Consider the following 57671-nt stretch of genomic DNA (forward strand, 5'->3'; position numbering starts at 1 on the left):
TCACCACACGGGGGTATGAGAGGCCGGAACCAATAAAAAATTGGCACTGACATTCATCGACACACTATTGAGTTCTCAAAGAACACACGCACACAACTGGACCCCAGATTCTCTCCGGGGGGCTTGTTGAGGCAACTGTCCTAGCCTAGCCAACCGCCCGCGCAGAGTCAAGTCTGCTCGTCCGATCCGGCAACGCTGATCGCCAGGCGCTCCTCGTCCTACCTCGTTTCCCAGGCCGCTGTGCTCAACGTTTCCGCTGCGCTTTGGGCTCCGGGTCGGTGTCCGTGTCGCTCTGACTTGGACAAAGTTACGCGGCGGAGAACGTCGAGTCAAATCCGCACTACACGGATGTTATTTCGCAGGTCAGAGGCCATCTGACACCCCGGAAAACGGGCTCGGGCCACTCGAATGTGACCCGAGCCACGTGATCTTTATGCGCCCGCCCGCAGTACGCCTGCGAAGTTCCGCTTGCCGCGGCGCAGCACCAACCATCGTCCGTGCAGGTAGTCGGCATCGGCGGGCGTCCATTCCAGATCCGAGATCCGCTCGTTGTTCACCGACGCTCCGCCTTCGTTCACCGCGCGCCGCGCGGCGCCGCGGCTCTCCGACAGTCCGGTGGCGACCAGCAGATCGACGATCGTGCTCGGTTCACCGACACCGACCTCGGCGACCGTGCCGTCGACTGCGGCTTCACGCAGGGCTGCCGACAGCGTCGGCTCATCGAGTTCACGCAGATCCGCGCGTCCGAACAGCGCCTGACTCGCCAACTGCACGGCCCGGGTATTCGCCTCGCCGTGCACCAGATTCGTCATTTCCTCGGCCAGCTTGCGCTGGGCTTCCCGTGCGTGCGGACGCTCGGCCGTGGCGGATTCCAGCTCGGCCAACTCTTCGCGGGACAAGAAGGTGAACCAGCGCAGGTACCGCACGACATCGGCATCGGTGGTATTCACGAAGTACTGGTACCAGGCGTATGGGCTGGTCATTTCCGGATCGAGCCACAGGCTGCCGCCACCGGTCGATTTGCCGAACTTCTTGCCGTCGGCCGAGGTGACGAGCGGCACGGTCAGCGCGTGCACCGCCGCACCGTCGACGCGCCGGTTCAGCTCGACACCGGCGATGATGTTGCCCCACTGATCCGAACCACCGACCTGCAGTGTGCAGCCGTAGTTGCGGCGAAGCTGCAGGTAGTCGTTTGCCTGCAGCAGCATGTAGCTGAATTCGGTGTAGGAGATGCCTTCGCCGTCCAGGCGGCGCTTGATGGTGTCGCGGGCCAGCATGACGTTGACCGAGAAGTGCTTGCCGATATCGCGCAGGAAGTCGACGGTCGACAGCTGGCCGGTCCAGTCCATGTTGTTGGCGATGATCGCGCCGGTGGGTGAGTCGTCGAGGTCGACGAAGCGCTCGAGCTGCGAACGGATCCGGCCCGCCCATTCCGCGACGGTATCGGTCGAATTCATGGTGCGTTCGCCCACGTCGCGCGGATCGCCGATGAGTCCGGTGGCACCACCGGCCAGCACGATCGGGCGATGGCCCGCGCGCTGGAACCGCTTCAGAGCCAGCAGCGGGACCAGATGTCCGGCGTGCAGGCTGGCTGCGGTGGGATCGAAACCGGCATAGAGGGTCAGCGGACCGGCCGATGCCGCCGCGCGCAGGGCGTCCAGGTCGGTGGACTGCGCGATCAGTCCGCGCCAGGTCAGTTCGTCGATGATCTCGCCGCTCACGCCTCCGCCTCGCTGGCGCTCGGCTCCAGCGTGCGCGATGCGCGCTGGCATATGGTTCGCTCACTTCGTTCGCTCACGCTGTCCCATCTTTCCGCACCGGTCCCCGCGACCGGCATGGCCCTCAGTGTCGCCGCGCGCCGCCACGCAGGGCGAACGATTTTCGGTAAACGCGACGACGATCGGCAGACCGCGCGGTCTGCCGATCATGTGCGTTGTTCAGATGTTCAGCGAGCCGGCAGCTCCCGCAGCGCGATGATGCTGTCGCGACGCTGCCAGGCGATCCAGACGAATACCACGCCGAGCACCAGCGGGAACGGCGCCAGAGCGGGCGCGCCGAGCAGGAACACCTGGGTCAGTGCGGCGCAGACCATGGTGATGGTCAGGCCGACGGCCGCGGGGCCGGTCAGGCGGGGCACCAGCAGGCCGATGCCGCCGGCGAGTTCGACGACGCCGGTGAAGTAGCGGAACCACTGGCCCCAGCCGATCGTGTCGAAGGATTCGACCGCCGCATGCGCGCCGAGCAGTTTCGGGGCGGCGGAGGCGATGATGAAGAACAGCGCGAGCAGGACCTGCACGGTCCAGAGCGCGATAGTCATCTTCTTGCCGGGGCGGTGGGCGACGGCGGCGGTGATCGGGGCGGCGGGGGCGATGGCGGTCATCTGTCTTTCCTTCGGGTCGGGTCGCGCCGGGTGGAGCGCGTTCAACAGATAGGACGGACACCGCGGCGAAAACTCATCGCCGATCCCGAAAATTCTTGTGACCTGGTGTTATACCGCTTCGATCGGGGCACGCGGGCTGCGCCGGTAGACCGAGACCGCCGGCGATGCGAGCCAGAATCGCCACGGCACATCCGCGGCACTGCTGACCCCGACGCGCGGCCCGTCGGAAATCTCGGTGGGGTCGATCGCGCCGTTCAACTCCAACCGGATCGGCGAGGCAGGGTCGAAGAGCGGAGTTCCGTAGTCGCTCAGGGTTATTCCGAGCGCGCTGCCGAGATTCCCAGGGCCCCTTGCCAAATCGGCGTCGGTGCGGGCCGCGGGTCGTCGCTCCCTGACCGTGTCGGCCCCGGCGATTACCTCGCCCGACCGGATGAGTACCGCACTCGCGGTGCCGTCCGGGCCGCTGGTCACGTTCACGCACATATGCATGCCGTAGCTGAGGTAGACGTACAGCACTCCGGCGGGCCCGAACATCACCGCATTGCGCTTGGTCCGCCCGCGTCCGGAATGCGATGCGGGATCCGGCCACGGTCCGGCCGGATCGCCGCCATATGCCTCCACCTCGACGATTCGCACGCCGACCGGTCCGGACCACAGCGTCGAGCCGAGCAGTCGGCGAGCCGCGGCGGGTGGTTCGACCGCGAGTTCCTCATTACGCACGACTCTCCATTGTTCCTGAAAGTCAGACGTAGCGACTGTGCTGGCCCGAGCGCAGTGTGACGAGATCGTCGATGATCACCGCGGCATAGCTGACCGCGACCAGCACCGCGAGCTGTGCCCAGGCGACCCACGCGATACCGATCGGGATGGTCGCGGCCACCGCGGCGGCGGCGAGCAGTCGCGACCACGGGCGTCGCAGACCGAGGGCGAGCCGGAAACAGAACTGGCCGAAGAAGTACAGCGCGACGCCACCGGAGAGCGCGGACGCGGCGGCGACGGAGGCGGGTTCGTTGCCGTGCGCGATGGTCATATTGATGCCCGCCGCGCTGACGGTGATGCCGATCAGCAGCGGGTATAGCGCGTAACCGTAGGCGAGCACCGCAGGACGCGAGCGTTCGCGATCAGGGACCGCGGCTAGTGCGTGCTCGCCGAGGTCGTCATCGATCCCGAAATAGGCCCACCACAGCACGTAGGCGAGACAGAGTCCGAGTGCGACGGTGGCGGTCAGCGGCACGGTCAGCTTCTCCCCCGCCAGGCCCAGACCGATCGCGACCACCGACTCTCCGATGGCGACGATGATCACCAGCCCGTTGCGCTCGCAGAAATGGCTGGCCCGCACCACGAAATCGCGGGTGTCGACCAGGTACGGACTTAGTACCTGCACCCCGAATGCCAGCCCCCAGCAAACGTACTGCCACCAGCCGTGCACGAAACCGCCCGCGAGCACGAGCGCCGCGGCGAGCGCGTTCAGCGGCGCGATGCGTTTGATCGCCTGGCTCGCCGAGGTGCCGCCGCTGACCCAGAACAGCGCCGTGTGCACCGTGTTGACCAGGACGTAGCCGAGGCCGAAGGCGAGACCCGTGCCGTGGAACGCGTCCGGGATCGCCAGCGCAAGCACGAAGAATCCGAACATGCCGATAAGCAGCAGCGTGCGGCGCTGCGAATTGCTCGGCGCCACTTCGTTGGTGAGCCAGACGTAGCCGCTGTACATCCACCAGATGACCCCGAACAGCACCAGCACCTGAGCCAGCGCCTCCCAGCCGGGATGGTGGGTGAAGACGTGGGTGAGCTGGGTGATGGTGAAGACGAAGACGAGATCGAAGAACAGTTCCAGGGTGGAAACCCGAACCTGTCCTCCGTCCACGTTCGGTTCCGTGGTCTGGCTGGTCACGGCAGGATCGTAAAGCAACACGCCGAACTGGTCATCCGATCACGTCGGTCCCCATGTAGAGCCCCTTGAGCTTGCTCGGGTTCACCTGGAAGCGCAGGTTGTGGATGTGGCCGTCGACGATGTCGTAGGTGAACGCCGCCACCGGGTTTCCGTCGATGCGCGCGAGCGCCCCGAGTTCGCCGTTGATATGCGCTGGCTCGAGGACGATGCCCGCGACCGACGGCTTGGCGAGTACGCCGAGAACCCAGCGCGCCACATGATCCGGTCCGTACAGCGGACGCCGGGCCGCGGTGACCACACCGCCGCCGTCGGACCATGAGGTGACATCGGGGGCGAGCAGATCCATCAGGGCATTGAGATCGCCACCGGCGCAGGCGGCCATGAACTGTTCGGTGATGTGTGTGCGCTCGGCCTTATCGGTATCGAAACGCGGGCGACGGGACTGCACATGGGAGCGGGCTCGATGCGCGATCTGCCGCACGGTGGCCTCGGGCTTGTCGAGGGTGTCGGCGATTTCGGCGTGGCTGTATCCGAACACCTCGCGCAGCAGGAAGACCGCGCGTTCCACCGGATTCAAGGTCTCCAGGACCACCAGCATCGCGGTGGAGACGGTGTCGGCCAACTCGGTCTCCTCGGCGATATTCGGTGAGGTCAGCAGGGGTTCGGGAAGCCAAGGGCCGACATATGTTTCGCGCTTGGCCTTGGCCGAGGTGAGCCGGTTCAACGACAGGTTGGTGACAGTGCGCACCAGATAGGACTTGGGGTACTGGACTGTCGACTGATCGGTTTCATTCCACTTCAGCCAGGTGTCCTGGAGGATGTCCTCGGCATCGGTGACGGTGCCCAGCATCCGGTAGGCGGTGGAAAAGAGCAGCCGCCGGTGTTCGATGAATGGGTCCTGCGCGGACGTAGCGTCGGCCATCTGGACCATGCTCCTAGGGCAAGTCCGGATTTGGCAATCCAACTTTCCGGACGAACGCGGAAACCGCCCGCCTGGTCGGCGGACGGCTGATCCGGGCCGGTTCATGCGGTCCGACGCGTGGATTTGCCGCCGTTGGACAGCTGGACCGAGACCGTCATCTTCTTGCTCAGCTTGAAGCTCGGCACCGGGCTGCTGCTCACCCCTTCCTTGTACAAAACGGCCGCTCGTCCGGTCAGGTAGAACCGGCCAGGGGTGTCGTCGGCCTTGGTGAACTGGATCACCGCATCCTTGCGCCCCAGGCTGACGGGCTGATGGAAGTAACCGAACCGGAACGGCTCGACGTTCTTGCCCTTCAATCGCCGCGCGATGGAGTCGGCGGCGTAGGCGGCGGTCGGCAGACCGGACTGGCAGGTGCCGTGGATCTGACCCCAGGCCTGGCGCACCGCGGCAGCGTCGCCGACGGCGTGGATGTTCGGGTGCGAAACCGACCGCAGGGTCGGATCGACCACGATCAGCCCGCGTGCGTCGGTTTCGATGCCCGCCTGCGCGGCAAGTGGCGAGACGCGGACACCGGTGGTCCACAGGGTCAGATCGGCCGAAACCAGTTCGCCGTCGGCGAGTTCGACCGCATCCGGGAGCACCTTGGTGACCGCTTGGCCGACCTTGCGGGCAACGCCGAGCCGATCGAGCGCCCTGTTCAGGTAGGCGCGAGCCTTATCGCCCATCATCGCGCCCGGTTCGGTGCTGCTGATCAGCGTGACGCGCAGGCCCGGGTGGCTCTCGGCGATTTCGGCCGCCGCCTCGATGCCGGTCAGACCGCCGCCGCAGACCGCGACAGTGCCGGCACCGGCCGCGACCACCGCGAGGTGTTCGGAGAAGCGGTGCGCAGTGCGCGGATCGTTCAGGGTCCAGGCGTGATCGGCGGCGCCGGGCACGATGCTGGTGTCAGTGCTGCTGCCGAGCGCGTAGATCAGCTCGTCGTAGTGCAGTGTGCCGGTGCCGTCGATGTAGACCCGCCGCGCCTCGGGATCGATGGAAGTCGCCCAGCCCTGGACGAATTCGACGCCCGAACCCGCCAGGATCTCCGGGATCCGATTATCGGCCAACTCCTGACCCGCGGCGACCTGGTGCATGCGCAGCCGCTCGGTGAAGCGGGCGGACGGGTTGACGATGGTTATCTCGACGTCGAGTTTGCGGGTCCGCCGGGCCAGCCGGATGGCGGCCAGCATGCCGGTGTAGCCCGCGCCGAGTACGACGATCCGATGCTTTGTCATGGCTTGCTCCCATGGTCGGTGTCACCGGGGCAGGTTGTTGGTTGGTGACGACCATCGGACAAAGCACCGCCGCCGGACGTGACAGCCATACGATGTGACGTGGGACACACACCAGATCAGGGGCGAAATGGGGACGCTCCCGGATGTGGCCGGGGGCCGGTGATCCATACCGTCGGCGGCATGTCTTCGGTTTCCCGGCCGCGGTGGTTGCGGCGGTTGCTCTTGATCGTCACGGCGGTCGCGGTGGTGGTGCTGCTATCGGTTGGTGGCTGCGTCTCTTGGGTGTACAGCAGTGCGTCCGTATCTACTGTCGGCAGCGGCGAATTCAGCAATGAGCTCGCGATTCCGCCGCTGGCGCAGTCCCGGGTGCGATCCGATGGCACGCGTGTCTTCGAACTCGAAATGCGTTCGGGACAAAGCGAATTCCGCGCAGGGCAGGCGACCGAGACGTGGGGGTTCAACGGGAACTATCTCGGTCCGACGCTGCGGGCACGGCGCGGCGAAAAGGTGGAAGTCGAAGTCCGGAACAATCTTTCGGAGCAGTCGACAGTGCACTGGCACGGAATGCATCTGCCCGCGGCGATGGATGGCGGGCCACATCAGATGGTGCAGGCCGGTGGCACGTGGACACCGCATTGGACCGTGGACCAGCCCGCCGCCACGCTCTGGTACCACCCGCATCCACACGGCGCGACCGAACAGCACGTCCGGCGTGGGCTTGCGGGGCTTTTCCTGCTCGATGACGAAGTGTCCGAAGCTCTTTCGCTACCGAAGAACTATGGCGTCGACGATCTGCCGGTCATCGTCCAGGACGTGAAATTCCGTGGCAATCAGCTCGATTCGTCACACGGCATGTTCCGCGACGTCGGGTTCCTCGGCGACCGGACCATGGTGAACGGAACCCTCACGCCGTATCGGAATGTCGGCGATGAGCTCGTGCGATTGCGGCTGCTCAACGCGTCGACGGCGCGGGTCTACACCTTCGGCTTCGCCGACGACCGCCGCTTCTCGCTGGTCGGCACCGACGGCGGGCTGCTGGAACGTCCTGTCGCGCTCGATCGGGTGCGGCTGTCACCGGGCGAACGCGCCGAAATCGTGGTTCGCGTGCGGCCCGGCGAACGGACCATGCTGCGTAGCACGAAACTCGATGCGGGACTGGACTTCTGGACGCAGCGATTCGCGGGTGGGGACGACAGCTTCGACATCCTCGAACTCCGTGCGGCATCGACATTGCGGCCTTCGCCGGAATTGCCTGCGGCACTGGCACACCCGTCGACGCCGGATGGCTCCGATTCGGTGCGCGAACGAAACTTCGAACTGAATCTGAGTGGCATCAACGGCAGCCCGATGGCGATGGATCGGATCGATCTGACGGTCACCCGGGGCACCGCCGAAACCTGGGTGGTGCACAACAACGACGGCATGCCGCACAACTTCCACATTCACGATGTGCAGTTCCGCGTCCTCGAAGTGAACGGCGCGCCGTCGCCCGACGCACTGACCGGACCGAAGGACACCATCTTCCTGCCGCCGAATGCCAGCGCGAAGCTCGCCATGCGGTTCGACGGACCCGCCGATCCGAACTCGCCGTACATGTATCACTGCCACCTGCTCCGGCATGAGGACCAGGGCATGATGGGCCAGTTTGTCGTGGTCGAGCCGGGTCAGTCGGCCGGAATACCGGCACATCACCACTGACGGGTCTTGCCCCCAGGATCAGATCGCGCTAAATTCATCACACAGTGAATTCAACACTCGATGAATTGAGGCGTCCCATGACGGACCTGCACTCATCCCATGCCGTCGAGGTTCGCAACCTCACCGTGCGCCGCGGCGGTCGCGAAGTCCTACACAACATCTCGCTGACCATCCCGCGCGGTTCCATCACCGGACTGCTCGGTCCGTCGGGATGCGGCAAGACCACGCTCATGCGCAGCATCGTCGGCACCCAGATCGTGGCGTCCGGCGAGATTTCCGCGCTCGGGCTACCGGCGGGCGCGGCGGAATTGCGGCATCGGATCGGTTATGTGACCCAGGCACCGAGCATCTACCGCGATATCAGCGTGCGTGAGAACGTCGCCTACTTCGCCGCGCTCTACGGCCGCGACCGCGACGACATCGACGAAGCCATCGGCGCGGTCGGTCTGCTGGATCACGCCCACCAGCGCGGCGACGAACTCTCCGGCGGCCAAGAGACCCGCGCGTCTCTGGCCTGCGCCTTGGTCGCGCAGCCGGAGGTGCTGATCCTGGACGAGCCGACGGTCGGCCTGGATCCGGTGCTGCGCGTCGACCTGTGGAAGCAGTTCCACGAATTGGCCGCGAACGGAACGACACTGCTGGTTTCCAGCCATGTGATGGACGAGGCCGAGCACTGCGACAAACTGCTGCTGATGCGCGAGGGCGACTTACTCGCCGAGCTCAGCCCCGACGAACTGCGCACCGAAACCGGTGAGCAGAACCTCGAACAAGCCTTCCTCACTCTGATCACGATGGGACGTGCGGCATGACCACCACCCTCGTACCCCGCCGCCGGACGCCGACACTGCGTCCCTATGCCGCGACGACCGGACGCATCCTGCGTCAGCTGCGCAACGACCACCGCACTGTCGCAATGATTCTCGTGGTTCCGGCGGTCCTGATGGCGCTGCTCTACTTCATCTACAAGGACACCCCGCCGAACCCCTTCAACCCGGTGCCGATATTCGATCGCGTCGGTATCAGCATGCTCGGCATCCTGCCGTTCATCGTGATGTTCCTGATCACCGCGATCGCCATGCAGCGCGAACGCACCTCCGGCACGTTGGAGCGGCTGCTGACCACGCCGCTGTCGAAACTCGATCTGCTCGCCGGATACGGCACTGCCTTCTCGGTGGCCGCGGCGGCGCAGGCGGCGGTGGCCTGTCTGGTCTCCTTCGGGCTGCTCGGCCTGAATTCGGCGGGCAGTCCGGTCTGGGTGGTGGTGATCGCCATGATCGACGCGGTCTGCGGCGTCGCGCTCGGGCTATTGGCAAGTGCCTTCGCGCGCACCGAATTCCAGGCCGTGCAGTTCATGCCGGTGGTGGTCGCGCCGCAGATCTTCCTGTGCGGCTTACTTGTTCCGCGTGGACAGTTGCCCGGCTGGTTGGAGGCGATCAGCAATGTGATGCCGCTGAGCTATGCGGTCGATGCGCTGCAACAGGTTTCGACGCATCAGGACGTCACCGGACAAATGCTGCGTGACCTGGCGGTCGTCGCCGGATTCGCGATCGTCGCGCTCTGCCTGGGCGCGGCCACGCTACGACGGCGGACCGCGTGACGGCCGAGGAGATTGCACAGGACCCGACGACCAACGGCGACCGGGGCACTCGCTCCGGTCGCCGGCCGGGCCGCTCCGACACCCGCGAGGAAATCCTCGCGGCCGCCCGCGCCCGCTTCGCCGAGATCGGCTTCGACAAGACCTCGATTCGCGCCGTCGCCGCCGACGCCGGGGTCGATCCCGCGCTGGTTCACCACTATTTCGGGACCAAACAGCAACTGTTCGCCGCGGTGGTCGAGTTGCCGATCGATCCGGAGGCCACACTGCGCCGGATCGAGGCCGCGCCGCTGGATCGGCTCGGCGAAACCATTCTCGGCTCGGTGCTCGCGGTATGGGACTCCCCCGCCGGCCCAGGGGTCGTCGCGGCGGTTCGCAGCATTCTCGCGGGCGGCGATACCGCGCTGGCCAGGACTTTTGTCCTGGATGTCGTCCTGGAACGGGTCCGGATGCGGATCGCGAAGCCCGAGGACGACGGCCGTGCCCGGGTCGCGCTGGTGGGGACGCAGATGATCGGCGTGCTCGTCGCGCGCAAAATTCTGGAGATAGAACCGCTGGCCTCGATGCCGGGTCCTGAACTGGTCGCGGCCGTCTCCCCCACGCTGCAGCGCTACCTCACCGGTGAAATCGATACTCCCGCACCGTAACTCGCGGTGGCGCACGCTATCGTGCGCCACCGGGCCGATGGCTGCTCAGGCGTCGGCGTGCTGACTTGTGAAGGCGGCGTGTTCGGCGTCGGTGACATCGCGGGCCTCATCGATCAGCAGCACCGGGATGCCGTTCTCGATCGGGTACGCGCGGCGCAGGCGCGGGTTGTAGAGGGCGGTGGCGCCCTTGTCATCGCGGACCAACAGCAGCGGACCCTTGTCCTGCGGGCAGGCGAGCAGGCTCAACAGGGTGGCGTCCAAGGCGGTTTCCTCCGGCATGATCGATAACTTACCCGGCGCCTAGGACCGTTCCGCACCCGAACCGGCCGATGGCGGCTCGGGCACGGGCGCCCGGTGGAACGAGATGTAGCGATGCCCGAAGAAGCTGGCGACGGCGACCAGACCCATCACCACCACCGCGGCCGGCCTACTCGGCAGATGCAGCACCGAGACGGCCAGCGACAGCAGTGCGATATTCATCAGCAGCCCACCGGAATTGACCGCTACGAAGCGAACGAAATCGCGCAGCATATGTCCGCGCACCCGGAAGACCAGCGTGCGATGCAGTACGAAAGCGATGACGATGCTGACGGCATAGGCGGCGACCACCGCGACCGCGGGCGGCACATTACTGCCGAGCACCGATAGCCACAGCACGGTCAGCCCCATACCGAGCGCGGTATTGAATGCACCGACCAGCGCGAAGGCGATCTCCTGCCGACGCACCAGCCGCAGCAGCACACCCGGATCCTCGGCGCCGGTCGCACCCGCATGATCCGCCGTGAATTCGGCCTGCTGGTCAGCTGTCAACGAGATACTCCCGCCAGATCAGGTTCCGAAACCGTCTCGGTCACCGGCGGTTCGGTCAGCGTCGCATCCTCGTCACGCTCGCGACCGCGCACGAACATCCATTGCAATGCGCCGATTCCGAACAGCCCGAGCAGTATCGCGACCCCGCCGATCTTCCACCCCGGCGGCCGCCAGGTCAGCTCCAGGTCGCCGTTCTTGGTACCGGCCGGAATATCCACGGCGACAAAGGTTTTCGCGACCACGTCGAAGGGGATCGCGCGGCCGTTCAGCTTCACCTGATAGCCCGGCCAGCCCAGCCGTGCGAAGACCACGCGGCCACCACTATCCGAACTCACGCGAACCCGGCTGGTCAGCTCCGATTCCGACACCGACATCGCGGTGCCGCCGGAGACCGCCGACACCCGGCCGTTCTGCGTGGACAGCAGCCCACCCACTCGCTCGAGCACTGCGATGTACTGGTCGTGACCTGGATAGTCGACCCACTGCCAGCCAGATGGTGCGGGTTGATTGCGCGCGTCCGGGTACAGCGCCTTCTGCAGCACTACCCGATCCACCTTCATCAGGTCGACGATCGTCCTGCCGGTAGTGGGCTCCGTCGCGAAGGCCCGCCGGAAGGCGTCGGGGCAGACGCTGGTGTCCCAGCGCATGCACAGCATTTCACCGAACCAGAAGTGCCCGTTGGGCGTATAGCCGCTGACGTAGGTCTTCTCCAGATCCTTGGCGTAGTTACCGAAGACCAGCGATCCGTACGCGCCCCGCAGCGAACGATCCTCGGGCCGGATCAAGCCGCGATCGGCCAATTGCAGGGTGGTGCCCCGAAATTCGGGAAACGCGGCCTTCATCTGCGACCGTTGCTCGGGCAGGTTCCAGCTCATCGGCGTCGGCTGTGCCGCATGCACCTGCAGGAAGGCGATCGGGAACACCGAAACGATGGTCAACGCGCAGGCCGCGGCCATGCTTTTCTTCATCCCGAGCCACACGACGGCCGCGCCGAGCACGGCGATTCCGACCGCCGCCACCACATGCCAGACGACCTCGCGCGGCGCCGCCGAGAACGACCGCACCCACAGCAGCCCGATCAGCACACCCGCCGCGATACCGCGGCCACGCCAATTCTCGAAGGTGGCGAAGCGGCCGAGCAGCACGCACACCAGCACCAACAGTCCGAGGGCCAGCATCGGCAATACCCGCGCGGGCCAGCGCAGCGGGCCGATGGTGCCCGGCCCCGCCGTCCACATCAGCGCCATCAGCGCGACGAGCGCGATCGCGCTGAACTCCCGCCAGGACGCGCGCGCCTTGCGCCAGTCGATGAAGGCCAGCGCCGGAATCAGGAACCAGGCGATATAGACCACCGGCATCGGCTGCACATAACCCCACCAGGAGTTGTACGCCGGCAACGAGCTGGGCAGGCTGGCATTGAGCGATTCCGACCACGGCACGGTCAGGAACTGGTCGTTATTGATCTGAGCCGTGCCGCGCCAGGTCACCTTCGCCGACAGCATGCTCGGCAAATAGGTGGCCAGCCCTGCCACGGCCGCACAGCCCGCGACCGCGAGCAGTCGCAGCGACGGCTGCCACCTACGTTGGTAGACGACCTCCCCCACGGCCACCGCGCCGATCATCAGCCCGGCCTCGACCGCCGGGAAAATGTATTGCACCGAGATGGCCAGGTACAGGAAAACGAAGGTGGGGATCGGGCCGCCCCGTCCCCGTGTATAGCGCACGCCGGACGCCCACGCGTGCGCCAGCCACGCGGTACCGGTAAAGGCGGTGTACCAACTCGCCTCGTCGAAGAACAACAGCCAACCGGTGAACGGAATCGACACGCCCGCAACGGCGGCCCACGGCAGCCGCGCCCCGTACTCCACGCAGATGCGGTACACACCGGTCCCGAGGACGACCGCGAAGATCAGCTTGATGACGGTGGTGTAGAGCGCGATGTTGTCGACCGAGGGCGCGATCAGATCGATCAGCAGTTGCGGCGGATTCAGCAGGCCCGCCTCCTCGATGGCGTAGTTGCCCGCCATCCAGTGCTCGGGGACCAACACCGGGAACTGTCCGTCGCGCAGGGACCGGCCGAGCATCACCCACAGCGGGCCGTACTGCGACTCGCTGTCATCGGTGTAGAAATGCCTGGCATTGGCCAGCAGGACGGCACCATATCCGGCGATCACACCGAGAGCGGTTATGAATCCCCATTTGTACACGTCCCGCCGGGCGGGGGCGCTGCTTTCCACCACGAGTTCCAGACCCTACAGGGCGCACTCGGCGAGGGACACCTCCGATCGGGCCTGCGCGGATCGACCGCTACGAGACCACGTCCGCCAGTTCACGATCCGGCTCGCCGGGGCTCGGATCCGCCGCAGGCGGTTCCGGATCCCGACGCCGCGATCGCACCCACAGCCACTGCAGCACCCCGATGGCGGCGATGCCGAGCGCTGTGGTGCCGATGCCGATCTTCCAGCCCGGCGGCCGCCAGGTCAGCACCAGTTCGGCGTTCTGCGTGCCTGCGGGTATGTCGACGGCGACAAAGGACTTCGCAACGGTGGTGATCGGGATCTGCTTACCGTTCAGGGTCACCCGGTAACCCGGCCAGCCGAGGCGCGCGAATACCACCTTGCCGCCGCCGGCCGAGGACACCCGCACCCGGCTGGTGGTATCGGTCTCCGAAATCGATGTCGCTGTCACGTTTTTCGCATCCGCGACGCGGCCGTTCACCGTCGAGATCGGACCGTCCACGCGTTCCAGCACCGAGATGTAGCGCTCGTGACCGGGATAGTCGACCCACTTCCAGCCCTCCGGTGCCGGCTGATTGCGCGCATCGGGGAACAGGGCGCGCTGCAACACCAGCCGGTCCAGCTTCATCAGATCGACAAGGGGACGGCCGGTGGTCGGCTCCGGGGCGAACATCCGCCGATAGGCGTCCGGGCAGACGCTGCTGTCCCAGCGCATGCACAGCAGTTCGCCGAAATAGAAGTGACCGGTCGGGGTGTAGCCATTGACATAGGTCAGCTCGAGCGATTTGGCGTAGTTGCCGAAGACCAGGGATCCGTAGGCGCCGTCGAGGCTCATATCGTCGCGCTGCAGCAGCCCGCGCTCGCCGAGTTGGATCGTGGTACCGGGAAAGTCCGGGAACGCGGCCTGCGCCTCGGACCTGTTGGTCGGCAGATGCCATGTCATCGGCGTCGGCTGCGCGGCATTGACCTGATAGAACGCGATCGGGAACATCGCGACGATGGTCAGCACACCCGCGGTGGCCAGACTCCGGTTACGGGCCAGCCAGACCACCCCGGCGACAAGCGCGCCGATCGCGGCGGCCGCCAGCACATGCCGGACCACATTGTGTGGATCCGCGGAAAAGGACCGCACCCACAGCAAACCGATCAGCAGAGCGGCGGCGATGCCGCGGCTCTTCAGATCACGCAGGGTGGCGTAGCGCCCGAGTAACACACAGACCAGCACGAGCAGGCCGAGCGCGAGCATCGGCAGCACCCGCACCGGCCAGCGCAGCGGACCGATCGAACCCGGTCCGGCACTCCACATCAGCATGATGATCGCGAACAGTGCGACCCCGCTGAGCTCGCGCCAGGATTCGCGGGCGCGCCGCCAGTCGATGAAGGCCAGCGCCGGAATGAGGAACCAGGCGATATACGTGACCGGCATCGGCTGGATATAGCCCCACCAGGAGGTGAACGCGGGCAATGTGCTCGGCAGACTGGCATTCAGCGACTCCGACCAAGGCACCGTCAAGAACTGGTCGTTATTGATCTCCATGGTGCCGCGCCAGGTCACCTTCGCCGACAGCATGCTCGGCAGAAAGGTCAGCAATCCGGCCAGACCGGCACCCGTCGCGGCCACGGTCAACCGCGCCACCGGCTGCCATCTGCGTTGGTAGACGAGCTCGCCCACCGCGACGGCGAGCAGCATGAGCGCCGCCTCGACGGCCGGAAAGATGTACTGCGTGGAGATGGCCAGGTAGAGGTAGATGAAGACGGGAATCGGCCCGCCCAGACCGCGGGTGTAGCGCACCGACGACGCCCAGGCATGGACCAGCCATGCGGTGCCGGTCAGCGCGGTCATCCAACTGGCCTCGTCGAAGAACAGGAAGAAACCCGACAGCGGGAACGCGACACCCGCGACCGCGGACCACACCGGCCGCGCGCCGTACACCAGGCAGATCCGGTAGACACCGAGCGCGGCGATGATCGCGAAGATCAGTTTGACGATAGTCGCGTACACCGCCATGTTGTCGACCGACGGAGCGATCAGATCGATCAGCAGCTGCGGCGGGTTGAACAGGCCGGCATCATCCATCGTGTTGTTGCCCGACATCCAGCGCTCGGGCACCAGCACCGGGAAGGTGCCGTCACGGAGCGCGCGTCCCAATCCCACCCAGAGTCCGGTGTACTGGGATTCGGTGTCGTCGGTGTAGAAGTGCCGCGCGTTGGCCAGCAGTACCGCCAGGTATCCCGCGATGACACCGAGCGTGCAGACGGCACCCCATCGGTACACCTCCCGACGCGAATCGGGCTCGCTGTCGCGGGCGTCGGGTCCTGCGTTTTTCGCCTCCGTCACTGCACCAACCGTCACGAGTTCCAAACCCTACAGCGCACAGTCGAGCTTGGCATCGACGCGCCGACACCACCATGATGGTGCGATGAGCTGCTCCGGAATGCCGTATGCGTACCGTGTTAAAGTTCACGGCGGCTCGGGCTCTGCTGTCCAGCGGAGATTACCGGCACGCACCGTCATCGAAAGTCGATCCAGCTGATGCCGATTCCCACCGCCCACCCCAACGGCTCGCCCGCGGGTGCGACCAACGGACGCCCCGCTCGGCCGGGCGCCGACCAGCCGCATGCGGTGTCGGTCGTGGTGCCGATCTATCGGGGCGAAGAAACCATCGGTGGACTTGTCGAAGAACTGCACCGGCTGACCGATCCCACCGACACCCCCGGCGGCGTCGCCTTCACGGTCGACGAGATCATCCTGGTGCACGACCACGGTCCCGACCGCTCCGATGTGGTGCTGCAGGAACTGGAGCAGACCTATCCGGAGGTCCGCATCGTCTGGCTCAGCCGCAACTTCGGGCAGGACGCCGCGACCATCGCCGGAATGTCGGCCGCCCAGGGCGACTGGATCGTCACCATGGACGAGGACGGCCAGCACGATCCCGCCTTCATCGGCGCATTCCTGGACGCGGCCTTGACCGAGCGCGCCGATCTGGTCTATTCGAAGCCGACCAACACCCGTCCGCACGGATTCCTGCGCAATATCACTTCGCGCGGCGCGAAGGTGGTGCTCGCGACGATCTTCGCCTTCCCGGACTCCACCCGATTCGAAAGCTACCGGCTCATCCGCGGCGATATCGGCCGCCAACTCGCCGAGGTCGCCTCCAACGGCGCCTATCTCGACGTCGCGCTGACCTGGGTGGTCGGCACCGTCGCACAGGTGCCGGTGACCTTGCGCGCCGAGGGCCGCGAGGAATCCGGCTACAACTACCGGCGGCTGTTCTCGCTGTTCTGGAAGATGGTGCTGTGCAGCGGAACCCGGGGCCTGCGGCTGGTCAGCCTGCTCGGGGTCACCCTCGCGCTGGCCGGTGGCGTGATGGCCGCGTTCGTCGTATACGAGGCGCTCACCGCCGACAATTGGGCGCCCGAGGGCTGGGCCTCGATGATCGTCGTGCTGCTGCTATGTTCGGGAACGATCTTGTTCTCGCTGGGACTCATCGCCGAATACCTCGGTGTGGCTTTGCATATCCTCGTCGGCAAGCCGCTGTATCTGACCGTCGGGTCGCCTACACCGCGCCCGGCGGATAACCGGGAAATGACCACGACCACCGCCAGCAGGGAGAACGACCGGGTTGAGCACTGACCGCGTCATCTTCAGCCGCCCGTTCCGGGCCCGCCGCGAACTGGCCAATCTGGAGGCCGTTCTCGCCTCCGACCACAGTCACGGCGACGGGCGGTTCACCGCCTCGGCCACCGCGAAGCTGAAGACCATCACCGAGGCACCGCATGCGCTGCTGACCACCTCGTGCACCTCCGCACTGGAGATGGCGGGTCTGCTGCTCGAGCTCGGCCCCGACGATGAGGTGATCGTGCCGAGTTTCGCGTTCACCTCGACCGCGACGGCCATGGCACTGCGCGGCGCCACCTGCGTCTTCGCCGATATCGACCCGGAAACGGGCAATTTGGATCCTGAGTCGGTCGCCGCGGTGATCACCGAGCGAACCAAGGCCGTTGTGGTCATCCACTATGGCGGGGTGGCCGCCGATATGGCCGGGCTGCTCGCACTCGCCGATGCGCACGGCATCGCCATCGTCGAGGACAATGCGCACGGCCTCGGCGGCCGGTGGCGCGATCGCCCACTGGGTACCCTCGGTACCCTCGGCACGCTCAGCTTCCACGACACCAAGAACGTGCACTGCGGCGAGGGCGGTGCACTGCTGCTCACCGACGAGATTCTGATGTCGCGCGCCGAGATCATCCGCGAGAAGGGCACCGACCGCGCCCGTTTCCTGCGCGGCGCGGTGGACAAGTACTCCTGGCAGGATATCGGCTCCAGCTATCTGCCCAGCGAGCTCAACGCGGCGGTGCTGGACGCGCAGCTGGACGAATTCGAGACGATCCAGACCGGACGGCACCGGGTTTGGGACGCATACGCCGCCGCACTGCCGGACTGGGCCCGCCGCAACGATGTCCGGCTCATGGCGGTGCCCGAGGACCGCACACATACCGCGCATCTGTACTACCTGCGCACACCTACCGAGCGGCAGCGCGACGATCTGATCGCACATCTGGCCGCACGCGGCATCTCGGCGCCGTTCCACTATGTTCCGCTGGATTCCAGCCCGGCCGGACTCAAACTTGGCCGCACCCCGAAGGCCTGCGTGCGAAGCGCCGAATTCTCGGGAACCGTTGTGCGCCTACCACTTTGGCCTGATCTCACCGACGATCAGATCGCCAGGGTCATCGACGCCGTCACCGCATACACCGTTTGAGGCGAGCGGCGGACCTCACGCGGTGAGCACGAACAGCTTCTCCCTGCCACCGGCGATCAGCGACCGCTGCACCACGCGCGGCTCGTAACCGCTGAAGAACGCGTCCAAAGTCGCCTCGCTGAACCGGCGCGCCTGTGCACCGTCGCCCGCATCGGTGAACCGCTGGCCGATCGCAGCGAGCACCCGATTTTGGCTGGTGGCCAGGTTGCGAATCGGCTCTGCGATGATCACCTGCTTTCCCGCCGCCGTCAGCATCCGATCGATGACCGGAGCAGGCTCGGGCAGAAAGTGATAGAGGCTCGACTGCATGATGACGTAATCGGCCTCGGGCAGTGGGGTATCGGAACGCAAGTTCCACACCACGCCGCGTCCACCCGCCCGGGCCAGCCTGGCGATGAATCGGCCGTTGAGGTCGAGTCCGGTGTATTCGATGGCCCGGTCGCGCAAGTAGCGGGTGTACAGCGTCGCGGGTCCACAGCACAGGTCGACCACGCTGACGCCATCGGGCACGAGTTCGGCGATCGCGCGATACCGAGCGGGGTAGTGCCGCCCATACAGCCCACGCATCAACAGCTCGTAGATGGTTCCGTTGCGGTAGATAAGGCTCGGTCTCACAGCACCCCTGAACAGTTGTCGACATGGCAACTACGCCACCCGGATGCGCCGGGCAGCCCGCGCGAGGCATCGCCCTCTTGGTAGTGAATCAACCGACTCGCCAACACGATCCGGCGCGGCAAGCGTACCCGCCTACGGCTGCCCCTGCTGACGGGCGGCCTCCTCGCGGATCTCGCGGAGTCTGGTCGCCGCATCCTTCGTGGGACGGGTCGGGAGCGCGGGTGGTGGGGTGGCGGGCAGCTGTGGCGCTTCGGTCTCGGTGGCTTTGCCGCGACTGCCGACGTAGAGCCGGAACACGCCGTAACCGGCCAACAGCAGGATAGCCAGTGGCACCAGGGACACGACGAGGCTCTTCACGAACCCGATCACCATCAGCGCGCCCAACAGCGCCAGTATGCCGACGCCCAGTTTGACCTTCCACGACATCTCGAAACCTCCGTTGTCGCCGCGGACCTGGCATCCACGCTACCCCGCCGTTGCGACCGAAACCGGAACGATGGGGCGCGGGCTTATTCGCCGAGGATGGTTCCGGTTTCGTCCTCGGTGCGGATTTCGTAGGCCTCGGATTCCCGGTTGTACCACCAGGTATCGGGTCCCGGCTGCGGACGACCCGCGGCCTGCACGGCCCGCGTCGACGGGCGGTAGGACGAACTGCGCGGAATCTCGTCGGCGACGTAGACGATGTCGGGTCGCTGGTCCGGATCGAGTGCGCGCACCGCCTCGGTCACATCCTTGGGTTCCAGCCGGAAGCCCTTGCGGACGCTGACCGCCGCCACCGCCAGCGCATGGTCGCCGACGGGCAGTGCGTAGGCGACCTCCATATCGACGGCGGTGATGTCGTTGAGCATGTCGACGATGGGCTGGGTGAAGACCGGGCCGCGTTCGGTGTGGATCACCGTATCGGTGCGATCGACCAGCCAGTAGTCGCCGTCGCTGTCGCGGCGGAAGAGATTTTCGGTCGGCATCCACGCATCGCCCGCCGTGAACACCCCGCGGAGCCCGCCGTCGGAGAGGTCGACGCCCTCGGTCGCCTTGCCGATCAGCAGCCCGACCTCGTTATCCGCACACCGGCGCGCGAAGCCGGACCCGTCGGTTCGGATCTGCTCGGTGACCGGGTCGTAGGCGACCAACTCCACCTTCGCGGTGCCCGGCACGGGGCGGCCCTTGCAGCCGGCTTTCACACCGGCCACATTGGCCAGCACCACGTCGCCCTCGATGGATGCGTAGAACTCGAGTACCCGCGCGGGCGTGAACTGTTCGGTGGTGCGTCGCCACAGCCCGGCGGGCATGCCCGAGCCGATGAACAGACGGATCGGATGCTGGTGTCCGGCCGGGAAGACCTCGGCATCGAGTATGTCGCGCAGCATGGTCCAGGTGTAGGTGACCACGGTGACGCCGTAGCGGTGCACCTCCTCGCCGAACCGGATCGGGTCCAGCGACCTGGCCAGTGCGATCCGGCTGCCGCCCGCGATCGCGCCGCCCAGGCTCACCAGCAGACCGGACGAATGATGCAGCGGCGCAAGGCAGTAGACGGTGTCCTTGCGATCCAGATCGGCCGAGGTCGCGGTACCGAAAGCGGACAGCGCCCAGCGGTGGTTGGTGATGTATTTGGTTTCCAGGCGGTCGCCGGTGCCGGTGACGAGCACGAAGGCCAATTCCCGCGCCAGACCCGGATCCGGGCGGTACCAGGCGGGCAGCTCGACCTGGGTGGGATCGATCTGTTCCAGGTCGATCACGTCATCGCTCAATGGAATAGCGAGAGTGCGCGTGCTACCGCCGCCGAGCACCAGGACCCGGGTGCCGGTTGCCGCCGCCGCGCGCAGATTCTCCGGATCCGAGACCAGGGCCTTGATGCCGGTGAGTTCGATGGCGCGATCCAACTCGCTACCGGGGGCGAGTAATACGGACACCGCGCCGATACGGGAGAGCGCGGCGACGGTGGCCAGCGCGCTCGGCCGGGTCTCCATCACCACACCGACGCGCATGGCCGGGCGGATGCCGACGGAGACGAGCCCGCGCACGACATTATCTATGCGCGCGTTCACGGCGGCATTGGTGTGCACGCGATCGTCGAAGAGGAACAGATCGCGCAGCGGCGCGCGGCGCGCCTGCTCGGCGACCAAGCGGCCCAACGAGATGCGGGTATGTGGCTGGATCATGCCGAGTCGAGCCAGCCGCGGCAGTGCGCGCGCGGCCTCACCCGCGAGTTCGATCGAACCGCGCACGGTATTGCCGGCAATGCCCTCCAGCGCCTTGCCGACGCCTGCGCCCGCCTCGGCCAGGGTGGCCGCGGTGTGCACGACCCGGGTGGCCGCCGAATTCGGCCGGCTGGTCGCCACATGGTCGGTCATCGGCGCGATCTCCGGCGGCAGCGGCTGATCGCCGTCCATCCAATCGATCCACTGACGCACCAGCGGCCAGGTATGCCTGGTCGCCATGCTGCCCGCGACGAGGCCGAAATGTCCCGCCACCAAACTGGCTTCGTATACCTCGGCATTGGGTGCGGCGCGGACGATGCCGCGCACCGCGGCCGGCTGGCCGATATCGTCGACCTCGCCGACGAAGGCCAGGATCGGGCACTTCAGCTCGGCCAGCGAAACCGGCTGGTCCCGAATCACGAAGCCGCCGAGCATCAATCGGTTGTGCACGACGAACTGTTTGAGCAGATCCGCCGCCGCCGGACCGGCGTAGCCGACCCAACCGTCGTTATTGAGGAACCGACGCTGACGTTCCTTGGGCAGCAATGCCTCTCGGTCGTGCAGCTGGCGCAGGAAGTCGATGCGCGATTTGGCGGTCTTCATCGGATCGAGCATCTGGAAGCCGAGCCGGACCATGGAATCGGTGATGGGCAGGCGGGTCACCACATGGTCGGCCAGGAACTCCGCGACATCGGAGACCATGCCGTAGGGCAGGCCGAACGGCATGCCCGCGACCACATCCACCGGGCTGCCGAAGGTCACGATGCTCTCCACGCCCTTGCCGGAGCGGTAGGCGGTGGTCTGATAGGCGAACATGCCGCCCTGCGAGTACCCCATCAGGTGCACATTGGCGCCGGTCGCGTCGCAGACCGTATCGATGGCGCTGTTGACCGCGAGGACATGATCGGCCAGGTCCCGTTCCCAGCCCCCCTCCTCACTGGCGGGCGAACCGAAATCGACCACCCAGCAGTCGATTCCACCGCGGTGCAGAATGCCGACCGCGCCGTCGTCGGCGTTCACATCCCAGATATCGGCATTGACCATCAGCGGCGGTACCAGGACCGCGACTGGGCGACCCGGCGTCGCATCGTCGGGGAAGTAATGGCGCAGTCGATACATTCTGCGCCGTTCGACGACCTCGAACGGCGAGGACTCGACATCGTGGGTCAACCCGCCGAAGCGGATGACCTCGAGGCCGTTCTGGGCCGTTGCCATCAACCGCTGCACCGACCCGACCACACTTTCCACATTCAACTTCACGATCGCTCCTGGCCCTACCCTGCAAAGTGACCCGCATCACACACCCCGATGTGCTCAGACGAGCTTCCCACACCGTGTATCCATTATGGGTCGGCTGTGACGGGATCCATGCCGGGTCGGGCCGATGATGCGGGATGTTCGCGGCGGCGGTGCGCAAAAGATACCGACCGTACAGCCTTGCCCGGTCCGCACCGATTCGCACCGGGTCGTTATCGGCAGTTATCCGCATCGAGGTCATGTCGTAACCATCCGAAAAACAGACCAGCATTCTCGTGGCTTCATTCTCGAGATTCGTGTGCGCGCAGCATCTTTCGCGGTTTAGGATCGAACCCGTTCGGAACGCAATGTCGCGTAAGCCAATTCGCACGGGAGAGTCGGTCACCGTCTGCATGTCTCGGGTCGGCCACTTCTCTCGGCAACCATGCCGCCATACCCCAGCAGGCCTGCCGCCTGTCGAATTGTTGTGCACCACCGCCGAATTCGAGAATCCGTCGAACCACCAGTACAGCACAATCGACCGTCTCGGTGACCATCTCAGGTGAGGACCACGCATGACCATCGAAATGCCAGTCCAAACAGAAACCAACGGGCGCAAGAGCCTCAGCACCGGTGCCGCCCACCAGCTCGCGCACACCACCAAGTCCGAGCCGCAGATGCAGGGCATCACATCGCGCTGGCTCACTCGCGCACTGCCATGGACGCAGGTCAACGGTGGTATTTACCGTGTCAACCGACGGCTGACCCACACCGTCGGCAACGGCGAGGTCGAGTTCGTCATCGACGGCTCGCAAGCCAGAGTGATCCCGATGGAACTCACCGAACTTCCGCAATTGCGGGACTTCGACGACGAAGAGGTACTGCGCGCGCTCGCCCAGCGTTTCGAGCAGCGCGACCTCGAACCCGGCACGGTGGTCGCCGAATTCGGCAATCCGATGAATCAGGTCATGCTGATCGTGCACGGCAAACTCAGCAAGATCGGCACCGGGGAATTCGGCGAGCAAACCAAGCTCGGCATGCTGGGTGGCGGTGATTTCTTCGGTGATGAAACCCTCATCGATGGGTCCGGTATTTGGCCGGTGACCGTCAAAACCGTCACCCCCACCACCATGCTGGTGCTGTCCCGGCAAACGCTCGAAGAAATGCTGGAGTACACCCCGGCGCTCCGCGAGCAATTGTCCCGTGTCGCCGACGCTCCGGCACGTCCGCAGAACACCAAGGGCGAGGCGAATATCGAGATCTCCTCGGGCCACTTCGGTGAGCCGTTGCTGACCGGCACCTTCGTCGACCTCGACGACGCCCCGCGCGAATACGAGCTCAGCCTGGCCCAGAGCGTGCTGCGGGTGCACACCCGCGTCGCCGACCTGTTCAACGATCCGATGAACCAGGTCGAACAGCAGCTCCGGCTCACCATCGAGGCGCTCTACGAGCGGCGCGAGAGCGATCTGGTCAACAATCCCGATTTCGGATTGCTGCACAATTGCGACCTGAAACAGCGCATTTACAGTGAGTCCGGTGCACCGACGCCGGACGATATGGATGAGCTGTTGAGCATGCGGCGCAGCACGAAACTGTTTCTGGCACATCCGAAAGCGATCGCCGCTTTCGGTCGTGAATGTAGTAGGCGCGGCCTGTATCCGGATCCGGTCGAGGTGGACGGACACCGCGTGTTCGCTTGGCGCGGCGTCCCGATCTACCCGTGCAGCAAGATCCCCGTCAGCGATACCCAGACCACCTCGATTCTCGCCATGCGTACCGGCGAGAAGGATCAGGGCGTCATCGGCCTGCACCAGACCGGCATCCCGGACGAATACGAGCCGAGCCTGAACGTCCGCTTCAAGGGCATCGACGACCAGTCGATCATCTCCTACCTGGTCAGCTGCTACTACTCGGCGGCCGTGCTGGTGCCGGACGCACTGGGCGTGCTCGACAACGTCCTGGTCGCCCGGCAGGCGGACTGACCGGGGTGATGACCGATGTCGGTGCTCTCCCGCGCCTCGGCACCACCCGCCACCCACGAGGTGGCCGCCGCTGTCGCGGCACTGCTGTCCAACCTCGAAACCACCGCTCCACCAACGCTCCCGCTGGAGGTTCCGGAACCGGCAACCTCGGCTCCACCTGAAAACACCGATATACCGGAAAGTACGGAATTATCCGAATGCACAGCAATACCCGAATCATCCGAAACCCAGGTGGTGGAAGCTGATTCGTCAGAACTGGACCGACCTACCCAACCTGAGGCGATTGTTCCGCGCAGCCTGCTCGGACCCAGCGGCCTGGGTGCGGCTGCACTCCTACTTCCGTCGTCCACCACCACCCAAGCGGGATTACCTACTACTGAGGTACCCGACCCCGCACGCACACCTACTATCCGGGCGGCTGGTCTCCAGCCGCCACCGGTGGCGTTCGACGCCACAACGATCGCCGTCGGCGTGGCGCAGGGGGCCGCGCCGGCAGGATCGGCCCCAGCCGAACCGAAAACGAACCGCGGTCGAATTCCATTCGGCCCCACCGGATTAGGTACCGCATCTGCCTACCTGCAAGGCACCGCGGCACCGATTCCACCGCTGTACTGTCCACCGCCGCTGCGTGATGACCCGGCGTTGGCCGAATTGGTCAACGACGGGCTCATCGACTGGGCGCGGGATATCGGTCTGTACGCCGGGCGCCTTGACGAACTGCGCGATGCCGACTTCGGCCGATTGATCATGCTCGCCCATCCGGACAGCAACGATGCGGACCGGTTGCTCGCGGCCGCGAAATGCGCGGTCTCGGAATGGTCGGTCGACGATTACTACTGCGAGGAAGGAGCCGATGAGACCGCACCCGACGGCACGCCGTCCAGTGCCGAGGCCGAACTCGGCCCCCGACTCGAATTGGCCGCCGCAGCAATGGATCCCGTCCACCTCCCGGCTCGCTACCAGCCACAGCTGGAGCGGGCACTACAGGCCGATCCGATCCTGCGCGCGTTCCGTACGTCCTTCGAGCATCTGTCCCGGTATGCGACCCAGGCACAGCTGGCTCGATTGCGTACCGAGATCGCCGGATGGTTCATCGCGCTCGGCGCGGAGGCCGGCTGGCGGTCCGCACACCGGATGCCACCGGTGTGGGAGTACCTCACCAATCGGCAGCCGCACAGTTTCCTGCCATGTATGGCGCCGATCGATGTGGTCGGCGGCTATGAGCTCCAGGCCGCCGAGTACACCGATCCACGGGTGCGCCGGGTCGTGACCACGGCCGCACTCGCCAGTCAGATGGTGAACGACCTGTATTCGATGGCGCGCGAAGACCGTTCGGACGGTAGGGAATTCAACCTGCCGACGGTCTTGGCCGCGGAGGAGCGCTGCTCCCGGCGCGAGGCGGTGCTGCGCACCGCCGTCGTGCACGACGAACTGGTGCACCGATTCGAACAGGAGGCCGGTCCACTGGCCGCCGCCGGATCGGCCGAACTGCGACGGTTCCTCGGCGGACTCTGGGCGTGGATGGGCGGTAACCGCGCCTGGCACGCCGCGAGCAAGCGCTACAACGAGTCGAATTAGCCAGTACCGCAACGTAATCAGCAGTACCGCAACACGAGAGGATGATCAGGCATGACCATGCTCAATCCCGACACGGGGTCCGTCCTGCGCACCAGCTACCAGAAGGCCGTTGCCGAGTACTGGAACAACAACCCGAATGACGACCGGGTCAATACCAAACTCGGTGAGGTCGACGGGCTGTTCCACCACCACTACGGCATCGGCGAACCCGATCAGGCGGCGCTGGCCGGGCCGGCGGACTCTCGCGAGGAACGGATCGTCAAGGAACTGCACCGCCTGGAGACCGCCCAGGCATCGCTGCTGCTGGACCACCTCGGTGATATCCGGCCCGGCGATCGGCTGATGGACGGCGGCTCCGGCCGCGGCGGTACGAGTTTTATGGCCAATCAGCGCTTCGGCTGTCAGGTAGACGGCGTCACCATTTCCGAATACCAGGTCGGCTTCGCCAATGATCAGGCCGCCCATCGCGGTGTCGCGGACAAGGTGCGCTTCCATTTCCGGAATATGCTCGATACCGGTTTCGACACCGGATCCAGGCGTGGCATCTGGACCAACGAAACCACCATGTATGTGGATCTCGGCGAGCTTTTCGAGGAGTTCGCCCGGCTGCTCGAACCCGGCGGTCGCTACGTCTGCATCACCGGCTGCTCCAATGATGTCAATGGTGGGCGTTCGGCCTCGGTCAGCTGGATCGACGCCCATTACGGCTGCATGATTCATCCGCGCAGCGAGTATTTCCGGGCCTTGGCCCACAACAATCTGGTGCCGGTCAACGTCATCGATCTGACTGCCGCCACGATTCCCTATTGGGAGCTGCGCACCGAATCCGAGCTGGCGACCGGCGTGGAGAAGCCGTTCCTGACCGCCTACAAGGAGGGCAGCTTCCAATACCTGCTGATCGCCGCCGATAAGGTGGGGCGATGAGCGAGCGGAGCGAGCCATCCATAGGCGCAGCACCATCGGTCACAGCGGAGCCGAGCGCCAGCGAGGCGGAGGCATGAGCGAGCGGAGCGAGCGAATCATGGGCGCAGCACCATCGGTCACAGCGGAGACGAGCGCCAGCGAGGCGGAGCTGTGACCGAAACGCTGGCGAAGCCGATTACCGACCGCGAGGCCCTGCCCGTCGAGCTGGTCGACGCGGCCGGGCGCGCGGTCGGTGCGTGCCCGGTAGCGCAGGCGCATACCGCGCCCGGGCTGCTGCACCGCGCGTTCTCGGTGCTGCTGTACGACGAGGCGGGTCGGGTGCTTTTGCAGCAGCGTGCCGCGGTGAAGACGCGGTTTCCGCTGCTCTGGGCCAATACGGCTTGCGGTCATCCGGCGCCGGGTGAGCCGGTGGTGGCGGCCGCCGCGGTCCGGTTGGCCGAGGAGTTGGGGTTGGCCACCGCGCTGACCGAGGTCGGAATCTTCCGGTATCACGCCCAGGATTCCGCGACCGGTCGGGTGGAGCACGAGTGGGATCATGTGCTCATCGGACGGCTCGATGCCGAGTTCCTGCGGACCGCGGCGCCGCGGCCGGATCCGGCGGAGGTCGCCGACTACGCGTGGATCCAACCCGAGGCGCTGCGGGATGCGATCGCCGACGATCCTGGGAGCTATACGCCGTGGCTGCTCGGTGTGCTCGATATCGCCGAAGAAGCGGTTCGGGTCATCTGAGGCTCGTTGGAGGTCGTCCGCTGACCCGGCCGTTTCAGGTTCGCAGGCCGGGTCAGCCAACGATCATCTCCCGGCGTCCTCTCGTAATCGCCACGGCGCTCCGTAACTGGCTGCCTCGGCAGAGTCCCCAACTCCTTGCTGTTTTGGTTCGGAACATGTGCTGACCGACTGACAGGATCTGCAATCTCATGCCTCAATGCGCATATCTACGTTTCAGCAAGTATTTTTGCCCGAAATAGGGGACTTGTAACACCAGACAAAGCCTTCGAGAAATCACAGGAACGGCACAGGGTGCGAACAGGAGCGACTCGGATCCTGGATCGCGTACGAGGTCTTGAATTCAGCGAGGTGCACGATGGTCGAAGTCGAAGTCACGGACGACAAAGTGACGGTTCATGTGCTCGGCGGGCACCGACTGCTGGCCCTGCGCGAGCACGTGACCTTCGATCTGGCCGATATCAAAGAGGTGACTCCCGCCCCGGTCGATCTGCGCCCACCGTGGGTCCGCGCACCGGGCACCTTCTTTCCCGGCGTGATCGCGGCGGGCACCTACCGCGGCAAAGGGCGAAAAGAGTTCTGGGACACCAGATTCGACGGCCATGCGATTCTCATCGACCTCGCAGGCCCCGGGTTCACCCGTCTCGTCGTCGATGTCGACGATCCCGACGCGGCGATGGAAGCCCTTGCCGCGGCCGCCTGACAGCTCAGGAATTAGAGCCGAAGCAACGCAGCAGGCCGCTATACGGCTTCGGTGGTGGTGCGGCGAACTCTCCCCTACCCGATTTGCGCAGGCCGATGGTGATCAGCGACTGGGCGGTGAGGGTGGCAGCCGCGACGCCGTCGATCACCGGTACACCGATCTCGTCGCGGATGTGGTTGCAGAGGTCGGCCATGCCCGCGCAGCCGAGGACGATCGCATCGGAGCCATCGGCGTCGACCGCATCGCCGCATGCCTCGGTGACGATTTTGCGGGCATCCGGATCTTCCAGTGCGAGCACCGGGATTTCGCAGGCGTGGATGCCGCGGCAAAAACGTTGCATGCCATAGCGATACACCAGCTCGTCCGCTCGGCCGATGGTCCGGCCGAGCGTCGTGACGATGCTGAATCCGCCGCCGAGATGACTCGCGGTGTGCATTGCCGCCTCCGCGATGCCGATTACCGGCCCGCGTGCCAGTTCTCGGGCCGCGTCCAGCCCCGGATCGCCGAAGCAGGCGATCACGTAGCCGTCGACGCCCTCCTGTTCGCCGCGTCGGATGGCGGCGAGAATGCCCGGGACACTGAGGGCTTCGTCGTAGTGACTCTCGATCGAGGCGGGCCCCATCTCGGCGGTTACCGCGTCGAGCAGTGTGCCCCGGCCCACTACGGCCTGGGCACACTGCTCGATCGTGTCGGTCATCGCCCGCGTGGTGTTCGGGTTGACGACCCGGATGCGCATCAGGCGGTAACTCCCTTCACTGCCAACCGGGTTCGGGTGGCCAGCAGGTAATAGGTGAGGAAACCGAGGCCGCAGCCGATGAACCAGCTGTACTGCGCGGCGGTGTACATGCCGGTGACATCCTTGGCCAGCACCGGGATCACCGCGATGATCGCGCCGACGGCGGTTGCGATGATCGCCGCCGGGTTGTAACCCTTGCTGTACCAGTAGGATCCGGTCTGCGACAGGGTGAACAAGTCGTCGACGACAACCTGCTGTTTGCGCACCAGGTAGTAGTCGGCGATGAGGACACCGAACAGCGGGCCGATGAATGCGCCGAGCACCTCCAGGGTGTAGTGGATGACCTCCGGATTGTTGTAGAGGTTCCACGGCGTGATCAGGACCGAGCCGACCGCGGCGATCATGCCGCCCGCGCGCCAGCTGATCCGCTGCGGGCTGACGTGTGAGAAGTCGAAAGCCGGTGAAATAAAGTTGGCGACGATATTGATGCCGATCGTGGCGATGGCGAAGGTCAGCGCGCCCAGCACGATCGCGAAGGTGCTGTCGATACGGGCCACCGTCGCAACGGGATCGGTGATCAGCTCACCGTAGACCGGGACCGTCAGCGATGCGGTGATCACGACCAGCAGCGAGAAGAGCAGGAAGTTGACCGGCAGCCCGAGCAGGTTGCCACGCCGCACCACCGCGAAACTCTTTCCGTAGCGGGAGAAATCGCCGAAGTTCAGCATCGGACCGGAGAAATAGGACACGACCAGCGCGATCGCGCCGAGCATGACCGGGACCGAGGCCCAACCGGTGTACTTCACCTCGCCGAGCTTCAGGTCGATGGCACTCCAGCCGGCCTTGGCGATCAGATAGCCGCAGAGCAGAAACATCACGACATACACAGCGGGACCGCAGAAGTCGATGAATTTGCGAATCGATTCCATGCCCCGCCAGAACACGCAGGCCTGCACGACCCACAGCAATAGGTAACTGCCCCACCCGAGCAGTGAAAGACCGAGGAACCCATAGTCGCCGACGACCGCATACGGAGCGAGGCTCGGAAACAGTTTCACCAGTACGACATCCAGTGCCGCCGAGGCGAGAAAGGTCTGAATCCCGTACCAGGCGACGGCGATCAGGCCACGGATGATGGCCGGGATATTCGCACCGAGCACCCCGAATGCGCTGCGGCACATGACCGGATACGGCACACCGGTCACCTGACTCGGCTTGGCGACCAGATTGCAGAAGAAATAGACGATGGTGATGCCGATCAGCAGCGCCGCGAGCACCTGCCAGCTGGCGAGTCCGAGTGCGAACAAGCTGCCCGCGGTGACGTAGCCGCCGACGCTGTGCACGTCGGACATCCAGAACGCGAAGATGTTGTAGGAGCCCCAGGTCTGCTTGCGCAGCGGGGCCAGATCCGCATTCGTCAGCCGTGGGTCGTAGGCGGGCGGCGCGAGTACGGGCGGGGCCGCGGTGGTGAGCGTTTCGGTCATGGTGTTTCCCATCCGAAGGTGAAACTGTTGATCGAAACGACGGTAGAAACAACGCATTGCCCGGCCATTGCGCAGTTATTGCCCGGCTATTGCGCGATCGATATATCTTCCGGCGCGAGCAGTCCGGTATCGGTGGGCAATGTCGCGATTACCGTCTCCAACCTGCGGTGATGCCGTTCGGCGATCAGCAGCAGGCGGTCCACATCGCGGGCCATGAACGCATCGAGCATCAGCGCGTGATCGGTGTGCAGGCGCACCCGATCGCCGCGGCCGATATGCACCATGGACTGCACCGGCTCGGTGACATTCCACGCCGATTCGAGCATGTGCAGCAGCCGGAACATCCGTGACGGCTTGGTCAGCGCCACATGAAAATGGCGCGATTGGCGGTGGTACGCGACGGGGTCGTCATCTCGAATCGCCTGTTCCAGTAGCGAATTCACTTCGAGCAAGCGGGCGCGGTCGGCGTCGGTGGCATTGCGCACAGCGGCCGCCAGCGAGGCGGTTTCCAGGGTCTCCCGCGCGATATACATTTCGCGCAGCTCGTTGGAGGTCAGCTGGGCCACCGCATAACCGCCGTGCGGCCGATGGGTGACCAGTCCCTCCCCGATCAATGTCTTGAGCGCCTCTCGCACCGGGATGTGGCTGACGCCGAATAATTCGGCGACCTCCCGCAATGGGATCACCGTGCACGGCGGCACGGCACCATCCAGAATCACCCGGCGCAGTTCGCCGAGGATCACTTGCGGTCGGCCTGGTTCGTCGACAACCAACCTGGCCAGTAGCGCCGATCGTCGTCTCGGGGGCATGCGGCCACGCTATGCGAGCCGTATTGCGATCTCGGTCGCGGATGTGACGGTCAGGAAAAGTTCACCGAACCGACTGGTCTCACGGTTGGAATTTCGGCTCCGCGATGGCCGCGATCGCCGCCATGCCATGCTGTTGGTTGGTCTAACGACAGAGGAAATCCGATGACACTTACGGCAACGCAGTCGGTGGATCGTCGCTATGTGCGCCTGGTCGCCGAATTCGACAGGCTGTTCCGCAGGCCCAGCGATGGCGGCGGGGCGCTCGTGGTCTATCAGCACGGCGAACCGGTGGTGGATGTGTGGGCCGGATTCGCGCATCCGGGCGTGCGGTGGGCCGCCGATACCGTGGCCATGGCCTATTCCACCGGCAAAGGTGTGGTCTCGACGCTGGCGCACCGATTGGCCGAGCGCGGCCTGTTCGATTACGACGAGCCGGTCGCCACCTACTGGCCCGAATTCGGGGCGGCGGGCAAGGAGCGCATTACGGTGCGGGAAATGCTCACCCACCGGGCGGGTCTGCATCGGCTGCGCGATCTGCTGCCCGGGCCGGTATCGCGTTTCCTGGACGATGCCGAGGTCACCGCCGCGCTCGCGGCCTGCTCCCCTGACCCGCGTCACCTGGTGACCAGCGGCTATCACGGAATCTCCTTCGGGCACTTGGTCGCCGAGCTGATCCGACGGGTCTCCGGTTCGGACTTCACCGAGCTGTTGCGCACGGAAATCGCGAAACCGCTCGCGGCGGAGGAACTCTGGTTCCGCGTGCCGGAATCCGAACGCGGCCGCATTGCCACCAACTTTCCTCGGCTCACCGTTGCGGGCATGAGTTGGGAGAACAGTGCGCGGCTCATGGGCCGGACTCGTTTCGCTGCGGCCGCCGAAACCACTCCGCGTGGATTCGCGGATATGGTTTCCGATCCGCGCCTGCATGATTCGGTGATTCCAGGCGTCAACGGCGTCTTCTCGGCGCGTGCCCTGGCGAGGATGTACAGCGCGCTCGCGACCGATGGTCGGCTCGGGGACTTCCAGTTGCTGCGTCCGGAGACCATCGAGCAGATCACCCAGCGTCAGGTCTTCACTCCCGATTACGTTCTGGCGTTTCGCATTCCGTGGGCGCTGGGTTACCACGGTGTGCCGATGAAGCCGTCGAAGGCCGATCCCATCTCCGCGTTCGGTCATTTCGGCCTCGGCGGTTCGGGGGCGTTCGCCGATCCGGCCACCGGGATGTCGCTGGCCTTCGTCACCAATCGGCTCGGCGGGAAGCTGACGCCGCTCGGCGATGCTCGGCTGGCGCGGCTCGGTGCCCTTGCGCACAATCTCGCGAAGGCCGGATAGGCTCGGGAAATCATCGGATGATTTCTGCCTATGTGGCAGCGCATCCGCGCCATGGGCTGGCAGCATGGGCGCATGGAGTTGCTGGGAATAGACCGTATCGAGGCGGCCGCGGCGGCATTGGCGCCGGTGATTCGGCGGACGCCGGTGGTCGCGTCACGGGTGTTGTCCGAACACGCCGGAACCGAGGTGCGGCTGAAGTGCGAGAACCTGCAGCGGACCGGCTCGTTCAAGCCGCGCGGGGCATACTTCCGGATCGCGAACCTTCCCGCGGAAGATCGGGCGCGCGGCGTGGTGGCGGCCAGTGCCGGCAATCACGCGCAGGGGGTGGCGTGGGCTGCGGCTTCGCTCGGGATTCGCTCGACGGTATTCATGCCGGTGGGCGCTTCGCTGCCGAAGTTGGTGGCCACCAAGGCATATGGGGCCGAGGTGCGGCAGGTCGGTGAGACCATCGACGACTCGCTGGATGCCGCACTGGATTTCGCCGAGCGGACCGGTGCGACGCTGATCCATCCGTTCGATCACGCCGATATCGTCGCCGGGCAGGCGACGGTGGCCCTGGAGATCATCGAGCAGATGCCCGAAGTCGGGACGGTGATCGTGCCGACCGGCGGCGGTGGGCTACTCGCCGGGGTCGCCATTGCCCTGCATCATGTCGCACCGCAGGTACGGGTGGTTGGCGTGCAGGCCGCGGAGGCAGCGGCATGGCCCGATTCGCTGGCTGCGGGTAAACCGGTGCGGGCGACGCGGATGTCGACCATGGCCGACGGTATCGCGGTCGGACTGCCCGGTGAGGTGCCGTTCGCGCACGTCGCGGCGCATGTGCCCGCGGTGGTGACGGTCGACGAGGATGCGCTGTCCAAGGCGCTGCTGCTGTGTCTGGAACGCGCGAAGTTGATCGTCGAGCCCGCCGGTGCCGCCGCCGTGGCGGCCCTGATGAGTTGCGAGCCAACGGAACTCGGATTGCAGGGGCCGGTGTGCGCGATCCTGTCCGGCGGCAATATCGATCCGATGATGCTGACCAGGATCATCGGGCACGGTCTCGGTGCCGCCGGGCGTTATCTGGCTGTGCGCGTGACGATTTCGGATCGACCGGGTGCGTTGAGCGGATTGCTCGCGGTGGTCGGGAAGACCGGTGCGAGTGTGGTGGATGTGGTGCACTCACGGACCGGTGGGTGGCTCGCGGTCGACGAGGTCGAGGTATCACTGACGTTGGAAACGCGGGGTCCCACGCATCGCGATGATGTGCTTGCCGCGCTGGAGAATTCGGGATACACGGTGCGAGTGGAGGATTAGCCGGGTCCGAGCGGGCTCGGACCCGACGTCGAGCCCGTCAGCACTTCCGCTTGTAGAAGTACTTCGAGTTGGCATCCATATCGGCCTGGGTGATCGCCACCATATCGGTCTGGATATTGCGGGTGACCGGCTTACCCTCCAGCGCGGCCGCGGCCTCGTCGACGCCCTTCGCACCGATCCCGGCCGGATCCTGCGCGATAAGTGCCTGCACGGTACCGGCTTTCAAATCCTCGACCTGTTTCGGGCTCGCATCGAAGCCGACCAGTTTGACCTGGCCGAGCTTATTGGCATTGCGCAATCCGGTGGCCGCGCCCTCGGCCGAACTCAGGTTGGTGGCGAAGATCCCGGCGAGGTCGGGATGGGCGGCCAGCGTCGCGGTGACGATCGAAGCCGCCTGTGCCGCTTCATTGTTGTTGTACTGCACGCCGAGCGAGGTGATGCCCGGGAAGGCCTTCACCGCATCTTCGAAGCCCTGAGCACGCGCGTCGGTGGTGGAGGTTCCGGCCTTGGTGTTGATCACCAGCACGGGTCCCTTGTCGCCGATGAGCTTGGCCAGCGTCTGTGCGGCGAGTTCGCCGCCCTTCTTGTTATCGGATGCGATCGACGACAGCGCGATCGAGGTGTCGTCCAGTGCGGTATCGACCTCGATGATTTTGATCCCGGCATCCTTTGCCTGTTTGATCGGATTCGCCATCGCCTGGGCATGTGTCGGGGCGATCAGGATGCCGCCGGGCTTATTGGCCACCACACCGGTCAGTACGGGAGTCTGCGCACCCGCATCGAATTTCGTCGGCGCCTGTGTCTCCAGCTTGTAGCCGAGTTTGCTCGCCTCGTCCTGCGCGCCGCATTGCATGGAGATGTAGAACGGTTCGTCGGCGACACCGGGAATCAGCACCAATTTCTTGGCATCCGTACCGCCGGAATTGTTCACCGAGCCACCACATCCCACCACCAGCGTGCCGACCGCCGCCATCGCGCCGATCATCACCGCGGTCCGCTTCGCCACCCTCATTTGGCTACCTCCGCCTTATTCTCTTATCGCGCAGTGCTGTACTGCTTACCTCTCTACTTGCGGTCCCGGGCTCGACGGCGCAGTTGGTCGAACCACACCGCCCCCACCAGAACCGCGCTCACCGCGATCGGCTGCCAGAACACCGGCACCCCCGCGATGACGAATCCCTTGCGCAGCACCGACGGAATGAAAACGCCGATAACCGTGCCGACAATGGTGCCGATTCCACCGAAAAGGCTGGTCCCGCCGATGACGACACCGGCGATGGCATCCAGATTGTCGGTGCCGTGTCCGCCGATGGTGGTGGTGCCGAAGTAAGCCAGATTCATGAATCCGGCCAGTCCGGCGAGTAATCCGGTCATCAGATAGACCAGCACGAGGTGGCGAGTGACCGCGATGCCCGAACGCCGCGCGGCCTCCTCATTGGAGCCGATCGCGTAGGTGTAGCGACCGAATCGGGTGGTGTGCAGCGCCCAGGCGGCGAGCACCGTCACCGCCGCCGCGACCAGCACCAGATTCGGTACGCCGCCCAGCGACGTCCCGAAACCCAGGGAGTTGCGCAGCTTATCGGGCACCGTCCTGGTGTCGACACCGCCGGTGATCAGTTGTGCCGCACCTAGTGCCGCACCGAAGGATCCGAGTGTGACGATCAGCGGTGGAATCTTGGCCTTTGCCACCAGAATTCCATTGAGCAATCCCCAGATGCCGCCGCCCGCAATGGAAATCAAGAGGCCGACGCCGATAATCCCCCACCCCGCGCCGGTGGCGTTCTCGTCTGGGCTCAGCCATTCCATCGTTTTCGCGCCGAGCACACCGGCGAAGATCAGCACCATGCCGACCGACAGGTCGATGCCCGAGGTGATGATCACGAAGGTCATGCCGACCGAAAGCACCAGCAGCACCGAGGTTTCGATCAGCAGCGTCTGCAGGGTGAATCGGGTCGGGAAGGCGTCGGGGCGGATGATGCTGAAAACGATGCACAATACGACCAGCACCACACCGATCCACAGCGTGCTCGCGCCGAGAAGCCGTTGCAGCACAGTGCGTTCCGGCAGATCGGGGCTGCCATTCGGCTCTTCTTTCGTCATGCGGCGTCCTCGTGTGACAGCGCTCCGGTCATCGCACCGACCAACTGCTCCAGCGTGGCATCGGCGGCGACGAATCGAGCGACCCGCTTGCCGAGGCGCAGCACCTCGATCCGGTCGGCCACGGCCAGCACCTCGGGCATATTGTGGCTGATCAGGACGACGGCAATGCCCTGGTCACGCACATTGCGGATCACCTCGAGCACCCGTTCGCGCTGCACAACGCCGAGGGCCGCGGTCGGTTCGTCCATGAAGACGACCTTGCTCGCCCACAGCACCGCACGCGCCACGGCCACACTCTGGCGCTGTCCGCCCGACAGTGCGCCGATCGGCACATCGGTGCTCTGCAGCGTCACGCCGAGGCGCCGGAAGTGTTCGACGGCTCGAGTCCGCATCGCCCGCTTGTCGAGCATGCCGAGTCTGCCCGCCAATCCGCGGCGAACCAGCTCCCGGCCGAGGAAGAGGTTGGCGGCCGGGTCCAGATCGGGTGCGACGGCGAGGTCCTGGTACACGGTTTCGATGCCGAGCCTGCGTGCGGCGGTCGGTGAGCCGAGCACCGTTTGCGAACCGTCCAGCACGATGGTCCCCGAATCCGGTTGTTCCGCCCCGGAAAGGCATTTCACCAGCGTGGACTTGCCCGCGCCGTTATCGCCGATCAACGCGACGACCTCACCGGCGCGCACCTGAAAGTTGGCCCCCCGCAACGCGTCGACACCGCCGTAGCGTTTCACCAACGACTGAGCCTCGAGTACTACATCGCCCGGTTCCGATGCCATACCCTCACCCGCGTCGACTCAGTTGAGCAAACGTCCGATCCATCGGCCGATGCTACGTTCGCCGCCACCTCTCATGGGACGAATTCGACAAAATGCGCAGGGCGCAACGAGACCGATCAGTCCCACCAGAAGCGCCACAGCTGCCGAAGCAGGGATTCGGCGAGTTCATCGAGTGAATCGCGATCCTGTTCGGCGGCATCCGGGCAGTACAGGTACGCCTCCAATGCCTGCGCGAGCGCGGCGTCTTCGGTCAGCTCCGGCTCGTGTGCGACGGCGAGCCACAGCGTGTCGGAATCCAGGGCGACGAGTTCGCAGCGGCGCTCCGAGGCCGCCCACCGGCGCAGCATCACTGCGTGGTCGGCGCCGTCGAGGTCACAGTTGAGCGCACCCGACCATTGCAGTTCGTGCGGAACCATCCAGGAATTCGCGGCGGGAACCAGGGCGAGCTGATCGAATTCGTCGCAATCGCCACGAATGCTCCAGACGTCGCCCCAATCGAATCCGTCGTAGTCGTAGAGCTCGAGATCCAGCTCGGCCCAGTCCGGTCCGCCTCGCGGAATCTCGTAGTCATCGCCCGACCGCTCGCGATATCTCTCGCGCAACCAGTCCGCCGCATCGGTTCCCGCGAGGAATTCCGGAATCGACAACTCACGCGATTGCTCCCAGCCGCGCTCGGATCCGGTCTGATACCAGGTATGGGTCTTGGTCAGCACCGGCCACAATCCGGTCTTCGGATGCACCTCCCGCACCTGCTCCCACAGCCCGGCCGCCGCATAACTGGGCTCGGTCGATACCACCCACACCGGCGCCCCCGACACCGTCCGCTCGACCACCGACGCCGCCGGTAGCTCGATCCCGTACGCCGCCAACGCTTCCGCCGGATCATTGCCCGCGAAGGGCACCGCCGCCAGCGCCGCCGGTCGATCCGCGGTGAAGGTCCCCGCCTCGAAATCTCTCTTCATGAGCCGTCATTCAACAGCCACCCGCCGACAATCTCGCAGCGCGGATGTCAGTGTGCGCCACCGAGTTCCAGGGCAAGGACACCGAGAATCACCAAGGCGATGCCGCCGACCTGGATCAACGAGAGTCGTTCGTCCAGGAATAGGACGCCGATCACGGCGATGGCCGCGACGCCGACCGCCGACCAGATGCCGTAGGCGACGCCGATCGGCATGCCGCGCTTCAGTGCCTGGGAGAGGAAGAAGAAGGCCGCACCGTAGCCGATGACCACGATGATCGAAGGCACCAATTTGGTGAAACCGTCGGAGATTTTGAGCGAGACGGTCGCGGTGATTTCGGAGGCGATGGCCAGCGCCAGCAACAGCAGGGTCATCGGCGCAGCGTAAACCGGGGCGGGCGGGGTGCGGTCGGCGCCATAAGCATTCGACCATCCCGATCGAAAGGTCGGCACCGCACAATTCGGTCGTCGATCGAGGAGGGACAATGGACGCAGCGGTGATCTTGGTCCTGGCCGGGCCGATCCTGATACTGGTCACGCTCATTGTGTTCGTTCCGCTGACGATTCGTGCCGAGCGCGAGCGCCGAAGGATCTTGCGGCAGTGGGCGACCCAGCATGGGTGGACGTTCGCGGACAGCTCGCGGGCTCGGTGGGTATCGCGCATGCCCCGGGGTGGACGCTATCTGGGCGTGACATTGACGGGGCAGATCGCCGGTAGGTGGGTGACAGTGGCAGAGTACAGATACGAAACGGAAACCGTCGCTGCGACGGTCGGCCCACGTTCCGCGTCGAACAGGACTACGACAACGCACCACCTGATCGCGACCGTGGTGGTGCTGGACCGCCCCTTCCCGTCGGTCAACGTGTCCACCCGCGGCGTGCTGTCCAAGCTGGGTCGCACACTGTTCGGCGACAAGCCCACCGCCACCGGCGATGCTTCCTTCGACTCACGCTTCCGGATCAATGCCGTCGATCCGGACTTCGCCCGCTGGCTCGTCGGCAAACCGCTGATCGACGCGCATCTCGCCGGAACCGTCCCGGACTGGAGCCTTGTCGGTCAGGAGTTGCTGACGTACCGGGCGGGCCGGTTGCGCGATCCGTCCGCGATTCCAACAATCGCCGCGCCGTTGCTGCACGTGGCCGACCTGCTGGGCCGTTGAACGGCCCCAGCCATCCCCGGCCCTCTAGTGCCCCGCACAGGTTCGGATCAAGATCAGGTGGAACTGGTGGCGGGGTTTCTCGGGCGATGCCGCCATGGATTCCACCTGATCTCGGTCGTCGCCGAGCGGGGGCCAGTTCAGTTAGGCGACAAGGCGGCGCAGCTCGGCGACGGCGTTGCGGATCTCGTCGAGTTGCGCTGCGACCTGCACGCCCGCGGTTCCGCCGCGCGCATTGCGGGATGCGATCGAGCCCTGCACGGTGAGCACTTCGCGGACCTGTGGAGTCAATGCCGGATCGATGGCGGCGAACTCTTCGTCGGTCAGCTCGTCGAGGCCGACGCCGCGCGCCTCGGCGGCGCGCACACACGCACCCGCGGCCTCGTGCGCGACGCGGAACGGAACACCCTGACGGACAAGCCATTCGGCGATATCGGTGGCGAGGGTGAAACCGGCGGGGGCGAGTTCGGCCATGCGGTCGGTGTGGAAGGTGAGCGTCGAGACCAGGCCCGCGATGGCCGGGAGCAGCAGCTCGAGCTGGGCGACCGAGTCGAACAAGGGTTCCTTGTCCTCCTGCAGGTCCCGGTTGTAGGCCAGCGGTTGGGCTTTCAGGGTAGCCAACAGTCCGGTCAGGTTGCCGATGAGGCGGCCTGCCTTGCCGCGGGTGAGTTCGGAGACGTCCGGATTCTTCTTCTGCGGCATGATCGACGAGCCGGTGGACCAGGCGTCGGCGAGGGTGAGGTAGCCGAATTCCGGTGTGCTCCAGAGGATCACCTCTTCGGCCATCCGGCTCAGATCGACGCCGATCATGGCGAGCACGAAGGCCGCCTCGGCCGCGAAATCACGTGCGGAGGTGGCATCGATCGAATTCGCCGCGGCGGCATCGAAATCCAGTTCGGCCGCAATGGCTTCCGGATCGAGTCCGAGCGAGGATCCGGCCAGTGCGCCGGAACCATAGGGCGACACCGCGGCCCGCTTGTCGAAGTCGCGCAGCCGATCGATATCGCGCAGCAGCGGATGCGCGTGTGCGAGCAGATGGTGCGCGAGCAGCACCGGCTGCGCGGCCTGCAGATGCGTCTTGCCGGGCATTACCGCGTCCGGATGCGCGGCGGCCTGGGCGACCAACGCCTCGACCACATCGAGGAGTCCGGCGGCGACCCGGCGGGCCGCATCGCGCAGCCACATCCGAAACAGCGTGGCCACCTGGTCATTACGCGACCGCCCGGCCCGGAGTCGGCCGCCGAGTTCGGCGCCGACCCGCTCGATCAGCCCGCGCTCCAACGCGCCGTGCACATCCTCATCGGCCTCGGCGGGGGCGAACGCACCCGAATCCACGTCCGCCGCAAGGCGATCCAGCCCGGCCAGCATGGCGGCGAGGTCGCTCTCCGAAAGCAGTCCCGCCTTGTGCAGCACACGCGCGTGTGCCTTCGACGCGCGAATGTCGTAGGGAGCCAGCGCCCAGTCGAAATGGGTCGACTTGCTCAGCGCGGCCATTGCCGCGGCCGGTCCGGACGCGAAACGTCCGCCCCAGAGCGCCCCTTCGTTGGTGCTGCCGCTCTGCGTCATCGTGTGCTGTCTCCTCCGGGTCGTCGGGCGGTGAACAAAATGTCGGTCTTCAGGTGGGCAGCGGCCGTGTCGGATACCTCCCGGCCCCGGCTGCGCAGTACCTCGGCCGGATCGGCGCGCGACACCGTCCAGCCGTGTTCGGTGAACCAGTCGATCGGATCGCTGCGGCCCTCGTCGGAGTACCACAGTTCGCCGACATCGACCGTCACGTCGACCCCGGCCGATCGCGCATCCTGCAATGCCTTCGAGTCCGGCGCGGCACCGGATGAGCGGTAGATCGCGATGCGACTGCCCGGTGCGCTCGATGCCACGATGTTGTCGAACAGCCGGTCCTGAGCGTCCGCGGGGAGGTAACGCAAGAGGCCTTCGACCAGCCATGCGGTCGGCGCGGCCGAATCGAATCCATTGTCCCGCAACGCCGCAGGCCAATCCTGGCGCAGATCCACCGCGATCGCGCGGCGGTCTGCCGTGGGCGCAAAATCCGCAAGCGCGTTGTCCTTGAACTCCAGAACCTTCGGCAGGTCCAGTTCGAAAACCGTTGTGCCGACCGGCCATTCGAACCGATATGCCCTGGCATCCAGGCCCGCGGCGGGGATGACGAGCTGCCGGATGCCGTCGGCGGCCGCCTCCTGGACGTAGGCGTCGAGGTAGCAGGTGCGTGCGATGAGGGCCGAGATAATAGGGCCCATCGCCGCTGTCGCAGCCTCCTCGAGATCGGGGATGTCCCCGCGCACGATGCGCGTCCAGGATTCCGAACCGACGGCGGTCACCAGCACTTCGGCGTACGGGTCATGGAACAGTGCGTCCGGGCGACGGCTCTCGGCGGCTCGCATGGCGGCGACGCCGAGGGCGGTGGCGCCCACGCTCGATTCGATATCCCAGCTGTCGTCGTCGGTCCGCACAGCGCTCCTTTCGGGTCGGCGACTCACTGCGCGCCGACCCGATCGAGCCTAATAGGCGCAGTCGGACGAAGTCCGTCGCTGATCTCTTGCGCTCGGCCCGAGCGAAGGCGAGGCCACCGCCTACTTCTGGTTGAGGTCGCGACGAGCGGCGACCTTGGAGGACAGGCCGTGGATCTGCACGAAGCCCTTGGCGAGGGACTGGTCGAAGGTGTCGCCCTCGTCGTAGGTGGCCAGGTTGAAGTCGTAGAGCGACTGCTCGGAGCGGCGGCCGTTGACCACGACGGACCCGCCGTGCAGCACCATCCGGATCTCGCCGGTGACGTGCTGCTGGGTTTCGGCGACGAAGGCGTCCAGCGCGCGCTTGAGCGGGGAGAACCAGAGGCCGTCGTAGGCCAGCTCGCCCCAGCGCTGCTCGACCTGCCGCTTGTAGCGGCCCAGTTCGCGCTCGATGGTGACGTTTTCCAGGGCCTGGTGCGCGGTGATCAGCGCGATGGCGCCGGGGGCCTCGTAGATCTCGCGGCTCTTGATGCCGACGAGCCGGTCCTCGACCATATCGAGGCGGCCGACACCCTGGCGGCCCGCACGATGGTTCAGCTCGACGATGGCCTCGAGCACGCTGACCTGGCGGCCGTCGATGGCGACCGGCACACCCTTGTCGAAGGTGACGATGAGTTCGTCGGGCGCCTCGAAGTTGACCGTCGGGTCCGAGGTGTAGTCGTAGACGTCCTTGGTCGGCGCATTCCAGAGGTCCTCGAGGAAGCCGGTCTCCACCGCGCGGCCCCACACGTTCTGGTCGATCGAGAACGGGGACTTCTTGGTGACGTTGATCGGGAGCTGGTTCTCCTCGGCGAAGGCGATGGCCTTCTCGCGGGTCCAGGCGTAGTCGCGGACCGGGGCGATCACATTCAGGTCGGGGGCGAGCGCGCCGATGCCGACCTCGAAGCGGACCTGGTCGTTGCCCTTACCGGTGCAGCCGTGCGCGACGGTGCTCGCGCCGTGGAACTTGGCGGCCTCGACGAGATGCTTGACGATGAGCGGGCGGCTGATCGCCGAGACCAGCGGGTACTGACCCATGTACATGGCGTTGGCCTGGATGGTCGGCAGGCAGTACTCGTTGGCGAATTCGTCGCGCGCATCGACCACGATCGCCTCGACGGCGCCGCAGTCCAGCGCGCGCTGGCGCACCACATTCATGTCCTCGCCGCCCTGGCCCAGATCAATGGCGACCGCCACGACCTCGGCGCCGGTCTCCTTGCCGATCCAGCTGATCGCAACGGAGGTATCGAGCCCACCGGAGTAGGCGAGTACGACGCGCTCGGACATGTCTTTGTGCTCCTCGGTTTCGTGCTTGTCTGCAGGTCGTGCCCGCATCCGCGGGCGGCCGGGCGCGGCGCCCACCGACGCACCCAAATCGCACGTCAGGCGGCCCGCACCGTCATGCAAATGATTATGCATGATGATGCAAGCCCATTCACAACCGGGTCCGAGTTCCACCTTCCGCTAGCACCTTGGCACCCCTGTCCACCTATGTCACGCTTTACCCGGTAACTGTCGGAGCGGGCAAAGGACGGACCCCATGCTGCTGCACCTCATAGCAGGCGAATTCAGCACCCTCGGCAACGACGTCCTCGACATCGGCCGCGCCCTGGTCGACCTCGTACAGGACATCCTCAACGTCGGCACCCCGGGCACCTCCCACGGCGGCGGCCAATACCCCTTCGGCTGACAGTTCCTCGCGACCACATCGCGCAGGTTGCACCTACGTCGCCCAGGTTGTGTGCCCTATGCGAGGTAGGCACTGGTATGCGTCACCAAGCGTGACCGCGCTGAGGACGCCGGGCAGGCTCAAGCCAACTCTTCTATTTTGGCGGCTAGTTCGGCGCCGGTGAGGGGTTCGCGGGCTATTACGGCGATGGTGTCGTCCCCGGCGATGGTGCCGACGATGAAGGGGAGGGCGGCGCGGTCGAGGGCGCTGGCCAGGTAGTGGGCCGCGCCGGGTGGGGTGCGCAGGACGGCGATATTGCCGCTGGCGTCGGTGGAGACCAAGAGGTCGCCCAGGAGTTTGGAGAGGCGGTCGGTGCCGCCGGTGACACCGCGGACAGGGCTGCCGTCTTCGGGTACCACGTAGACGCCCGCGCCACCGTCGGCGGCGCGCAATTTCACGGCGCCGAGTTCATCCAGGTCGCGGGACAGGGTGGCCTGGGTGGTTTCGATGCCTTCGGCGGCGAGCAGTGCCGCGAGTTCGGTCTGGCTGCGGACCGCATGCGCCGTCAGCAGTTCGATGATGCGGGACTGGCGGCCGGCGCGGGTTCGAGCGATTGCGGGGGCGGACTTACCCGCGTCGGGCTGGACACTCATGGCCGCGCCTCGCTGCCGGGTCTCGCACCGAGCCGCGAGAACGCCGATCGCAGGCTGATGCGGTCACGCCGAGCCACTGCCTCCGTGCCCGTCGGTCCCGCGGCAGCGGATCGCTCGCGGCACTCGCTCACTGCGCTTCACCTCGTTTGGCCAGCAACCAGACCAGCAACGCCTTCTGCGCGTGCAGCCGGTTTTCCGCCTCATCCCACACCACGCTGTGCGGCCCGTCGAGCACCTCGTCGGTGATCTCCTCGCCGCGATGCGCCGGAAGGCAGTGCAGCACAACGGCATCCGGCTGCGCCTTGGCGAGCAGATCGTCGTTGAGCTGGAACGGCCGGAACGGGCCGACGCGGTCGAGGCCGTCGTTCTCCTGCCCCATGGAGGTCCAGGTGTCGGTCACCAGAGCATCGGCACCCGCCGCGGCGGCAACCGGATCACCGGTGAGGGTGATGGTCGCACCGGTCTCGGCGGCCCGCTTGCGCGCGGCCTCGAGAATCCACGGCAGCGGCTCGAAACCCGTTGGCGCGGCGATGGTTATGTTCAGACCCGCGGTCACACCACCGAGCAGCAGCGAATGCGCCATATTGTTCGCACCGTCACCGAAGTAGGCGAGGTTGCGACCGACCAGACTGCCCTTGCGCTCAGCGAGGGTCTGTAGATCGGCGAGGACCTGACACGGGTGGAACTCGTTGGACAAGGCATTGACGACCGGAACCGTTGCGGTGACGGCCATTTCGTCCAGTCGCACCTGTTCGAAGGTGCGCCACACGATCGCATCGACATAGCGCGAGAGCACCTTGCCGGTATCACCGAGCGTCTCCTCGCGACCGAGCTGGGTGTCGCGACCGTCGACCACCACCGCATGCCCGCCGAGCTGCGCGATACCCATTTCGAAGGAGAACCGCGTGCGGGTGGAGTTCTTCTCGAAGATCACCCCGACTCCGCGCGGCCCTTCCAGCGGCCGATGTGCGAACGGATCCTTTTTCAATTCCGCTGCGAGCGCGAGGATTTCGGCTTGCTCGGCAGGCGTGACGTCATCGTCGCGCAGAAAGTGCCGGAGTGTCATTTGGCCCCCTTGGCATCCGCGATCGCACCGTCCAGGATTTCGGGCAGATCGCCGACGAAATTGTCGGACTGGGTCTCGGTGAGCACCAGCGGCGGCGCGAGCCGAATGATGTTGGGCTTGGGCGCATTCACCAGATAGCCCGCCTCCCGCGCCCGGTTCTCGACCTCGGCCGAGATATCGTCGGTCAGCACGATACCGAGCAGCAGACCCGCACCACGCACATGATCGATCAGCGGGTGCTCGAGCAGCTCGATGCCGTCACTGAGCCGCTTGCCGACGGATTCGACGTGGGCGAGCAGATCGGTCTCATCGATGGTGCGCAGTACCGCCAAAGCCGCTGCGGCACAGACCGCATTGCCGCCGAATGTGGTGCCGTGCAGTCCCGGCGTCAGCAGATCGGCGGCCGGTCCGGTGGCCAGCACCGCACCGATCGGCAGCCCGCCGCCGAGCCCCTTGGCCAGCGTGATCACATCCGGCACGATGCCGAATGCCTGGTGTGCGTAGAACTTTCCGCACCGGCCGATACCGGTCTGCACCTCGTCGAGCACCAGCAGCGCACCGTGACGCGCGGTGATCTCCCGCGCCTTCACCAGATAGTCGATGGGCGGCACGACAACACCGCTCTCCCCCATGATCGGTTCGAGGAATACCGCCGCGGTGTCCTCGTCGACAACCGCCTCGAGCGCCGCCACATCGCCATAGGGCACGTGGACGACACCCGCGGGCATCGGCTCGAACGGCGTCCGCTTGGAGGGCTGCCCGGTGAGCGCGAGTGCGCCCATGGTCCGGCCGTGGAATGCCTCGTCGGTCGCGATGATCTTGTGCCGCCCGGTCAGCCGCGCCATCTTGAACGCCGCCTCATTGGCCTCGGTGCCCGAGTTGCAGAAGAACGCGCGACCGTGGCCGTCTCCGAATTCACCGTCGCCGAAATGCGCGAGCAGCCGTTCGGCAAGTTCGATGACCGGTTCGTTGGCGTAAATATTCGAGGTGTGGCCCAGCGTGCCGAGCTGCTGGGTAACGGCTTCCAGAATCGCCGGATGGGCGTGGCCCAGGCTGTTGACCGCGATACCGCCGAGGAAGTCGACGTAGCGTCTGCCGTCCGCGTCGTAGACCACCGCGCCCGCGCCGCGCACCAGCGCGACCTTGGGGGTGGTGTAGTTCTTCATCAACGCGGCGGACCACCGCTGCTGCAGCTCTGCTGTCTCGCTCATATTTTCGTTCCGTTCAGTGTGTCCGCCGCGCTCGTCGGCAGCGGGGCGGGCGTCACCATCGTTCCGATTCCTTCTCCGGTGAACAGTTCCAACAGCACCGAATGCGGGACGCGACCGTCGATGACATGTGCGGTCGGCACCCCGCCCTGCACGGCGCGCAGGCAGGCTTCCATCTTCGGCACCATGCCCGCATCCAGACGCGGGAGCAACTCGGCCAGTTCGGCCGCGTCGATGCGCGAGGTGAGCGACGAACGGTCCGGCCAGTTGGTGTAGAGGCCCTCGACGTCGGTCAGGATCACCAGTTTTTCCGCGCCGATGCCTTCGGCGAGTGCGGCGGCGGCGGTGTCGGCATTGATGTTGTGCACCACGCCGTCGGCGTCCGGGGCGATGGTGGAAACCACCGGAATACGCCCCGCGCCGATGAGGTCGAGCACTGCGTCGGCATTCACCTCGGTGACATCGCCGACCAGACCGATATCGGTGGCCTCGCCGTCGACGTCGACGGTGCGCCGGGTCGCGGTGAACAGCCGCGCGTCCTCACCGGAGATGCCGACCGCGTACGGTCCGTGCGCATTGATCAGCCCGACCAGTTCCCGGCCGACCTGACCGAACAGCACCATCCGCACCACATCCATTACTTCGGGTGTGGTGACACGGAAGCCGCCGCGGAATTCACCTTCCAGCCCGAGCTTTTTCAGCATCGCGCTGATTTGTGGTCCACCGCCGTGCACCACCACCGGGTGCACACCGACGGTGCGCAGGAACGTCATATCGGCGGCGAAGGCCTGTTTGAGCTCCGCATCGATCATCGCATTGCCGCCGTATTTGACGACTACGATCTTGTCGCGGAACTTCTGCAGCCACGGCAATGCGTCGGCGAGGACGTGTGCCTTGTCCAACGCCGAAAGTTCCCGCACCGCATCGCTGGTCATGGCTGCGCCTCGCTGGCGCTCAGCTCCGCCATGCCCAGCGAAGCTGGCTGTGTTGATGTTCGCTCGCTGCGCTCGCTCATGAGCTGTAGGCCGAATTCTCTTCGACATAGCCGTGCGACAGGTCGGTGGTCCGCACGGTGGCGGTGCCGTCACCGACATTCAGCTCGATCCGCACCTCGATATCGGCGCCGGACAGATCGACCTCGCGCGCACCCGGTGCGCCGACGCTGTCGACGCAGACCGGATTTCCGTTGAACGACACCGAGATCCGGTTCGGATCCAGGGTGACCGGTGCGATGCCGACGGCGGCGAGCACCCGGCCCCAGTTCGGATCGGAACCGAAGAGCGCGGTCTTGACCAGACTGTCGCGGGCGACGGCGCGCGCCGCGACCAGCGCCTCGTCCTCGGAGACCGCACCGGCGACGGTGATCTGCACGCGCTTGGTCACGCCCTCGGCGTCGGCCATCAGTTGGGCGGCCAGATCGTCGCAGACCGCGAGCACCGCCGCGTCGAGGTCCTGCTGCGACGGCGTGACCTCGCTCGCCCCGTTGGCGAGCAGCAGCACGGTGTCATTGGTGGAGCAGGAGCCGTCGACATCGAGCCGGTCGAAGGTGAGCCGAGTCGCGTTGCGCAGTGCACGATCCAGTTGTTCGGCAGTTGCGGCGGCATCGGTGGTGAGCACTACCAGCATGGTCGCCAGCGATGGGGCGAGCATGCCCGCGCCCTTGGCCATGCCGCCGACATTCCACTTGTCGCGGTGGTGGAAGGCCGCTTCCTTGGGCACGGTGTCGGTGGTCATGATCGCGTATGCCGCGTCGAGACCGCCCGACAGCCCGCCGCCCATTTCGTGCACGATCTCGGTGATCGCCGGAACCATCTTGTCCATCGGCAGCCGGTCGCCGATCAAACCCGTTGAGCAGACGGCGATTTCGCCCGCTCCGGTTTCGGTGCCCCAATTGCTCAGCGCCTTGGCCAATTCCTCGGCGGTCTGGTGGGTGTCCTGGAATCCGCCCGGACCGGTACACGCATTGGCCCCACCGGAATTCAGGATCACCGCACGCAGACGGCCGGCGGTGAGCACCTGCTGCGACCACAGCACCGGTGCGGCCTTCACCTGGTTGCGGGTGAACACGCCCGCGGCCGCGTATTCCGGGCCCTCGTTGAATACCAGTGCCAGATCGGGTTTTCCGCTGGCCTTGATGCCTGCGGCGATGCCCGCCGCCCGGAAGCCGAGCGGTGCGGTCACGCCCTGGCTCCGGACCAGCTTGCCCGCCGAAGTTTCGATCGTCGTCACGGTGCCACTCCTACGGTGGAAAGTCCTGCGGTCTCGTCGAATCCGACGGCCAGATTCATGGATTGGACCGCGGCGCCCGCGGTGCCCTTGGTCAGGTTGTCGATCGCGCCGATCACCACGAGCAGTCCGGCATCGGCATCCACCGCGACCTGGAGGGTCACGGCATTGGAGCCGAGCACCGAACCCGTCTGCGGCAGTATGCCTTCCGGCAGCAGCTGGACGAATGGTTCGTCGGCGTAAGCCTTTTCATAGACCGCGCGAGCCTGGTCGGCGTCGACTCGGCTCGGAGCCGTGCAAGTCGCGAGGATGCCACGCGGCATCGGCGCCAGCACCGGGGTGAACGACACAGCGACCTCGATGCCACCGGCGGCCTGCAGGTTCTGCGCGATCTCCGGGGTGTGCCGGTGTGCGCCCGCGATGCCGTAGGCCCGCACCGAACCCATCACCTCGGACCCGAGCAGGCCGATGTCGAGTTTGCGGCCCGCACCCGAAGTGCCGCTCACCGCAACGACATTCACCTTGGGTTCGATGATTCCGGCCGCGATCGCCGGTGCCAGCGCAAGACTGGCGACCGTGGGATAGCAACCGGGCACGGCGATCCGGCGCGCGCCGCGCAGCCGCTCGCGCCCGCCCGGCAGCTCCGGTAGGCCGTAGGGCCAGCTGCCCGCATGGGTGGTGCCGTAGTACTTCTCCCAGGCCGCCGCGTCGGTCAGCCGGAAGTCGGCGCCGCAGTCGATGATCACCGTCGACTCCGGCAGCTGCTCGGCGATGGCGGCGGACTGACCGTGCGGCAGGCCGAGGAAGACGATGTCGTGGCCGGCCAGCTCGTCGAGCGTGGTCGGCGCGAGCACGCGATCGGCGAGCGGCAGCAGATGCGGCTGCAGCTCCCCCAGCGTGCTGCCCGCATTCGAGCCAGCGGTCAGCGCCCCGATGACGAGGCGCCCGTCGCGGTAGGCCGGATGACCGAGCAATAGGCGCAGCACTTCACCGCCGGCGTATCCACTGGCACCGGCCACAGCAACCCGCAACACTGGGTTACTCGACGAATCAACCATGTGATGATTATGCACGATTATGCAAGCCCATTCATGAACGGGGTCCTGCTCTACCGATCCTGGCCCACGTCACCAGGCGGTTCCGCATCGCCCGGGCAGTGATACCCGGGAAGGTTGCGGGTCAATCGCGTCGATGAGATTCGGCACTCGATCGATCCTGCGCGAAACGGGCGCAGTGTCAGCCGACTGTTGCGGGATCGATACCGAGTGCCTCGCGCAGACCGATCTCACCCTTCTGGGTCAGGCGCATAGCGCGGCCGGATCCGACGCGTCGCACCCAATCCAGCGCCTGCAGTCGGCGGCACAGCTGTGCGCCCGCGGCGCCGCCGAGATGGGTGCGGCGTTCGGTCCAGTCCAGGCAGGGGCGGGCAATCGGGCGGCGCGTCCGCAGCGTGTCCGCCTCGACGCCCATCGGCCCCGTCAGCCATGCCAAGCCCGCCTCGGTGAGGGCGAAGCCGCCTTCGTCATCGAGCAGTTCGCGCTCGGTCATGGCAGCGGTGATCGCGACGCCGAGTCGGCCCGCGAGGTGGTCATAGCAGGTTCTGCCACGAGCCAGGGCCGCCGCCGCGGTGGACGCGCGCAGCGTCGTGGGTTCCGGGTGCACCGGTTCCAGATGGGCGACCATGGTCTCCAGTAACTCGGCGACCTGCGGGCTCGCCAGCTGCACGTAGCGGTGCCTGCCCTGACGGCGTTCGATGAGCAGACCGCCGTCGAACAGCCGGTCCAGGTGCTCGGTCGCGGTGGACGGCGCGACTCCGGCGTGACGGGCCAGCTCACCCGCCGTCCAGGCGCGACCGTCGACCAGAGCCAGGCACATATCGGCGCGGGTGCGGTCGGCAAGCAGGGTGGCCAGTCCGGCCAGTTCGGCTCCTCGGGTTTGCACCACACCATGATCGCGCCGGGATATTTCGGCGGGCACCGAAATATCCGACCGATTTCTGTCCGCGATGTCGATTCGCCGCAGGGCCGTTCGTGTAGGTAGTGAAGCCGGTCACCGACCGGCCAACGGAAAGGACTCCCCATGAGCAAGATCATCGCGGTCGAGCACCTCACCCTTGACGGCGTCATGCAGTCCCCCGGCGGGGCCGATGAGGACACCCGGGACGGCTTTCGACACGGCGGCTGGGCGCATCGTCACGACGACCCCGTGCAGGCCAGGGCGATGGGCGAACATATGGCGACCCATCACGGTGCGCTGTTGCTCGGACGGCGGACCTACGAGCAGTTCTACAGCTTCTGGCCGCACCAAACCGACAATCCGTACACCGAGGTGCTGAACAAGACCGAGAAGTTCGTCGCGTCCCGGACGTTGACCGAACCGTTGCCTTGGGAGAACTCCACACTGCTCGGCGGCGATGTCGTCGCCGCGGTACGCGAACTGCGGCAGGATCTCGTAGTGCTCGGCAGCGGCGATCTGCTGCAAACGTTGATGCGCAACGATCTCGTCGACGAGTATCTATTGCTGATCCATCCGATCGTGGTCGGCGGCGGGCGGCGGCTGTTCGATGGCACGGAGCTCGGCGAACTTCGACTCACCGGCAGCGTCACCACCCCCACCGGCGTCGTGATCGCCACCTACCAGCGGGGATGAGGAGGAGTCGTGAAGGAGTATCTGCTCAGCATCTATCAACCCGATGACAGTCCGCCGCCGGACAATCTCGACGAGATCATGCGCGATCTGTACGCGCTGAACGACGAGATGCGTGCCGCGGGCGCCTGGGTTTTCGCTGCGGGCCTGCATGCGCCGAGCACCGCCACCGTGGTGCGCGCCCAAGGCAACGACGTGCTCGTCACCGACGGCCCATATATCGAAACCAAGGAGCACATCGGCGGATTCACCGTCATCCAGGCGGCCGATCTGGACGAGGCGCTCGACTGGGGCAAGAAGATGGCCGCCGTGATCACCCTGCCGATCGAGGTCCGGCCGGTGGCCGATCATTGAGCACCGACGCCGCGATCGCGGCCGTATTCACCGAACACTACGGCCGCGCGGTCGCCAGCCTGATCCGCGTCTTCGGCGATATCACCATCGCCGAAGACGCGGTGCAGGACGCATTCACTGCCGCCATACAGCGGTGGCCGACCGATGGACTCCCGCCGAGCCCGCCGGGCTGGATCATCACCACCGCGCGCAACCGAGCCATCGATCGCTTGCGGCGCGAAGCATCTCGCGACGACCGCCATGCCGAGGCCGCACTTCTGCACGCCGACAACGAACCCAACGATATGACCGCCGTCCAGGATGACCGCCTCCGCCTGATCTTCACCTGCTGCCACCCGGCACTATCGCTGAATGCCCAAGTGGCACTGACATTGCGGCTGCTCGGCGGTCTCACCACACCCGAAATCGCGCACGCCTTCCTGACTTCCGAATCGACCATGGCGCAACGGCTCGTCCGCGCCAAGGGCAAGATCCGCGACGCCCGCATCCCCTACCGCGTCCCGCGCGACGCCGACCTGCCCGCCCGCCTGCGCGCGGTCTCGGCCGTCATCTATCTCATCTTCACCGAGGGCCATACCGCCACCTCCGGTGATCGGCTGGTTCGAACCGACCTGTGTGCCGAGGCAATCCGCTTGGGGCGCTTACTCATCGAGCTGATGCCCGACGAGCCGGAGGTACACGGGCTGCTCGCGCTGATGCTGCTCACCGAATCGCGCCGAGCCGCCCGCACCGCACCGGACGGATCGCTCGTGCCGCTGCCCGACCAAGACCGCAACCGTTGGGACCGCACCCTCATCGCCGAGGGACATGCCCTCGTCCGAGAGTGCTTGCGCCGCAACCAACCCGGCCCCTACCAGATCCAAGCCGCAATCAACGCTGTGCACGCCGACGCCCCCGATCCGGAATCCACCGACTGGCAACAAATCCTGCAGCTCTACGACCAATTGGCCGCCATAGCACCGAGTCCAGTGGTGGCGCTGAACCGGGCGGTCGCGGTCGGTGAAGTCGAGGGTCCTGATGCGGCGCTCACGCTGCTCTCTGAAATCGATCTACCGAATCACCACCTGTATCACGCGATCCGCGCCGACCTCCTACGGCGACTCGGCCGCACCGCACAGGCAGTTCAGGCCTACGACGCCGCCATCGCCCACACAGAAAACACCGCAGAACAGACCTTTCTGCGGCGGCGCAGGGATGAGCTCGCCTCAGCCAACTGATACCGAGATGGACGAGGCATCGGAAGACTACCAATGGTTCCTGGCAAACGACCGTAGAATGTTGCGGCGCATCAACACTCTGATCGAGGACATCAAACGCAACGGATATGAGGGTATCGGGAAGCCGGAACCGTTGCGCCACAATCTGTCTGGGCTCTGGTCGCGTCGCATCACCGGCGAGCACCGCATTGTGTGCAAGATCGACGACGATACGGCGGTCATCTTCGCATGTCGCTACCACTACGGCGAGTAGCGCGCCCATGAAAGCGCACCGTCTGATCCGGCGGTGATCACTGCCGAACTGCCTCAGCTGATCACCGCCGACCGGCCGTTCTCAGTGCTTGCGCACCACCCGCTCCCCCTGCCCGGGCTTCCAGATGGTGATGTCCAGGTGATCGTCGATGACCTCGACGGTGGAGGCACTGGTCAGGTCCGCGGTGTAGAAGTGGTCGAATTCCTGGCCGCGGATGTCGAGGCCGGTTTCGTCGAACAGTTGCTGGGCGAAGCGGTTGTGGACTTCCTTGTCGGGGAGGTCGATGACGGTGCCGAAGAGCTTTGCGTCACCGTCGCCGACTTGGGTGTCGACGGTTGCGGTGTGCAGGCAGAAGCGCGGGTCGCGGGCGAGGTCCTTGAATTTGGTGGTGTTCGGCATGCCCGCGATTACCAGCATGCCCTCGAAGATCCGCGGTTCTATGGGGCTGATGCGGGGGAAGCCGTCGGAGCGCAGGGTGCCGAGCATGCAGAGATTGCCGGTGGCCTGGTGCCGACGAGTGAAGACGGTGGCGATACGCGGGGCTTCTTCGGTGAACTGGCTCCATGTGGTCATGGGATCGACGGTACGAGCAAAACTTGACACCTTCTGTCAGGTTTTACGGCTAATCTCGAATCATGCGAGCGAGTCGACTGGTGCAGCTGTTGTTGCTGCTCCAGACCCGCGGCCGGACGACCGGGCCGGAGCTCGCGCGCGAGCTGGAGGTGTCGGTGCGCACGGTGTATCGCGATATCGAGGCGCTGTCCGCCGCGGGCGTGCCGATCTACAGCGAACCGGGTCGGACCGGCGGCGTGCGGCTCGTCGACGGGTACCGCACCCGGTTGACCGGTCTCACCACCGAGGAAGCCGATGCGGTACTGCTCGCCGGACAACCCGCGGCCGCTGCCGATCTCGGGCTCGGCACGGTATTGGCGACCGCGCAGCTCAAAGTGCTCGCCGCTCTGCCACCTGAATTGCGTGGCCGGGCAACACGAATCGCGGAACGCGTCCATGTGGACGCGCCGGGCTGGTTCCATCGCCCCGACGAAACACCAACGCTCGCAGCGATTGCCGATGCCTTGTGGCACGACAGGCGACTCGATATTCGGTATCAGCGCAAGGGTCGAGCCGTCGAACGCCGCTTGGATCCACTCGGCCTCGTATTGAAGGCCGGGACTTGGTACCTCGTCGCACGCGACGGATCGGCCATCCGCTCCTATCGCGTGAGCCGGATCGCCTCGGCCGAGCAGTTCGGCGAATCCTTCAAGCGGCCAGACGATTTCAACCTCGCCGAGCATTGGTCGGAGTCCGCCGATGATTTCGCCCGATCGATGCTGCGAGTGCGGGCTCGCTGCCGGATCGCGGCCGCCCAGTTGCGACTGCTCCGGCTGACGAACGAGCCCGCCGCGGTCGCCGAGGCGATGGCATCGGCAACCGAACCGGACGCCGAGGGCTGGGTCGAAGTGACCATTCCCTCCGAGTCCTATGAGGTGCTGGCGGGGGCGATCCTGCCGCTCGGCGAATTCTGCGAGGTTCTCGACCCGCCCGAATTCCGCGACCGGCTCGCCGCGACGGCCTACGCGATGGCCGAACGCTACCGAGGCCCGCACGCTCCGTGACCTTGCGCAAGCCACACCCAGTAAATGCTCAGCGCAGCGAGCGGAAGAACGCGCGCACATCGTCGGTCAGCAGGTCCGGTGCTTCCATCGCGGCGAAGTGACCACCCCAGCCGTACTCCGTCCAGCGCACGATGTTGTGCTGCTGCTCTGCGAGTACGCGAATGGAATTGTCACCGGCGAATACCGCGGCCGCAGTCGGCACGCCGGAATTCCGCGCAGGCATCCCCCATGAGTCCCCTTCCCCGTACAGCCGGATCGAGGAGACGAAGGTCCTGGTGAACCAATAGAGGCTCACATTGGTCAGCAGCGCGTCGCGATCCACCGCCTCGTCGGGCAACTCGAGCGCGGGATTGGTCCAGCGCTGAAAGAGATCCACGATCCAGCTCAGCAGCCCAGCGGGTGAATCGTGCATGCCGATCGCCAGGGTTTGCGGACGCCCCGCCTGCACCATCGCATAGCCGAACCGCGTATAGCTTTCGCTACCGGTGAGTTTGTCCAGCTTCGCCCGATCCTGCGGGCTGTACTCCGGTTCCGTACCGTCAGCACTCCAGGACGGCAGCGTGATCGGCCCGTTCACATGGATGCCGAGCACATGGTCGGTGGCGATCCGTCCCAGTTCGGTCGAGACGAAGAAGCCCGCGTCGCCGCCCTGCGCCCCGTACCGGTCGTAGCCGAGCCGTGCCATCAACTTCGCCACCACCTGCGCGAATTGCTCGGTCGAACCGTCCCCGACCTTTGGTCCGGGCTCCGAGAAGGCGAATCCCGGCAATGACGGGATGACCAGATGGAACGCATCGGCCGGATCACCGCCGTGCGCCCTCGGATCGCTCAAAGGTCCGATCACATCGAGGAATTCGATGAACGAGCCGGGCCAGCCGTGGCTCAGTACCAGCGGCACGGCATTGGGCTCGGGCGAGCGGACGTGCAGGAAATGCACCTGCTGCCCGTCGATATCGGTGACGAACTGCGGCAGCTCGTTCAGCCGCGCTTCGACTGCGCGCCAATCGTATTCGGACCGCCAGTAATCGGCGAGCCCCTTCATATACGAAATCGAAGCGCCCTTATCCCAACCGCCGCCCGGGATTTCATCCGGCCACAAGGTATTCGCCAGCCGGGCGTGCAGATCGTCGATCTGGGCCTGCGGGATCTCGATGCGGAAGGGGCGGATGTCCTGTTCGAGGTTCATGAAAGCGACGGTATTACTCTCTTAGGACAGGATCGTTCCTAAGCATCTGACATTCTGGATCCCGTGTTGGAAACCTCGGCGCGCCTGCTCAAACTGCTCGCCCTGCTGCAGACCCACCGCGACTGGACCGGGACCGAACTCGCCGAACGACTAGGCGTCACCGACCGCACAGTCCGCCGCGACGTGGATCGGCTGCGTGAACTCGGCTACCCGGTGCACGCCACACAGGGCACCGCGGGCTATCGACTCGGCGCCGGGGCCGCACTGCCGCCGCTGCTGCTCGATGACGAGGAGGCCGTTGCGGTGGCGGTCGGGCTGCGCAGCGCCTCCGACGGGACGGTCGCGGGCATCGAGGAGGCATCGCTGCGCGCACTCACCAAACTCGAACAGGTGCTGCCGCCGCGGCTGCGCCACCGGGTCCGCACACTGCGTGGCGCGACGGTCCGGGTCGGGACACCGGATGCAACGGTCGAACCGGACACCTTGATGGCCATCGCCGAGGCCTGTCAACGGCACGAGCGCTTGCGCTTCGACTATCGCGCACACAGCGGTGCCACCACCCGTCGCACGGTGGAGCCGCACAGCCTGGTGCACTTCAGCAGACGCTGGTACCTCGTGGCCTGGGATGTGGATCGCGATGACTGGCGCACCTTCCGAGCCGACCGCATCTCGCCACGAACCCCCACCGGCCCGCGCTTCACGCCACGGGAACTCCCGGAAGGCGATGTCGCGGCCCACCTTTCGCTGCGACTGTCCGCACGGGCGTGGCCGCATCAAGCAATTGCCCTGCTGCACAAGTCCGCCGAGGACGCCGCGGCGAATGTCTGGCCCGGCATGGGCGTCATCGAAGCAGTCGACGACCACAGCTGCCAATTGCACGTGGGGGCGGATTCGCCGGAGGCGCTGGTCTGGATGATCACCTCGGTCGATATCGACTTCACGCTGCTCAGCGGCCCACCCGAACTCGTCGCGGCGATTCGTGCCCAAGCCGATCGCTGCACTGCCGCACTACAGAACTTCGATTGCACGAATTGACCAGCCCGGCACCGGGATTCGATCCGACGCCGGGCTGGAGCGAGTTCAGCTGACAATCGCGAACAGCACCGCCGCGACCGCGAAACTAACCACCGAGAGCACGGTTTCGAGCACCGTCCAGGTCTGCAGTGTCTGCTTCACCGTCAGGTTGAAGTACTTCGAGATGATCCAGAAGCCACCGTCGTTCACATGGCTGAGGATGATCGAGCCCGCCGCGATCGCCATGGCGATGAGTGCGATGGCCATCTGCGAATAGCCGTGCCCGGTGACCAGCGGCGCGACAATGCCGCCGGTGGTCACGATGGCGACGGTGGCCGAGCCCTGTGCGATGCGCAGGCCGCAGCTGATGATGTACGCCAGCACGATCACCGGCAGACCGGCAGCCGACATGGTGTCGGCGAGGGCGGTGCCGATGCCGGTGGCGGAGATGACCTTTCCGAAGAACGCACCCGCACCGACCACCAACAAGAGCATGCCGACCGGCTTCAGCGATTCCGCGGTGAGCGTACTGAGCTCCTGCACACTGGAACCGCGCCGCACACCGAGCAGATAGAACGCGACGAGCACGGCGATCAGCAGCGCCACGGCCGGTGTACCGAGGAAGGTGAGCACCTGCAGCAGCCGCGAAGCCTTGTCCAGCCATTGGCTGCCGAAGGTCGCACCGAGGATGAGCACCAGCGGAATCGCGATAATGCCGCCGATGAGCCCGACCGCTGGTGGGCGGGTTTCGGTGCGTACGGCCTCCGGATCGGTTGCGGTGCCCGGACCTTCGCCCTTCGCCGCGGACTCGGCCTCCGGCCGCACCAAGAACTCGGCAGGCACCTCGACCTGTACCCGCTTGCCGATGTAGGTGCCCCACACGATGCCCGCGGCGATGAAACCCGGTAAGCCACAGACGAATCCCATGATGATCAGCCATCCCAGGCTCACCCCGAGCAGTCCACCCAGTGCCACCGGACCCGGATGCGGCGGCAGAAACGCGTGGGTCATGGACAGACCGGCCAACATCGGCATCGCATACAGCACCAGCGATCGCCCACCACGCTTGGCGGCCACATAGATCAGCGGTGCGAGCACGAAGATGCCGATATCGAAGAAGACCGGGATGCCGAAGATGAGCCCGAGCAGACCCATGGCGACCGGCGCGCCCTTCTCACCGAAGAGGCTCAGCAGCTTGCCGGTCAAAACATCCGCACCACCGGAGCGTTCGAGAATCGC

At 65.9% G+C, this 57671-nt stretch carries 55 protein-coding genes (1 of these 55 running past the window's edge); 21 read left to right on the forward strand and 34 right to left on the reverse strand.

The window, feature by feature from the left end:
- Positions 1-431: 431 nt before the first annotated feature.
- From tyrS to ACFYOW_RS39095, 6 genes are all read right to left on the reverse strand, one after another.
- Positions 432-1721, reverse strand: coding sequence for a tyrosine--tRNA ligase (tyrS, locus tag ACFYOW_RS39070; RefSeq protein WP_387295323.1), 1290 nt, complete (start codon positions 1719-1721; stop codon positions 432-434).
- A 224-nt stretch (positions 1722-1945) separates the two neighbouring features.
- Entirely contained in the window at positions 1946-2380 is a 435-nt protein-coding gene (locus ACFYOW_RS39075) for a DoxX family protein (RefSeq protein ID WP_387295325.1), read from the reverse strand.
- Between the two features lie 108 nt (positions 2381-2488).
- A complete protein-coding gene (locus tag ACFYOW_RS39080) occupies positions 2489-3100 on the reverse strand; it encodes a DNA-3-methyladenine glycosylase (RefSeq protein WP_387295327.1) in 612 nt (203 codons plus the stop codon).
- Between the two features lie 22 nt (positions 3101-3122).
- Entirely contained in the window at positions 3123-4271 is a 1149-nt protein-coding gene (locus tag ACFYOW_RS39085) for a low temperature requirement protein A (RefSeq protein ID WP_387295329.1), read from the reverse strand.
- Positions 4272-4302: 31 nt separating this feature from the next.
- Positions 4303-5193, reverse strand: coding sequence for an RNA polymerase sigma-70 factor (locus ACFYOW_RS39090; protein WP_387295331.1), 891 nt, complete (start codon positions 5191-5193; stop codon positions 4303-4305).
- 101 nt (positions 5194-5294) lie between these two features.
- Positions 5295-6467 carry an NAD(P)/FAD-dependent oxidoreductase gene (locus ACFYOW_RS39095; protein WP_387295333.1) on the reverse strand — a complete coding sequence of 391 codons (1173 nt, stop codon included), beginning with the start codon at positions 6465-6467 and terminating at the stop codon, positions 5295-5297.
- A gap of 180 nt (positions 6468-6647) precedes the next feature.
- Between ACFYOW_RS39095 and ACFYOW_RS39100 the strand changes: the two genes are divergently transcribed.
- The 4 genes from ACFYOW_RS39100 to ACFYOW_RS39115 all read left to right on the forward strand — a co-directional run bounded on the left by ACFYOW_RS39100 (position 6648) and on the right by ACFYOW_RS39115 (position 10406).
- The gene (locus ACFYOW_RS39100) at positions 6648-8165 is read left to right on the forward strand and encodes a multicopper oxidase family protein (RefSeq protein ID WP_387295335.1); all 1518 of its coding nucleotides are present in this window, start codon (positions 6648-6650) and stop codon (positions 8163-8165) included.
- 77 nt (positions 8166-8242) lie between these two features.
- Positions 8243-8974, forward strand: coding sequence for an ABC transporter ATP-binding protein (locus ACFYOW_RS39105; protein WP_387295337.1), 732 nt, complete (start codon positions 8243-8245; stop codon positions 8972-8974).
- Positions 8971-9762 carry an ABC transporter permease gene (locus ACFYOW_RS39110; RefSeq protein ID WP_387295339.1) on the forward strand — a complete coding sequence of 264 codons (792 nt, stop codon included), beginning with the start codon at positions 8971-8973 and terminating at the stop codon, positions 9760-9762. The genes ACFYOW_RS39105 and ACFYOW_RS39110 overlap by 4 nt, the downstream gene beginning before the upstream one ends.
- Complete coding sequence (locus ACFYOW_RS39115) at positions 9759-10406, forward strand: TetR family transcriptional regulator (RefSeq protein ID WP_387295341.1); 648 nt, start codon at positions 9759-9761, stop codon at positions 10404-10406. The genes ACFYOW_RS39110 and ACFYOW_RS39115 overlap by 4 nt, the downstream gene beginning before the upstream one ends.
- Before the next feature lie 45 nt (positions 10407-10451).
- Here ACFYOW_RS39115 and ACFYOW_RS39120 read toward each other — a convergent pair whose 3' ends face one another.
- From ACFYOW_RS39120 to ACFYOW_RS39135, 4 genes are all read right to left on the reverse strand, one after another.
- On the reverse strand, positions 10452-10685 hold the full coding sequence (locus ACFYOW_RS39120; protein ID WP_040689305.1) for a Trm112 family protein: 234 nt from the start codon (positions 10683-10685) through the stop codon (positions 10452-10454).
- Between the two features lie 21 nt (positions 10686-10706).
- On the reverse strand, positions 10707-11216 hold the full coding sequence (locus tag ACFYOW_RS39125; protein ID WP_387295343.1) for a GtrA family protein: 510 nt from the start codon (positions 11214-11216) through the stop codon (positions 10707-10709).
- The gene (locus ACFYOW_RS39130) at positions 11213-13453 is read right to left on the reverse strand and encodes a hypothetical protein (protein ID WP_387295640.1); all 2241 of its coding nucleotides are present in this window, start codon (positions 13451-13453) and stop codon (positions 11213-11215) included. Before ACFYOW_RS39130 ends, ACFYOW_RS39125 begins: the two co-directional genes overlap by 4 nt.
- Before the next feature lie 70 nt (positions 13454-13523).
- A complete protein-coding gene (locus tag ACFYOW_RS39135; protein WP_387295642.1) occupies positions 13524-15728 on the reverse strand; it encodes a hypothetical protein in 2205 nt (734 codons plus the stop codon).
- A 258-nt stretch (positions 15729-15986) separates the two neighbouring features.
- On the opposite strand from ACFYOW_RS39135, the gene ACFYOW_RS39140 reads away from it, so the two are divergent.
- Positions 15987-17087 (forward strand): glycosyltransferase family 2 protein, encoded by a 1101-nt coding sequence (locus ACFYOW_RS39140; protein ID WP_387295345.1) that lies wholly within the window; start codon positions 15987-15989, stop codon positions 17085-17087.
- Entirely contained in the window at positions 17077-18216 is a 1140-nt protein-coding gene (rffA, locus tag ACFYOW_RS39145) for a dTDP-4-amino-4,6-dideoxygalactose transaminase (RefSeq protein ID WP_387295347.1), read from the forward strand. The genes ACFYOW_RS39140 and rffA overlap by 11 nt, the downstream gene beginning before the upstream one ends.
- Before the next feature lie 15 nt (positions 18217-18231).
- Here the strand turns inward: rffA and ACFYOW_RS39150 are convergent, their stop codons facing one another.
- From ACFYOW_RS39150 to ACFYOW_RS39160, 3 genes are all read right to left on the reverse strand, one after another.
- On the reverse strand, positions 18232-18831 hold the full coding sequence (locus ACFYOW_RS39150) for a class I SAM-dependent methyltransferase (protein ID WP_387295349.1): 600 nt from the start codon (positions 18829-18831) through the stop codon (positions 18232-18234).
- 132 nt (positions 18832-18963) lie between these two features.
- On the reverse strand, positions 18964-19257 hold the full coding sequence (locus ACFYOW_RS39155; RefSeq protein ID WP_387295351.1) for a hypothetical protein: 294 nt from the start codon (positions 19255-19257) through the stop codon (positions 18964-18966).
- Between the two features lie 83 nt (positions 19258-19340).
- On the reverse strand, positions 19341-22289 hold the full coding sequence (locus tag ACFYOW_RS39160; RefSeq protein WP_387295353.1) for an acyl-CoA synthetase: 2949 nt from the start codon (positions 22287-22289) through the stop codon (positions 19341-19343).
- A gap of 551 nt (positions 22290-22840) precedes the next feature.
- Between ACFYOW_RS39160 and ACFYOW_RS39165 the strand changes: the two genes are divergently transcribed.
- The 5 genes from ACFYOW_RS39165 to ACFYOW_RS39185 all read left to right on the forward strand — a co-directional run bounded on the left by ACFYOW_RS39165 (position 22841) and on the right by ACFYOW_RS39185 (position 28178).
- On the forward strand, positions 22841-24247 hold the full coding sequence (locus ACFYOW_RS39165) for a family 2B encapsulin nanocompartment shell protein (protein ID WP_387295355.1): 1407 nt from the start codon (positions 22841-22843) through the stop codon (positions 24245-24247).
- A 15-nt stretch (positions 24248-24262) separates the two neighbouring features.
- On the forward strand, positions 24263-25825 hold the full coding sequence (locus tag ACFYOW_RS39170) for a family 2 encapsulin nanocompartment cargo protein terpene cyclase (protein ID WP_387295357.1): 1563 nt from the start codon (positions 24263-24265) through the stop codon (positions 25823-25825).
- Between the two features lie 51 nt (positions 25826-25876).
- A complete protein-coding gene (locus ACFYOW_RS39175; RefSeq protein ID WP_387295359.1) occupies positions 25877-26749 on the forward strand; it encodes a geranyl diphosphate 2-C-methyltransferase in 873 nt (290 codons plus the stop codon).
- 150 nt (positions 26750-26899) lie between these two features.
- A complete protein-coding gene (idi, locus tag ACFYOW_RS39180) occupies positions 26900-27478 on the forward strand; it encodes an isopentenyl-diphosphate Delta-isomerase (RefSeq protein WP_387295361.1) in 579 nt (192 codons plus the stop codon).
- A gap of 355 nt (positions 27479-27833) precedes the next feature.
- On the forward strand, positions 27834-28178 hold the full coding sequence (locus ACFYOW_RS39185; protein WP_387295363.1) for a hypothetical protein: 345 nt from the start codon (positions 27834-27836) through the stop codon (positions 28176-28178).
- 4 nt (positions 28179-28182) lie between these two features.
- Here ACFYOW_RS39185 and ACFYOW_RS39190 read toward each other — a convergent pair whose 3' ends face one another.
- The 3 genes from ACFYOW_RS39190 to ACFYOW_RS39200 all read right to left on the reverse strand — a co-directional run bounded on the left by ACFYOW_RS39190 (position 28183) and on the right by ACFYOW_RS39200 (position 31207).
- Positions 28183-28914: an aspartate/glutamate racemase family protein gene (locus ACFYOW_RS39190; RefSeq protein WP_387295365.1), complete on the reverse strand. Its 732-nt coding sequence runs from the start codon at positions 28912-28914 to the stop codon at positions 28183-28185.
- Complete coding sequence (locus ACFYOW_RS39195) at positions 28914-30398, reverse strand: NCS1 family nucleobase:cation symporter-1 (protein WP_387295366.1); 1485 nt, start codon at positions 30396-30398, stop codon at positions 28914-28916. The genes ACFYOW_RS39190 and ACFYOW_RS39195 overlap by 1 nt, the downstream gene beginning before the upstream one ends.
- An 86-nt stretch (positions 30399-30484) precedes the next feature.
- On the reverse strand, positions 30485-31207 hold the full coding sequence (locus ACFYOW_RS39200) for a GntR family transcriptional regulator (protein WP_387295368.1): 723 nt from the start codon (positions 31205-31207) through the stop codon (positions 30485-30487).
- A gap of 162 nt (positions 31208-31369) precedes the next feature.
- Between ACFYOW_RS39200 and ACFYOW_RS39205 the strand changes: the two genes are divergently transcribed.
- Complete coding sequence (locus tag ACFYOW_RS39205) at positions 31370-32539, forward strand: serine hydrolase domain-containing protein (protein WP_387295370.1); 1170 nt, start codon at positions 31370-31372, stop codon at positions 32537-32539.
- A 72-nt stretch (positions 32540-32611) separates the two neighbouring features.
- Positions 32612-33832, forward strand: coding sequence for a threonine ammonia-lyase (gene ilvA, locus ACFYOW_RS39210; RefSeq protein WP_387295644.1), 1221 nt, complete (start codon positions 32612-32614; stop codon positions 33830-33832).
- 37 nt (positions 33833-33869) lie between these two features.
- Here the strand turns inward: ilvA and ACFYOW_RS39215 are convergent, their stop codons facing one another.
- The 5 genes from ACFYOW_RS39215 to ACFYOW_RS39235 all read right to left on the reverse strand — a co-directional run bounded on the left by ACFYOW_RS39215 (position 33870) and on the right by ACFYOW_RS39235 (position 38038).
- A complete protein-coding gene (locus ACFYOW_RS39215; protein ID WP_387295372.1) occupies positions 33870-34844 on the reverse strand; it encodes an ABC transporter substrate-binding protein in 975 nt (324 codons plus the stop codon).
- Positions 34845-34897: 53 nt separating this feature from the next.
- A complete protein-coding gene (locus ACFYOW_RS39220; RefSeq protein WP_387295374.1) occupies positions 34898-35932 on the reverse strand; it encodes an ABC transporter permease in 1035 nt (344 codons plus the stop codon).
- Complete coding sequence (locus tag ACFYOW_RS39225; protein ID WP_387295376.1) at positions 35929-36705, reverse strand: ATP-binding cassette domain-containing protein; 777 nt, start codon at positions 36703-36705, stop codon at positions 35929-35931. The genes ACFYOW_RS39220 and ACFYOW_RS39225 overlap by 4 nt, the downstream gene beginning before the upstream one ends.
- Before the next feature lie 116 nt (positions 36706-36821).
- Entirely contained in the window at positions 36822-37667 is an 846-nt protein-coding gene (locus ACFYOW_RS39230; protein ID WP_387295378.1) for a DUF4253 domain-containing protein, read from the reverse strand.
- 47 nt (positions 37668-37714) lie between these two features.
- On the reverse strand, positions 37715-38038 hold the full coding sequence (locus ACFYOW_RS39235; protein WP_387295380.1) for a DMT family transporter: 324 nt from the start codon (positions 38036-38038) through the stop codon (positions 37715-37717).
- A gap of 110 nt (positions 38039-38148) precedes the next feature.
- Here ACFYOW_RS39235 and ACFYOW_RS39240 point away from each other — a divergent pair, with 110 nt between their 5' ends.
- Positions 38149-38823, forward strand: a complete 675-nt coding sequence (locus ACFYOW_RS39240) for a hypothetical protein (protein WP_387295382.1) — start codon at positions 38149-38151, stop codon at positions 38821-38823.
- Positions 38824-38964: 141 nt separating this feature from the next.
- Here ACFYOW_RS39240 and argH read toward each other — a convergent pair whose 3' ends face one another.
- The 3 genes from argH to ACFYOW_RS39255 form a co-directional block, all read right to left on the reverse strand.
- Positions 38965-40386 (reverse strand): argininosuccinate lyase, encoded by a 1422-nt coding sequence (argH, locus tag ACFYOW_RS39245; protein ID WP_387295384.1) that lies wholly within the window; start codon positions 40384-40386, stop codon positions 38965-38967.
- Positions 40383-41288: an SAM-dependent methyltransferase gene (locus tag ACFYOW_RS39250; protein WP_387295385.1), complete on the reverse strand. Its 906-nt coding sequence runs from the start codon at positions 41286-41288 to the stop codon at positions 40383-40385. Before ACFYOW_RS39250 ends, argH begins: the two co-directional genes overlap by 4 nt.
- Before the next feature lie 120 nt (positions 41289-41408).
- Positions 41409-42611: an argininosuccinate synthase gene (locus ACFYOW_RS39255; RefSeq protein WP_040689239.1), complete on the reverse strand. Its 1203-nt coding sequence runs from the start codon at positions 42609-42611 to the stop codon at positions 41409-41411.
- Positions 42612-42864: 253 nt separating this feature from the next.
- On the opposite strand from ACFYOW_RS39255, the gene ACFYOW_RS39260 reads away from it, so the two are divergent.
- Positions 42865-43014, forward strand: a complete 150-nt coding sequence (locus ACFYOW_RS39260; RefSeq protein WP_157124713.1) for a hypothetical protein — start codon at positions 42865-42867, stop codon at positions 43012-43014.
- A gap of 119 nt (positions 43015-43133) precedes the next feature.
- Here ACFYOW_RS39260 and ACFYOW_RS39265 read toward each other — a convergent pair whose 3' ends face one another.
- The 7 genes from ACFYOW_RS39265 to ACFYOW_RS39295 all read right to left on the reverse strand — a co-directional run bounded on the left by ACFYOW_RS39265 (position 43134) and on the right by ACFYOW_RS39295 (position 50087).
- Positions 43134-43646 (reverse strand): arginine repressor, encoded by a 513-nt coding sequence (locus ACFYOW_RS39265; protein ID WP_387295388.1) that lies wholly within the window; start codon positions 43644-43646, stop codon positions 43134-43136.
- A gap of 127 nt (positions 43647-43773) precedes the next feature.
- A complete protein-coding gene (argF, locus tag ACFYOW_RS39270; RefSeq protein WP_387295390.1) occupies positions 43774-44712 on the reverse strand; it encodes an ornithine carbamoyltransferase in 939 nt (312 codons plus the stop codon).
- Positions 44709-45923: an acetylornithine transaminase gene (locus ACFYOW_RS39275; RefSeq protein WP_387295392.1), complete on the reverse strand. Its 1215-nt coding sequence runs from the start codon at positions 45921-45923 to the stop codon at positions 44709-44711. The genes argF and ACFYOW_RS39275 overlap by 4 nt, the downstream gene beginning before the upstream one ends.
- Entirely contained in the window at positions 45920-46855 is a 936-nt protein-coding gene (argB, locus tag ACFYOW_RS39280) for an acetylglutamate kinase (protein ID WP_387295394.1), read from the reverse strand. The genes ACFYOW_RS39275 and argB overlap by 4 nt, the downstream gene beginning before the upstream one ends.
- A 76-nt stretch (positions 46856-46931) precedes the next feature.
- On the reverse strand, positions 46932-48149 hold the full coding sequence (argJ, locus tag ACFYOW_RS39285) for a bifunctional glutamate N-acetyltransferase/amino-acid acetyltransferase ArgJ (protein ID WP_387295396.1): 1218 nt from the start codon (positions 48147-48149) through the stop codon (positions 46932-46934).
- Positions 48146-49204: an N-acetyl-gamma-glutamyl-phosphate reductase gene (gene argC, locus ACFYOW_RS39290; RefSeq protein ID WP_387295398.1), complete on the reverse strand. Its 1059-nt coding sequence runs from the start codon at positions 49202-49204 to the stop codon at positions 48146-48148. Before argC ends, argJ begins: the two co-directional genes overlap by 4 nt.
- 178 nt (positions 49205-49382) lie before the next feature.
- On the reverse strand, positions 49383-50087 hold the full coding sequence (locus ACFYOW_RS39295; RefSeq protein ID WP_387295400.1) for an ArsR/SmtB family transcription factor: 705 nt from the start codon (positions 50085-50087) through the stop codon (positions 49383-49385).
- A gap of 138 nt (positions 50088-50225) precedes the next feature.
- Between ACFYOW_RS39295 and ACFYOW_RS39300 the strand changes: the two genes are divergently transcribed.
- The 4 genes from ACFYOW_RS39300 to ACFYOW_RS39315 are packed head-to-tail and all read left to right on the forward strand — an operon-like array spanning position 50226 to position 52616.
- The gene (locus ACFYOW_RS39300; RefSeq protein WP_387295402.1) at positions 50226-50795 is read left to right on the forward strand and encodes a dihydrofolate reductase family protein; all 570 of its coding nucleotides are present in this window, start codon (positions 50226-50228) and stop codon (positions 50793-50795) included.
- 9 nt (positions 50796-50804) lie between these two features.
- Positions 50805-51146 (forward strand): YciI family protein, encoded by a 342-nt coding sequence (locus ACFYOW_RS39305; RefSeq protein WP_387295404.1) that lies wholly within the window; start codon positions 50805-50807, stop codon positions 51144-51146.
- Positions 51143-52363: an RNA polymerase sigma factor gene (locus ACFYOW_RS39310; RefSeq protein ID WP_387295406.1), complete on the forward strand. Its 1221-nt coding sequence runs from the start codon at positions 51143-51145 to the stop codon at positions 52361-52363. The genes ACFYOW_RS39305 and ACFYOW_RS39310 overlap by 4 nt, the downstream gene beginning before the upstream one ends.
- A gap of 7 nt (positions 52364-52370) precedes the next feature.
- On the forward strand, positions 52371-52616 hold the full coding sequence (locus tag ACFYOW_RS39315; protein ID WP_387295408.1) for a Txe/YoeB family addiction module toxin: 246 nt from the start codon (positions 52371-52373) through the stop codon (positions 52614-52616).
- 81 nt (positions 52617-52697) lie between these two features.
- Here ACFYOW_RS39315 and ACFYOW_RS39320 read toward each other — a convergent pair whose 3' ends face one another.
- On the reverse strand, positions 52698-53189 hold the full coding sequence (locus ACFYOW_RS39320) for a pyridoxamine 5'-phosphate oxidase family protein (protein ID WP_387295410.1): 492 nt from the start codon (positions 53187-53189) through the stop codon (positions 52698-52700).
- A gap of 62 nt (positions 53190-53251) precedes the next feature.
- Between ACFYOW_RS39320 and ACFYOW_RS39325 the strand changes: the two genes are divergently transcribed.
- Entirely contained in the window at positions 53252-54232 is a 981-nt protein-coding gene (locus tag ACFYOW_RS39325) for a helix-turn-helix transcriptional regulator (RefSeq protein WP_387295412.1), read from the forward strand.
- 28 nt (positions 54233-54260) lie between these two features.
- Here the strand turns inward: ACFYOW_RS39325 and ACFYOW_RS39330 are convergent, their stop codons facing one another.
- A complete protein-coding gene (locus ACFYOW_RS39330) occupies positions 54261-55418 on the reverse strand; it encodes an epoxide hydrolase family protein (RefSeq protein ID WP_387295414.1) in 1158 nt (385 codons plus the stop codon).
- Between the two features lie 63 nt (positions 55419-55481).
- On the opposite strand from ACFYOW_RS39330, the gene ACFYOW_RS39335 reads away from it, so the two are divergent.
- Entirely contained in the window at positions 55482-56453 is a 972-nt protein-coding gene (locus ACFYOW_RS39335) for a helix-turn-helix transcriptional regulator (RefSeq protein WP_387295416.1), read from the forward strand.
- Between the two features lie 45 nt (positions 56454-56498).
- Here ACFYOW_RS39335 and ACFYOW_RS39340 read toward each other — a convergent pair whose 3' ends face one another.
- A protein-coding gene (locus ACFYOW_RS39340) for a GntP family permease (protein WP_387295418.1) crosses the window boundary here: on the reverse strand, positions 56499-57671 show its 3' portion. Its footprint extends 279 nt past the window's final position; 1173 of the gene's 1452 nt are visible here — the last part of the coding sequence; its start codon lies off the right edge, out of view; the stop codon is at positions 56499-56501.

It is taken from the genome of Nocardia sp. NPDC006982 (assembly GCF_042869435.1).
Taxonomy (GTDB): Bacteria; Actinomycetota; Actinomycetes; order Mycobacteriales; family Mycobacteriaceae; genus Nocardia.

Excerpts from the sequence above, each read along its gene's own strand:
- ACFYOW_RS39075 (WP_387295325.1), bottom strand. The coding sequence starts at position 2,380 with ATGACCGCCATCGCCCCCGCCGCCCCGATCACCGCCGCCGTCGCCCAC.
- ACFYOW_RS39090 (WP_387295331.1), bottom strand. The coding sequence starts at position 5,193 with ATGGCCGACGCTACGTCCGCGCAGGACCCATTCATCGAACACCGGCGG.
- ACFYOW_RS39095 (WP_387295333.1), bottom strand. The coding sequence starts at position 6,467 with ATGACAAAGCATCGGATCGTCGTACTCGGCGCGGGCTACACCGGCATG.
- ACFYOW_RS39100 (WP_387295335.1), top strand. The coding sequence starts at position 6,648 with ATGTCTTCGGTTTCCCGGCCGCGGTGGTTGCGGCGGTTGCTCTTGATC.
- ACFYOW_RS39105 (WP_387295337.1), top strand. The coding sequence starts at position 8,243 with ATGACGGACCTGCACTCATCCCATGCCGTCGAGGTTCGCAACCTCACC.
- ACFYOW_RS39110 (WP_387295339.1), top strand. The coding sequence starts at position 8,971 with ATGACCACCACCCTCGTACCCCGCCGCCGGACGCCGACACTGCGTCCC.
- ACFYOW_RS39120 (WP_040689305.1), bottom strand. The coding sequence starts at position 10,685 with ATGCCGGAGGAAACCGCCTTGGACGCCACCCTGTTGAGCCTGCTCGCC.
- ACFYOW_RS39140 (WP_387295345.1), top strand. The coding sequence starts at position 15,987 with ATGCCGATTCCCACCGCCCACCCCAACGGCTCGCCCGCGGGTGCGACC.
- ACFYOW_RS39155 (WP_387295351.1), bottom strand. The coding sequence starts at position 19,257 with ATGTCGTGGAAGGTCAAACTGGGCGTCGGCATACTGGCGCTGTTGGGC.
- ACFYOW_RS39165 (WP_387295355.1), top strand. The coding sequence starts at position 22,841 with ATGACCATCGAAATGCCAGTCCAAACAGAAACCAACGGGCGCAAGAGC.
- ACFYOW_RS39170 (WP_387295357.1), top strand. The coding sequence starts at position 24,263 with ATGTCGGTGCTCTCCCGCGCCTCGGCACCACCCGCCACCCACGAGGTG.
- ACFYOW_RS39175 (WP_387295359.1), top strand. The coding sequence starts at position 25,877 with ATGACCATGCTCAATCCCGACACGGGGTCCGTCCTGCGCACCAGCTAC.
- ACFYOW_RS39185 (WP_387295363.1), top strand. The coding sequence starts at position 27,834 with ATGGTCGAAGTCGAAGTCACGGACGACAAAGTGACGGTTCATGTGCTC.
- ACFYOW_RS39190 (WP_387295365.1), bottom strand. The coding sequence starts at position 28,914 with ATGCGCATCCGGGTCGTCAACCCGAACACCACGCGGGCGATGACCGAC.
- ACFYOW_RS39195 (WP_387295366.1), bottom strand. The coding sequence starts at position 30,398 with ATGACCGAAACGCTCACCACCGCGGCCCCGCCCGTACTCGCGCCGCCC.
- ACFYOW_RS39200 (WP_387295368.1), bottom strand. The coding sequence starts at position 31,207 with ATGCCCCCGAGACGACGATCGGCGCTACTGGCCAGGTTGGTTGTCGAC.
- ACFYOW_RS39205 (WP_387295370.1), top strand. The coding sequence starts at position 31,370 with ATGACACTTACGGCAACGCAGTCGGTGGATCGTCGCTATGTGCGCCTG.
- ilvA (WP_387295644.1), top strand. The coding sequence starts at position 32,612 with ATGGAGTTGCTGGGAATAGACCGTATCGAGGCGGCCGCGGCGGCATTG.
- ACFYOW_RS39215 (WP_387295372.1), bottom strand. The coding sequence starts at position 34,844 with ATGAGGGTGGCGAAGCGGACCGCGGTGATGATCGGCGCGATGGCGGCG.
- ACFYOW_RS39220 (WP_387295374.1), bottom strand. The coding sequence starts at position 35,932 with ATGACGAAAGAAGAGCCGAATGGCAGCCCCGATCTGCCGGAACGCACT.
- ACFYOW_RS39225 (WP_387295376.1), bottom strand. The coding sequence starts at position 36,705 with ATGGCATCGGAACCGGGCGATGTAGTACTCGAGGCTCAGTCGTTGGTG.
- ACFYOW_RS39230 (WP_387295378.1), bottom strand. The coding sequence starts at position 37,667 with ATGAAGAGAGATTTCGAGGCGGGGACCTTCACCGCGGATCGACCGGCG.
- ACFYOW_RS39235 (WP_387295380.1), bottom strand. The coding sequence starts at position 38,038 with ATGACCCTGCTGTTGCTGGCGCTGGCCATCGCCTCCGAAATCACCGCG.
- ACFYOW_RS39240 (WP_387295382.1), top strand. The coding sequence starts at position 38,149 with ATGGACGCAGCGGTGATCTTGGTCCTGGCCGGGCCGATCCTGATACTG.
- argH (WP_387295384.1), bottom strand. The coding sequence starts at position 40,386 with ATGACGCAGAGCGGCAGCACCAACGAAGGGGCGCTCTGGGGCGGACGT.
- ACFYOW_RS39255 (WP_040689239.1), bottom strand. The coding sequence starts at position 42,611 with ATGTCCGAGCGCGTCGTACTCGCCTACTCCGGTGGGCTCGATACCTCC.
- ACFYOW_RS39260 (WP_157124713.1), top strand. The coding sequence starts at position 42,865 with ATGCTGCTGCACCTCATAGCAGGCGAATTCAGCACCCTCGGCAACGAC.
- ACFYOW_RS39265 (WP_387295388.1), bottom strand. The coding sequence starts at position 43,646 with ATGAGTGTCCAGCCCGACGCGGGTAAGTCCGCCCCCGCAATCGCTCGA.
- argF (WP_387295390.1), bottom strand. The coding sequence starts at position 44,712 with ATGACACTCCGGCACTTTCTGCGCGACGATGACGTCACGCCTGCCGAG.
- ACFYOW_RS39275 (WP_387295392.1), bottom strand. The coding sequence starts at position 45,923 with ATGAGCGAGACAGCAGAGCTGCAGCAGCGGTGGTCCGCCGCGTTGATG.
- argB (WP_387295394.1), bottom strand. The coding sequence starts at position 46,855 with ATGACCAGCGATGCGGTGCGGGAACTTTCGGCGTTGGACAAGGCACAC.
- argC (WP_387295398.1), bottom strand. The coding sequence starts at position 49,204 with ATGGTTGATTCGTCGAGTAACCCAGTGTTGCGGGTTGCTGTGGCCGGT.
- ACFYOW_RS39300 (WP_387295402.1), top strand. The coding sequence starts at position 50,226 with ATGAGCAAGATCATCGCGGTCGAGCACCTCACCCTTGACGGCGTCATG.
- ACFYOW_RS39315 (WP_387295408.1), top strand. The coding sequence starts at position 52,371 with ATGGACGAGGCATCGGAAGACTACCAATGGTTCCTGGCAAACGACCGT.
- ACFYOW_RS39320 (WP_387295410.1), bottom strand. The coding sequence starts at position 53,189 with ATGACCACATGGAGCCAGTTCACCGAAGAAGCCCCGCGTATCGCCACC.
- ACFYOW_RS39325 (WP_387295412.1), top strand. The coding sequence starts at position 53,252 with ATGCGAGCGAGTCGACTGGTGCAGCTGTTGTTGCTGCTCCAGACCCGC.
- ACFYOW_RS39330 (WP_387295414.1), bottom strand. The coding sequence starts at position 55,418 with ATGAACCTCGAACAGGACATCCGCCCCTTCCGCATCGAGATCCCGCAG.